General features: G+C 58.5%; 55 protein-coding genes and 1 tRNA gene (1 of these 56 cut by a window edge). 29 read left to right on the forward strand and 27 right to left on the reverse strand.

Features of this window, described 5'->3' with window-relative positions; translation table 11 throughout:
- From J7399_RS11005 to J7399_RS11030, 6 genes are all read right to left on the reverse strand, one after another.
- Positions 1 to 184, reverse strand: a 184-nt coding sequence (locus J7399_RS11005) for an acetyl-coenzyme A synthetase N-terminal domain-containing protein (RefSeq protein WP_209086118.1), incomplete at its 3' end; no start/stop codon positions are given.
- Between the two features lie 92 nt (positions 185 to 276).
- The gene (locus J7399_RS11010; RefSeq protein ID WP_209063129.1) at positions 277 to 1,032 is read right to left on the reverse strand and encodes an ABC transporter ATP-binding protein; all 756 of its coding nucleotides are present in this window, start codon (positions 1,030 to 1,032) and stop codon (positions 277 to 279) included.
- Between the two features lie 14 nt (positions 1,033 to 1,046).
- Positions 1,047 to 1,802: an ABC transporter ATP-binding protein gene (locus J7399_RS11015; protein ID WP_209063127.1), complete on the reverse strand. Its 756-nt coding sequence runs from the start codon at positions 1,800 to 1,802 to the stop codon at positions 1,047 to 1,049.
- A 12-nt stretch (positions 1,803 to 1,814) separates the two neighbouring features.
- Complete coding sequence (locus J7399_RS11020) at positions 1,815 to 3,014, reverse strand: branched-chain amino acid ABC transporter permease (RefSeq protein WP_209063126.1); 1,200 nt, start codon at positions 3,012 to 3,014, stop codon at positions 1,815 to 1,817.
- 3 nt (positions 3,015 to 3,017) lie between these two features.
- On the reverse strand, positions 3,018 to 4,049 hold the full coding sequence (locus J7399_RS11025; protein WP_209086120.1) for a branched-chain amino acid ABC transporter permease: 1,032 nt from the start codon (positions 4,047 to 4,049) through the stop codon (positions 3,018 to 3,020).
- Positions 4,050 to 4,127: 78 nt separating this feature from the next.
- Positions 4,128 to 5,480: a substrate-binding protein gene (locus J7399_RS11030; protein ID WP_209086122.1), complete on the reverse strand. Its 1,353-nt coding sequence runs from the start codon at positions 5,478 to 5,480 to the stop codon at positions 4,128 to 4,130.
- A gap of 229 nt (positions 5,481 to 5,709) precedes the next feature.
- On the opposite strand from J7399_RS11030, the gene J7399_RS11035 reads away from it, so the two are divergent.
- The 5 genes from J7399_RS11035 (at position 5,710) to J7399_RS11055 (ending at position 11,855) form a co-directional block, all read left to right on the forward strand.
- A complete protein-coding gene (locus tag J7399_RS11035) occupies positions 5,710 to 7,011 on the forward strand; it encodes a helix-turn-helix transcriptional regulator (protein ID WP_209086124.1) in 1,302 nt (433 codons plus the stop codon).
- Between the two features lie 81 nt (positions 7,012 to 7,092).
- Positions 7,093 to 7,476 carry a response regulator gene (locus J7399_RS11040; protein ID WP_209063118.1) on the forward strand — a complete coding sequence of 128 codons (384 nt, stop codon included), beginning with the start codon at positions 7,093 to 7,095 and terminating at the stop codon, positions 7,474 to 7,476.
- Positions 7,473 to 7,745: a hypothetical protein gene (locus J7399_RS11045; protein ID WP_209063116.1), complete on the forward strand. Its 273-nt coding sequence runs from the start codon at positions 7,473 to 7,475 to the stop codon at positions 7,743 to 7,745. The genes J7399_RS11040 and J7399_RS11045 overlap by 4 nt, the downstream gene beginning before the upstream one ends.
- On the forward strand, positions 7,745 to 10,435 hold the full coding sequence (locus J7399_RS11050) for an ATP-binding protein (RefSeq protein ID WP_209086126.1): 2,691 nt from the start codon (positions 7,745 to 7,747) through the stop codon (positions 10,433 to 10,435). The genes J7399_RS11045 and J7399_RS11050 overlap by 1 nt, the downstream gene beginning before the upstream one ends.
- An 85-nt stretch (positions 10,436 to 10,520) precedes the next feature.
- The gene (locus tag J7399_RS11055) at positions 10,521 to 11,855 is read left to right on the forward strand and encodes a flagellar motor switch protein FliM (protein WP_209086128.1); all 1,335 of its coding nucleotides are present in this window, start codon (positions 10,521 to 10,523) and stop codon (positions 11,853 to 11,855) included.
- A gap of 65 nt (positions 11,856 to 11,920) precedes the next feature.
- Here J7399_RS11055 and J7399_RS11060 read toward each other — a convergent pair whose 3' ends face one another.
- Genes J7399_RS11060 through J7399_RS11075 form a run of 4 tightly spaced genes read right to left on the reverse strand, consistent with a single transcriptional unit; the run spans position 11,921 to position 14,125 of the window.
- Positions 11,921 to 12,349, reverse strand: coding sequence for a TIGR01244 family sulfur transferase (locus tag J7399_RS11060; protein WP_209063109.1), 429 nt, complete (start codon positions 12,347 to 12,349; stop codon positions 11,921 to 11,923).
- A 9-nt stretch (positions 12,350 to 12,358) separates the two neighbouring features.
- On the reverse strand, positions 12,359 to 12,793 hold the full coding sequence (locus tag J7399_RS11065; RefSeq protein ID WP_209063107.1) for a DUF6691 family protein: 435 nt from the start codon (positions 12,791 to 12,793) through the stop codon (positions 12,359 to 12,361).
- Positions 12,793 to 13,218 carry a YeeE/YedE thiosulfate transporter family protein gene (locus J7399_RS11070; protein WP_209086815.1) on the reverse strand — a complete coding sequence of 142 codons (426 nt, stop codon included), beginning with the start codon at positions 13,216 to 13,218 and terminating at the stop codon, positions 12,793 to 12,795. The genes J7399_RS11065 and J7399_RS11070 overlap by 1 nt, the downstream gene beginning before the upstream one ends.
- A gap of 43 nt (positions 13,219 to 13,261) precedes the next feature.
- Positions 13,262 to 14,125: an MBL fold metallo-hydrolase gene (locus tag J7399_RS11075; protein ID WP_209086130.1), complete on the reverse strand. Its 864-nt coding sequence runs from the start codon at positions 14,123 to 14,125 to the stop codon at positions 13,262 to 13,264.
- A gap of 177 nt (positions 14,126 to 14,302) precedes the next feature.
- On the opposite strand from J7399_RS11075, the gene J7399_RS11080 reads away from it, so the two are divergent.
- Positions 14,303 to 16,369 (forward strand): enoyl-CoA hydratase-related protein, encoded by a 2,067-nt coding sequence (locus J7399_RS11080; protein ID WP_209086133.1) that lies wholly within the window; start codon positions 14,303 to 14,305, stop codon positions 16,367 to 16,369.
- 24 nt (positions 16,370 to 16,393) lie between these two features.
- Here J7399_RS11080 and J7399_RS11085 read toward each other — a convergent pair whose 3' ends face one another.
- Complete coding sequence (locus tag J7399_RS11085; protein WP_209063101.1) at positions 16,394 to 16,609, reverse strand: hypothetical protein; 216 nt, start codon at positions 16,607 to 16,609, stop codon at positions 16,394 to 16,396.
- 282 nt (positions 16,610 to 16,891) lie between these two features.
- On the opposite strand from J7399_RS11085, the gene J7399_RS11090 reads away from it, so the two are divergent.
- Entirely contained in the window at positions 16,892 to 17,155 is a 264-nt protein-coding gene (locus J7399_RS11090; protein WP_209063099.1) for a DUF2312 domain-containing protein, read from the forward strand.
- Positions 17,156 to 17,233: 78 nt separating this feature from the next.
- On the opposite strand, the gene J7399_RS11095 is transcribed toward J7399_RS11090, so the two are convergent.
- Entirely contained in the window at positions 17,234 to 18,109 is an 876-nt protein-coding gene (locus tag J7399_RS11095) for a hypothetical protein (RefSeq protein ID WP_209086135.1), read from the reverse strand.
- Between the two features lie 183 nt (positions 18,110 to 18,292).
- Between J7399_RS11095 and J7399_RS11100 the strand changes: the two genes are divergently transcribed.
- From J7399_RS11100 to J7399_RS11125, 6 genes are all read left to right on the forward strand, one after another.
- The gene (locus tag J7399_RS11100) at positions 18,293 to 19,903 is read left to right on the forward strand and encodes an iron ABC transporter permease (protein ID WP_209086817.1); all 1,611 of its coding nucleotides are present in this window, start codon (positions 18,293 to 18,295) and stop codon (positions 19,901 to 19,903) included.
- A 48-nt stretch (positions 19,904 to 19,951) separates the two neighbouring features.
- Positions 19,952 to 20,027: transfer RNA gene (locus J7399_RS11105), tRNA-Thr, on the forward strand.
- A 162-nt stretch (positions 20,028 to 20,189) separates the two neighbouring features.
- A complete protein-coding gene (locus J7399_RS11110; RefSeq protein WP_209086138.1) occupies positions 20,190 to 20,330 on the forward strand; it encodes a hypothetical protein in 141 nt (46 codons plus the stop codon).
- Between the two features lie 31 nt (positions 20,331 to 20,361).
- Positions 20,362 to 21,384: an AraC family transcriptional regulator gene (locus J7399_RS11115; RefSeq protein ID WP_209086140.1), complete on the forward strand. Its 1,023-nt coding sequence runs from the start codon at positions 20,362 to 20,364 to the stop codon at positions 21,382 to 21,384.
- 172 nt (positions 21,385 to 21,556) lie between these two features.
- Positions 21,557 to 22,762, forward strand: a complete 1,206-nt coding sequence (locus J7399_RS11120) for an acyl-CoA dehydrogenase family protein (protein ID WP_209086143.1) — start codon at positions 21,557 to 21,559, stop codon at positions 22,760 to 22,762.
- A gap of 27 nt (positions 22,763 to 22,789) precedes the next feature.
- Positions 22,790 to 23,764 carry an NADPH:quinone oxidoreductase family protein gene (locus J7399_RS11125; protein ID WP_209086145.1) on the forward strand — a complete coding sequence of 325 codons (975 nt, stop codon included), beginning with the start codon at positions 22,790 to 22,792 and terminating at the stop codon, positions 23,762 to 23,764.
- Between the two features lie 162 nt (positions 23,765 to 23,926).
- On the opposite strand, the gene J7399_RS11130 is transcribed toward J7399_RS11125, so the two are convergent.
- Positions 23,927 to 24,550, reverse strand: coding sequence for a glutathione binding-like protein (locus tag J7399_RS11130; RefSeq protein ID WP_209086147.1), 624 nt, complete (start codon positions 24,548 to 24,550; stop codon positions 23,927 to 23,929).
- A gap of 269 nt (positions 24,551 to 24,819) precedes the next feature.
- Here J7399_RS11130 and J7399_RS11135 point away from each other — a divergent pair, with 269 nt between their 5' ends.
- The 8 genes from J7399_RS11135 to J7399_RS11170 are packed head-to-tail and all read left to right on the forward strand — an operon-like array spanning position 24,820 to position 33,710.
- Positions 24,820 to 25,917, forward strand: a complete 1,098-nt coding sequence (locus J7399_RS11135; protein WP_247742864.1) for an ABC transporter ATP-binding protein — start codon at positions 24,820 to 24,822, stop codon at positions 25,915 to 25,917.
- Positions 25,914 to 27,020: a dipeptide ABC transporter ATP-binding protein gene (locus J7399_RS11140; protein WP_209086150.1), complete on the forward strand. Its 1,107-nt coding sequence runs from the start codon at positions 25,914 to 25,916 to the stop codon at positions 27,018 to 27,020. The genes J7399_RS11135 and J7399_RS11140 overlap by 4 nt, the downstream gene beginning before the upstream one ends.
- Positions 27,017 to 28,537, forward strand: a complete 1,521-nt coding sequence (locus tag J7399_RS11145) for an ABC transporter substrate-binding protein (RefSeq protein ID WP_209062124.1) — start codon at positions 27,017 to 27,019, stop codon at positions 28,535 to 28,537. The genes J7399_RS11140 and J7399_RS11145 overlap by 4 nt, the downstream gene beginning before the upstream one ends.
- A 59-nt stretch (positions 28,538 to 28,596) precedes the next feature.
- Positions 28,597 to 29,541: an ABC transporter permease gene (locus J7399_RS11150; RefSeq protein ID WP_209086153.1), complete on the forward strand. Its 945-nt coding sequence runs from the start codon at positions 28,597 to 28,599 to the stop codon at positions 29,539 to 29,541.
- On the forward strand, positions 29,542 to 30,426 hold the full coding sequence (locus J7399_RS11155; protein ID WP_209086158.1) for an ABC transporter permease: 885 nt from the start codon (positions 29,542 to 29,544) through the stop codon (positions 30,424 to 30,426).
- A gap of 15 nt (positions 30,427 to 30,441) precedes the next feature.
- Positions 30,442 to 32,223 (forward strand): gamma-glutamyltransferase family protein, encoded by a 1,782-nt coding sequence (locus J7399_RS11160; RefSeq protein WP_209086161.1) that lies wholly within the window; start codon positions 30,442 to 30,444, stop codon positions 32,221 to 32,223.
- Positions 32,220 to 32,966, forward strand: a complete 747-nt coding sequence (locus tag J7399_RS11165; protein WP_209086164.1) for a DUF1028 domain-containing protein — start codon at positions 32,220 to 32,222, stop codon at positions 32,964 to 32,966. The genes J7399_RS11160 and J7399_RS11165 overlap by 4 nt, the downstream gene beginning before the upstream one ends.
- Before the next feature lie 9 nt (positions 32,967 to 32,975).
- Positions 32,976 to 33,710, forward strand: a complete 735-nt coding sequence (locus tag J7399_RS11170; RefSeq protein ID WP_209086167.1) for a FadR/GntR family transcriptional regulator — start codon at positions 32,976 to 32,978, stop codon at positions 33,708 to 33,710.
- A 330-nt stretch (positions 33,711 to 34,040) separates the two neighbouring features.
- Here the strand turns inward: J7399_RS11170 and J7399_RS11175 are convergent, their stop codons facing one another.
- Entirely contained in the window at positions 34,041 to 34,907 is an 867-nt protein-coding gene (locus J7399_RS11175; RefSeq protein ID WP_209086170.1) for a GntR family transcriptional regulator, read from the reverse strand.
- A 167-nt stretch (positions 34,908 to 35,074) separates the two neighbouring features.
- Between J7399_RS11175 and mgrA the strand changes: the two genes are divergently transcribed.
- Entirely contained in the window at positions 35,075 to 36,112 is a 1,038-nt protein-coding gene (mgrA, locus tag J7399_RS11180; protein WP_209086173.1) for an L-glyceraldehyde 3-phosphate reductase, read from the forward strand.
- A gap of 25 nt (positions 36,113 to 36,137) precedes the next feature.
- A complete protein-coding gene (locus J7399_RS11185; RefSeq protein WP_209079052.1) occupies positions 36,138 to 37,034 on the forward strand; it encodes an NAD(P)-dependent oxidoreductase in 897 nt (298 codons plus the stop codon).
- A 129-nt stretch (positions 37,035 to 37,163) separates the two neighbouring features.
- On the opposite strand, the gene J7399_RS11190 is transcribed toward J7399_RS11185, so the two are convergent.
- Entirely contained in the window at positions 37,164 to 37,805 is a 642-nt protein-coding gene (locus tag J7399_RS11190) for a hypothetical protein (RefSeq protein WP_209086176.1), read from the reverse strand.
- Positions 37,806 to 38,012: 207 nt separating this feature from the next.
- Here J7399_RS11190 and J7399_RS11195 point away from each other — a divergent pair, with 207 nt between their 5' ends.
- From J7399_RS11195 to J7399_RS11205, 3 genes are all read left to right on the forward strand, one after another.
- Entirely contained in the window at positions 38,013 to 38,405 is a 393-nt protein-coding gene (locus tag J7399_RS11195; protein ID WP_247738717.1) for a BlaI/MecI/CopY family transcriptional regulator, read from the forward strand.
- A complete protein-coding gene (locus J7399_RS11200) occupies positions 38,395 to 39,507 on the forward strand; it encodes a M56 family metallopeptidase (RefSeq protein WP_209086178.1) in 1,113 nt (370 codons plus the stop codon). The genes J7399_RS11195 and J7399_RS11200 overlap by 11 nt, the downstream gene beginning before the upstream one ends.
- 354 nt (positions 39,508 to 39,861) lie before the next feature.
- Entirely contained in the window at positions 39,862 to 40,242 is a 381-nt protein-coding gene (locus J7399_RS11205; RefSeq protein WP_209062148.1) for a hypothetical protein, read from the forward strand.
- Between the two features lie 27 nt (positions 40,243 to 40,269).
- On the opposite strand, the gene J7399_RS11210 is transcribed toward J7399_RS11205, so the two are convergent.
- The 7 genes from J7399_RS11210 to J7399_RS11240 form a co-directional block, all read right to left on the reverse strand.
- Entirely contained in the window at positions 40,270 to 40,806 is a 537-nt protein-coding gene (locus tag J7399_RS11210; RefSeq protein ID WP_209086181.1) for a hypothetical protein, read from the reverse strand.
- 287 nt (positions 40,807 to 41,093) lie between these two features.
- A complete protein-coding gene (locus J7399_RS11215; protein ID WP_209062152.1) occupies positions 41,094 to 41,372 on the reverse strand; it encodes a DUF2160 domain-containing protein in 279 nt (92 codons plus the stop codon).
- Between the two features lies 1 nt (position 41,373).
- The gene (locus J7399_RS11220; RefSeq protein WP_209086183.1) at positions 41,374 to 42,171 is read right to left on the reverse strand and encodes a carbohydrate ABC transporter permease; all 798 of its coding nucleotides are present in this window, start codon (positions 42,169 to 42,171) and stop codon (positions 41,374 to 41,376) included.
- 11 nt (positions 42,172 to 42,182) lie between these two features.
- Positions 42,183 to 43,046, reverse strand: coding sequence for a sugar ABC transporter permease (locus tag J7399_RS11225; RefSeq protein ID WP_209062155.1), 864 nt, complete (start codon positions 43,044 to 43,046; stop codon positions 42,183 to 42,185).
- Entirely contained in the window at positions 43,043 to 44,134 is a 1,092-nt protein-coding gene (locus tag J7399_RS11230) for an ABC transporter ATP-binding protein (protein ID WP_209086185.1), read from the reverse strand. The genes J7399_RS11225 and J7399_RS11230 overlap by 4 nt, the downstream gene beginning before the upstream one ends.
- Positions 44,135 to 44,145: 11 nt before the next feature.
- Positions 44,146 to 45,207, reverse strand: coding sequence for an ABC transporter ATP-binding protein (locus J7399_RS11235; protein ID WP_209086187.1), 1,062 nt, complete (start codon positions 45,205 to 45,207; stop codon positions 44,146 to 44,148).
- A gap of 144 nt (positions 45,208 to 45,351) precedes the next feature.
- The gene (locus tag J7399_RS11240; RefSeq protein ID WP_209062161.1) at positions 45,352 to 47,088 is read right to left on the reverse strand and encodes an ABC transporter substrate-binding protein; all 1,737 of its coding nucleotides are present in this window, start codon (positions 47,086 to 47,088) and stop codon (positions 45,352 to 45,354) included.
- 305 nt (positions 47,089 to 47,393) lie between these two features.
- Here J7399_RS11240 and J7399_RS11245 point away from each other — a divergent pair, with 305 nt between their 5' ends.
- Together J7399_RS11245 and J7399_RS11250 are read left to right on the forward strand one after the other, a co-directional pair.
- Positions 47,394 to 48,095: a fumarylacetoacetate hydrolase family protein gene (locus tag J7399_RS11245; protein ID WP_209086189.1), complete on the forward strand. Its 702-nt coding sequence runs from the start codon at positions 47,394 to 47,396 to the stop codon at positions 48,093 to 48,095.
- 70 nt (positions 48,096 to 48,165) lie between these two features.
- The gene (locus J7399_RS11250) at positions 48,166 to 51,378 is read left to right on the forward strand and encodes a reductive dehalogenase domain-containing protein (RefSeq protein WP_209086191.1); all 3,213 of its coding nucleotides are present in this window, start codon (positions 48,166 to 48,168) and stop codon (positions 51,376 to 51,378) included.
- 75 nt (positions 51,379 to 51,453) lie between these two features.
- Here J7399_RS11250 and J7399_RS11255 read toward each other — a convergent pair whose 3' ends face one another.
- The 3 genes from J7399_RS11255 to J7399_RS11265 form a co-directional block, all read right to left on the reverse strand.
- Positions 51,454 to 52,611 carry an acetate/propionate family kinase gene (locus J7399_RS11255; RefSeq protein WP_209086193.1) on the reverse strand — a complete coding sequence of 386 codons (1,158 nt, stop codon included), beginning with the start codon at positions 52,609 to 52,611 and terminating at the stop codon, positions 51,454 to 51,456.
- A complete protein-coding gene (locus J7399_RS11260) occupies positions 52,608 to 53,552 on the reverse strand; it encodes a bifunctional enoyl-CoA hydratase/phosphate acetyltransferase (RefSeq protein WP_348539458.1) in 945 nt (314 codons plus the stop codon). Before J7399_RS11260 ends, J7399_RS11255 begins: the two co-directional genes overlap by 4 nt.
- A gap of 157 nt (positions 53,553 to 53,709) precedes the next feature.
- Positions 53,710 to 54,222: a flavin reductase family protein gene (locus tag J7399_RS11265; protein ID WP_209086196.1), complete on the reverse strand. Its 513-nt coding sequence runs from the start codon at positions 54,220 to 54,222 to the stop codon at positions 53,710 to 53,712.
- A gap of 303 nt (positions 54,223 to 54,525) precedes the next feature.
- Here J7399_RS11265 and J7399_RS11270 point away from each other — a divergent pair, with 303 nt between their 5' ends.
- Positions 54,526 to 55,239, forward strand: a complete 714-nt coding sequence (locus tag J7399_RS11270; RefSeq protein WP_247738718.1) for a S1 family peptidase — start codon at positions 54,526 to 54,528, stop codon at positions 55,237 to 55,239.
- Between the two features lie 241 nt (positions 55,240 to 55,480).
- Here J7399_RS11270 and J7399_RS20960 read toward each other — a convergent pair whose 3' ends face one another.
- Both J7399_RS20960 and J7399_RS11280 read right to left on the reverse strand, forming a co-directional pair.
- A complete protein-coding gene (locus J7399_RS20960; protein WP_247742865.1) occupies positions 55,481 to 55,726 on the reverse strand; it encodes a VOC family protein in 246 nt (81 codons plus the stop codon).
- Between the two features lie 6 nt (positions 55,727 to 55,732).
- On the reverse strand, positions 55,733 to 56,320 hold the 3' portion of the coding sequence (locus J7399_RS11280; RefSeq protein ID WP_209086198.1) for a LysE family transporter. Its footprint extends 18 nt past the window's final position; 588 of the gene's 606 nt are visible here — the last part of the coding sequence; its start codon lies off the right edge, out of view; it ends in the stop codon at positions 55,733 to 55,735.

Consider the following 56,320-nt stretch of genomic DNA (forward strand, 5'->3'; position numbering starts at 1 on the left):
CCGGCGTAAAGGAGGTGTTCTTCACCTTGGTGTAAGGCTTGATCCACTCCACACGCTGGCCGTGCTCGTTCCAGAACCCCTCAGGATCCGCCAGAGAGGCCGCGTACATCGCGTCGTATTTTGCTGCGGTGATAATGGCGTTCCCGGCCATTTCCGCAGACGGAGCATAGGTTTTGTCAGACATGGTTCCCCCCGAAAAGTCAAATTTGAGGCGAGGTTAGGGGGATGCGCCGTGAGGTCAAGTACGGCTTTCGGACACCCCCCTAAGAAGTTGGATCAGATCGCGAGGTATTCGGCGCGCAGCTCTTCATCTGCGAGGACTTCGGCGGCGGCGCCGTCAAACACCACGGAGCCGGTATCGAGGATCACGGCGCGGTCAGCGAGCTCGAGTGCGCGCACGGCGTTCTGTTCCACGATGATGGTCGTGATGCCCTGTTCCTTGATGATGCGGAGCGTTTTCTCGATTTCATCCACGATCACCGGCGCGAGGCCTTCATAAGGTTCATCGAGCAGAAGCACTTTGAGGTCGCGGGACAGGGCGCGGGCGATGGCAAGCATTTGCTGTTCGCCACCGGACAGGGTGACGCCTTCCTGCTTGCGGCGCTCACCAAGGCGGGGGAAGAGCTCATAAAGACGCTCAATTGACCAGCCGATGGGCGGGGCGATCTGCGCCAGTTGGATGTTCTCTTCCACGGTCAGGCCCGGGATGATGGAACGATCTTCGGGCACCAGACCAATGCCTGCGGCGGCGGCCTCATAAGACTTCATCAGGTGCAGCGGCTGGTGGTCCAGCCAGATTTCGCCATGGGTGACCTGAGGATCGTTCATGCGGGCGATGGAGCGCAGGGTCGAGGTTTTGCCCGCACCGTTGCGGCCCAGAAGGGCGAGGATTTCGCCTTCGTGCACATTGAAGCTGATGTTTTGGACGATGTAGCTCTCGCCGTAGTAGCTCTCCATGTTCCAGACGGAGAGGTAGGCGGGGGCGGTTTCGGCCAGATTGTGGCCTTTTGAGAAGTCGGGTTTGACGTTCATTTTTTCTGTCCCCCTTAAGCGGTTTCACCAAGATACGCTTCGCGCACCTTCGGATGGCCTTTGATGTTTTCCGGATCGTCCTCAACCAGCGGTGTGCCCTGGGCCAGAACGGTGATGCGCTGCGCCAGTGAGAACACCACATGCATGTCGTGTTCGATGATGGCGATGGTGATGTCGCGCTCGTCCGAGATCTGTTTCAGAAGGTCGATGGTGTTGTTGGTGTCGGCCCGTGCCATACCGGCGGTGGGTTCATCCAGCAGCAGGAGGCGCGGCTCTTGTGCCAGACACATGCCGATCTCAAGGCGGCGTTTGTCCCCGCGTGACATGGAGGCTGCGTGCATGTGACGCTTGTCGGCCATGTTCATGTCCTCAAGCATGCTTTCGGCGCGTTCAACCACGTCTTTCTCGCTGAACATATTGGCGATGGCCTGCAGCGAGAACGCCCCGTCGCGTTTGGCAAAACAGGGGATCATCATGTTTTCCATCACCGTGAGCTCCCCAAAGATCTCGGGGGTCTGGAACACACGGGAAATGCCCATCTGGTTGATCTCGTGCGGGGTGCGGCCCAGCACGGACTGGCCGTCAAACATGACAGAGCCTGTGTCCGGGATGAGTTTGCCCACAAGGCAGTTCAAGAGGGTGGATTTCCCGGCCCCGTTGGGGCCGATGATTGCATGGACGCTGTTTTCTTTGACCGAGAGGTTCACGTCTGACAGAGCCTGAAGGCCACCAAACCGCTTTCCTACGTCTTTGACTTCGAGAATTCCCATCTTTCCGTCTCCTTATTCTGCGGGTTCAGTGGAGGCCTTGGGGCCGTCCTCATCAGAGGCTTTCTTGCCGCGCAGGGCGCGCGCAAGGCGTTGGCCACCTTCGACCAGACCACCAGGCAGGTAGATCACCACCAGCATGAAGAGGATGCCGAGGGTCAGGTGCCAGCCCTTGCCGATGAAGGGGTAGATCAGGGTGATCACGAAATCCTCAAGCCCATCAGGCAGGAAGGCGAACCACTGGTGCAGAACGTCCTTGTTGATCTTGGACAGGATGTTTTCCATGTATTTGATCGCACCTGCGCCCAGAACCGGACCGATCAGCGTGCCAACACCACCCAGGATGGTCATCAGCACCACCTCGCCCGACGCTGTCCAGAACATGCGCTCGGGGCCAACCTGTGTGTCCATCGCCACCAGCAGGCCGCCAGCGAGGCCAGCATACATGCCGGAGATCACGAAGGCTGCCAATGTGTGGGGGCGCGGGTTCAGGCCGGTGTAGGACATGCGGGTCTGGTTGGATTTGATCGCGCGCAGCATCATGCCGAAAGGAGAGCGGAAGATGCGGATTGCGAGATAGAAGCTGGCCAGCATCGCAATGGCAGCGATGTAGTAGCCCGCGTTGAAGGTGAAGAGCCAATCGCCCACGTTCAGCTCAAAGCTGGCGCGCATGTCCATGCCAAAGAGGTTGGCACGACCGATTTCGCCTTCTTCCAGATTGGAAAGCAGCGGACGGTCGGTGGATTTGATCTGCAGGCCGGTTTCACCGCCAGTGATCGGCGTCAGCACCGAATAGGCGAGCGCGTAAGACATCTGCGCGAAGGCGAGCGTCAGGATCGAGAAGTAGATACCTGAGCGGCGCAGGGTGATGAACCCCACAGCCAGTGCAAAGATGCCAGCCACGACAATGCCCATGAAGATCGCAGGGATCACGTTGAGCGAGATGAGCTTCATCATCCAGATCGCGCCGTAAGAGCCCACACCCAGGAAGGCGGCGTGACCAAAGCTGAGGTAGCCGGTGAGGCCAAAGAGGATGTTAAAGCCGATGGCAAAGATGCCGAAGATCACAAAGCGCTGCATCAGGTCGGGGTAGCCCGCGTTGAATTGCGCCATGCCGGAGCTTTCCGGGAAGGGGTTGAGGATGAAGGGTGCCAGCAATGTCAGCCCGGCAACCACCAGCAGAAGCTGGAAATCTTTCTTTTCGAGACCGAGCATTGGTTATTCCTCCATGACGCCCTTGCGGCCCATCAGGCCCCGTGGACGGGTCAGCAAAATGATGATGGCAACGAGGTAGATAATGATCTGGTTCAGGCCCGGAAGGACTGCCAGAACCTCGCGCATGGATGCAAAGCTCTCAAGAATACCAAGCAGGAAGCCTGCGAGTACGGCGCCGGGCAGGCTGCCCATGCCGCCCACAACCACAACCACGAAGCTCAGGACCAGAAAGTCCATGCCCATGTGGTAGTTCGGCGAGTTGATCGGCGTGTACATGACCCCGGCGAGACCTGCGACCGCAGCGGCCAGACCAAACATGATGGTGAAGCGGCGGTCGATGTTGATGCCCAGAAGGCCCACGGTTTCGCGGTCCGCCATGCCGGCGCGCACAACCATGCCAAAGGTGGTGAACTGCAGGAAGGCAAACACGGCACCGATGATGATGGCGGCAAAGACAAAGTAGACGATGCGCCAGTAGGGGTAGATGATCAGATTGGGGTCAAAGCCAAGGGCGGCGCCAAAATCAAAAGACCCTTTGAAGGCTTCTGGAGCGGGGGTTGGGATCGGGTTTGCGCCGTAGAAATACTTGATCACTTCCTGCAGCACGATCGCCAGACCAAAGGTCACAAGGATCTGGTCGGCGTGCGGACGGGTGTAGAAGTGTTTGATCAGGCCACGTTCCATTATGAAGCCAACGGCCATCATTACCGGAATGGCAAAGAGGATCGACAGCGGGACGGCCCAGTCGATTATGGCACCGCCAGTGGCCTGGCCGAAGATATCATAGATGTAGGGCACATCCACCTTGGCCGGGTTGCCCAGAAAGTCGGTCTTGGTCTCATCAACCACGGTGTAAGAAAGTGTCAGAATGCGGCTGAGGGTGACGGCGCAGAAGGCGCCGATCATGAACAGGGCGCCGTGCGCGAAGTTCACGACCCCAAGGGTGCCAAAGATCAAGGTCAGGCCGAGAGCGATCAGCGCATAAGCTGAGCCCTTATCAAGGCCATTCAGAGTTTGAAGGATGATTACTTCCATCGGTCCGTCCCTATGTTGTCCGGAGAGGCCGGTCAGGCGTGAAAAGGGCGGGCAAAGAGCTGCCCGCCCGAAACGCGCTTATGCGCCGTTGTTACAGCTGCCCAAGGTGGCTTCTGCGCCACCCATCTGCGGGTGATCAGGCTGGTACATGACCTGCTCAACCGGGGTGACTTCAACGATTTCCAGAAGGTCGAACTCGGAGCTTGGGTTCTCTTTACCCTTCACAACCAGCACGTCTTTGAAGCACTGGTGGTCGGCGCCGCGATAGAGCGTCTTACCGTTGCCCAGACCGTCGAACTCATAGTCTTCCAGAGCTTCTGCCACGGCACATGGGGCAAAGGAGCCCGCGCGCTCAACCGCATCCGCATAAAGCAGGGTCTGCACATAGGTGGTGTGCGCGGCCTGGGATGGCGGGAAGCCATATTTGGTGCCGAAGGATTTCACGAAGGCTTTGGAGCCCTCATCGGTCAGCGACCAGTGCCAGTTGGTGGAGCCGAAGATGCCCTTCACGTTGGCACCCGCACCCTTCGCCATCAGGCGGGAGTAGAGCGGAACGATGATCTGGAAGTCTTTGCCGTTCACCTGCTTGTCACGCAGACCGAATTGAACCGCGTTGGTCAGCGAGTTCACCATGTTGCCGCCGTAGTGGTTCAGAACCAGCGTGTCGGCACCAGATTGCAGAACCGGCGCAATATAGGAGGAGAAGTCGGTTTGCGTGAGCGGGGTTTTCACCGCGGCAACGGTTTCCCAGCCCATGGCTTCGGTGGAGGCTTTCACGGCCTCTTCTGTGGTGTAACCCCAGTTGTAGTCCGCTGTCAGGTGATAGGCTTTACGGTCTTTGCCGTATGCGCCTGCGAGCACAGGTGCCAGCGCTGCGCCGGACATGTAGGAGTTGAAGAAGTGACGGAAGCCGTTGGCTTTGCGGTCTTTACCGGTGGTGTCGTTGGAGTGGGTCAGACCCGCCATGAAGATCACGCCGGCCTCTTGGCAGAGCGCCTGCACAGCCACGGCCACACCGGAGGACGAGCCACCTGTGATCATGATTGCGCCGTCTTTTTCGATCATCGACTTGGCAGATGCGCGCGCCGCGTCAGATTTGGTCTGGGTGTCGCCGGTGACGAACTCGACTTTCTTGCCAAGGATACCGTTGCCTTGCAGCGCCTTGGAGCTGAAGGTGTTCATCATGCCGCCATCGCCGCCGCCGTTGAGGTGCTCAACTGCCAGCTGGTAGGCGCGCAGCTCGTCCGCCCCTTCGTCAGCGTATGGACCGGTCTGTGGCACGTTGAAGCCCAGAGTCACGGTGCCGCCGGTGGGTTCGTTGGTGAACGCGTGAGCAGACTGCGCCGTAAAGATGGTTGGCAGAGCCAGACCGGCGCCGGTAACAGCGCTCGTTTTAAGCAAGCCACGACGTGTAAAGTTGCTTTTGGACATATAATCCTCCCGTTATGTAAAGTGCGACAGGGGCTCCTCTTCCCCGGACGTCGCGCGCACAGATGTGCAGTTTCATTATCGAAGGCGGCTCGAAAATTTCGCAACAACTGCTTTTCTTGTAACAATTTTTTTGTAAAGTAATTCGCACTGCTGTGCAGCAATTTGTAAACAAATTATTCTGCGGCGCAGAAGGTCATTGTTTTTGAAGCGAAACGTCGGGGAGGACGTGATGCCACAAAGCGGATTGGCGGGGAGCCGTATACGTGAGCGGCGCTTGGTTGCAAAGGTGCGGCAAGCGGAACTTGCTGAACGTGTGGGAATTTCTGCGAGCTACCTCAACCTAATCGAGCATAACCGGCGTCGCATCGGCGGGAAGTTGCTGAACGACATCGCCAAGGCGCTGGATGTGGAGCCCTCTTTGCTGAGTGAGGGGGCAGAGGCGGCATTGCTGGCCACATTGCGGGAGGCGGCAGCGGATGCGCAGGGGGCCTCACCCGAGGTGGCGCGCAGCGATGAATTTGCCGGGCGCTTTCCCGGATTTGCGGCGCTGATTGCGGAGCAGCACCAGAGGCTGCGCAGTCTGGAACATACGGCGGCGACGCTGACCGATCGGCTGACGCATGACCCGCATCTGGCGACCTCGGTGCATGAAATGCTGACCATGGTGACGGCAATCCGCTCAACGGCGGGTATTCTGGCGGAGACCAAGGAGATTGAGCCGGAATGGCGCAACCGGTTTCACCGCAACCTGAACGAAGACAGTCAACGGCTTGCCGAAGGGGCGGAGCAGTTGGTGTCTTATCTGGATGACGCAGGGGATGCGCGGGCGGGCATGACGCTGCCACTGGAGGAGGTGGAGGCCATGTTGCAGGCCCATGACTTTCAGTTTGATGCGCTGGGCGAAGCCTCGTTTGAAACCTTGCAGGCTTTTGTTGCCAATCAGCCGTTGCTGACCACAGAGGCGGCGCGGGACATGGCGCTGGGCGTGGTGCGGCAGCTGCGGGCGGATGCTCGGGATTTGCCGATGGAGATGCTCGCGCGTCATCTGAAAGACGGTATGGTGGAGCCGACCTGGCTTGTCAGCGAAACCGGTGCGTCGCTGAGCGCCGTGTTGCGGCGGCTGGCGGCGGTCTCTGATGCGCTGCTTGAGCGCCCGCTTGGGCTTGTGATGGCGGATGCCTCCGGCACACTTATGTTGCGCAAACCGGTGGAAGGCTTTGCGATCCCGAGATTTTCCGGCGCTTGCCCGAAGTGGCCGCTGTTTCAGGCGCTGTCACGTCCGATGCAGGCGCTGCGGCAACGGCTGACCATGGCAGGTCGGGAGGCGCGGGATTTTGACTGTTATGCGGTCTCTGAGCCTGTGGGCCAGATACAGGTGAATGTGGCACCGCTGTATCACGCATATATGTTGATTGTTCCGCTGGACGTGAAAGATGACACCGGGGCCCCGGTTGGCTCCTCCTGTCGGGTCTGTCCGCTGGAGCTCTGTGACGGCCGCCGGGAGCCCTCACTTTTGGCCGCGCGATCATGACGCAAGAAATCCTCTTGGCTTTTGCCAAGCGCACGCTAAAAATGGACCACCGTTTGTGGACTTTCGGGGAGGGGAGGCTGCATGGGCAAGAATGTTCTCGTCATTGAAGATGAGCCCAATATCATTGAAGCAATCAGCTTTATTCTGTCGCGGGACGGCTGGACTGTGGCGACCCATTCCAACGGGCATGATGCCGTTGGCGTGGTGACTGCGGCGTTGCCGGATGTTGTGATCCTGGATGTGATGCTGCCTGGCAAGAATGGCTATGACATTCTGCGGGAGCTGCGTGAGGCTGAGCTCACCAAAGGCATTCCGGTGCTGATGCTGACAGCCAAAGGGCAGGTCAAAGATCGTGAGATGGCCGCGCGCGCAGGCGCAAGCCGGTTCATGACCAAACCATTTTCCAATGCCGAAGTGCTGGATGCCGTGCGGGAGCTGGTGGTGGGTGAGCAGCAGGCTCAATGAGCGATCGGCCCAATATCCCGTTTCTGGAGCGGCAGAGCTATCGCCGTCGCAGGTTGATTGACACCGTTCGCATGGTGCCTGTTGTGGGCGCTGTGCTGTGGGCGGTGCCGTTGCTGTGGCCCACCCCTGAAGATGGTGCAGGCAGCGTCGCCAGCTCGGACGCCATCATCTATATCTTTCTGGTCTGGTTTGCGCTTGTGCTGCTTGGGGCTTGGTTTGCCTTTCTGATGAAACGCAGTGATGCGCAGGAGGAAGGTGGGGGGCGCTGATGGGGGCGTTAAACATCCTCGTCGGCGTTTGCCTGATCTATGTCGCCTTTCTGTTTGCGGTGGCTTTTGGTGCGGAGCGTGCGGCGCTCAACGGCAAAGGCGGCTGGCTGCGCAGTCCGCTGATCTACACGCTGTCGCTGTCCATCTATTGCACCGCCTGGACGTTTTATGGCGCGGTTGGCTATGCGGCGCGCTCCGGGTTGGAGTATCTGACGATCTATATCGGCCCGTCACTGGTGGTGATCGGCTGGTGGTGGTTGCTGCGCAAACTGGTGCGCATCGGGCGCAGTCAGCGCATCACCTCGATTGCGGATCTGATCTCCTCGCGTTACGGAAAATCCAATATGCTCGCGGTTGGGGTAACCATTCTCGCGGTGATTGGCACCACGCCCTACATCGCGCTGCAGCTGCAATCTGTCACCGTGAGTTTTGGCGTTTTCTCAGATGCTTACGGAGCAGAGTTGACGGAGATTAATCACGGTAACAACGCTCTGCTGGTGGCCTGCGGATTGGCGCTCTTCACAATTGTCTTTGGCACGCGCAATCTTGATGCCAATGAGCGCCACCACGGTGTGGTCATGGCAATTGCGGTGGAGGCGATTGTCAAACTCTTCGCGCTTCTGGCGGTTGGGGCCTTTGTGGTCTGGGGCGTCGCGGGCGGTGTGAGCGATATTTTCGAGCGGATTGACGCCAGCAAGATCGGTCAGTGGGACATGCGCGGTGACCGCTGGGCGACGCTAATCTTTCTCTCGGCGGCCGCATTTTTGTGTCTGCCGCGGATGTTTCAGGTCATGGTGGTGGAGAATGAGGACGAAGATCACCTGCGCACGGCAAGCTGGGCCTTTCCGCTTTACCTGATGGTGATGAGCCTCTTTGTGGTGCCGATTGCGGTGGTTGGCCTTGATATGATGCCGCCCGGAGCCAACCCTGATTTCTTTGTGCTGACCGTGCCGCTGGCGACGGGGAATGACGGGCTGGCGATGCTGTCGTTTCTGGGCGGGTTTTCCAGCGCGACCTCTATGGTGATTGTCGCCGCGCTGGCGCTTTCGACCATGGTGTCCAACCATATTGTCATGCCGATCTGGCTGAGCGCGCAAAGCGGGGGCGCGACCGTGTCTGGCGATGTGCGCCATGTGGTGCTGTTGTCGCGCCGGATCTCGATCGCGGCTGTTGTCTTTCTGGGCTACCTCTATTTCCGCCTGTCCGGCGGAGGGGCGGCGCTGGCCTCCATCGGGTTGATCTCTTTTGCCGGTGTGGCGCAGTTCCTGCCGGTGCTGATTGGCGGGATTTTCTGGCGCGGGGCCACGCGCACCGGCGCCTTTGTGGGCCTGAGCGTGGGCTTTCTGATCTGGGCCTACACGCTGTTGCTGCCCAGCTTTGGGACCGGAACGCTGATCGGCACTGCGGTGCTGACAGAGGGGCCGTTTGGGCTTGGCTGGCTGCGGCCACAGGCGTTTTTTGGCATCACGGGGATGGACCCGCTGGTGCATGCGATCTTCTGGTCGATGCTGCTGAACACGCTGAGCTTCTTCATTGCTTCGCTGGTGGGCTTTCCCTCACCACTTGAACGGCTGCAGGGAGCGCAGTTTGTGAATGTGTTTGAGCACAGCCGCACGCCGCAGAGCTGGAGCGGGAGTCTTGCGCAGAGTGAAGACCTGATGGTGATGGCGCAGCGCATCATTGGCGCGCGGGAGGCGCAGCGGTTGTTTGAGCGCGAGGCGCGTCGGCAGGGCTTGAGCGGACTGGTGCCCGAGCCGTCACCGGATTTCCTTGCGGTGCTGGAGCGTGAGCTGGCGGGTTCTGTGGGCGCGGCGACGGCCCATGCGATGATCGGGCAGATTGTGGGCGGTGCCTCGGTGTCGGTGGAAGACCTGATGGCGGTGGCGGATGAAACCGCGCAGATGATGGAATATTCCTCGCGGCTTGAGGCGAAATCTGAAGAACAGGCGCGCACCGCACGGCAGTTGAGGCAGGCCAACGAGAAGCTCACGCAGATCTCGGAGCAGAAGGATGCCTTCCTCAGTCAGGTCAGCCATGAGTTGCGCACGCCGATGACCTCTATCCGTGCCTTTTCGGAGATTTTGCGCGACAGTGACCGGCTGAGTGCGAAGGAAAAGGTGCGCTACAGCTCGATCATCCACGATGAGGCGATCCGCCTGACACGGCTGCTGGATGATCTGTTGGACCTGAGTGTTTTGGAGAACGGACAGGTGAGCCTGAATGAGCAGACCGGTGTGCTTGGTGATGTGCTTGATCATGCCCTGTCAAGCGCGCTGACGGGCAATCAGACCGTCGAACTTCGGGTGATGCGGGATCTTCTGTCGGAGAAAGTGACCCTGACCACCGATCTTGATCGCCTCAGTCAGGTCTTTATCAATCTTATTGGAAACGCTCAGAAATATTGTGATGCGCCAACGCCGAAGCTGCATATCTCGGTGCAATACGGGCAGGGGCAGCTGGTGATTGATTTTATCGACAATGGCAGCGGCATTTCCAAGGCGGATCAGGCGGTGATTTTTGAAAAATTCGCCCGGACCGGCGAGCAGAAAGTCAGCGGCGCGGGGCTTGGTCTGGCGATTTGCCGAGAGATTATGACCCGTCTGGGCGGCTCAGTGGACTACCTGCCGGGGCAGGGTGGCGCAGCCTTTCGGGTGATCCTGCCACAATCCGCAGCGCTCGCGGCACAATGACCGGTTTTTGAAGGCGTTTTAGCGGCTTCGTAGAGGGGCTGTTAACCTTATTGGGGCAAATCTGCCATGGAACGGATCCACAAATATGGCAGTGATGAACATGGGCGAGACCAAAGGCAGCTCCATTCTCAGACGTAAGGCAACGGACGGCAGCACCGAGCATCAGGCGCGGGCGATGTCGCCGACTAAAGCCATGCGGCTTGGGCTGGCCAAGGCTGCTGAGAAGGGGCTCGATCTGGCGCTTGATGTGACCAAAGTGACTCACACAACGCTGCCGCACCGTGCGCTGCAGGAGATTCTCGATGAAGAATCGCTGCTGGCCATTCTAGAAGGGCAGAACGGTGAGCCCGGTGCAATGGCTGTGGATATGCAGGTGCTCGCCGGGCTGGTGGAATTCCAGACGCTGGGACAGGTGATCCCCAAGCCGGTCGTGGATCGTGTGCCGACTCGCGTGGATGCCGCTTTGATCACCCCGCTGATGGAAGATGCGCTGATGCGGTTTGTCCGCAATCTCGGCGAGGAGGGCGAGCCGCCGAAATGGCTGCAGCACTACAAGTTCGGCGCGATGGTGGCGGACCGGCGGACCTTGTCGCTGGGCATGATGGCGCAGGACTACCATATGTTCGTGATGGACATCACGCTGGAGCATGGCAAGAAAACCGGCACCATGGCGTGGATTTTCCCGGACATCGAAGTGCTTGTTGAAGGCAGTGACGAGGAAGAGAAATCCGGTGCTGAGAAATTCCAGAGCACGGTCAAGCAGGCAACCACCACGCTGAATGCGGTGATCGGCAAGGTTTCCATGCCGATTGCGCAAATTCAGGGCTTGCAGGTTGGCGATGTGCTGAAACTGCCGGAAGACCCGATCAAATCCGCCAAGTTGGAAGCGCTGGGTGGTGAGGTGATCGCGGATGCCCGCATTGGTCAGCTCGACGGGATGCGCGCGGTCTGTGTGCCGGGGCTTGCTGGCGCGGCTTTGGCGAGCGGTTTGACGAATGGTCTTGCAGGTGCATCTAATATGGGCGGTCTGCCCGGGATGGATGAGCCTGCCATGCCTGCAATGGGCGGCATGCCGGATATGGGCGGCGATTTGCCTGCCATGGGTGGCATGCCTGATATGGACACACCGGCCCTGCCTGACCTAAGCGGCGGTGGCCTTCCTGATCTGGACGGCGGTATGCCGGACATGGGTGGGGATCTGCCTGATCTGGGCGGTGGATTGCCCGATCTTGATGGTGGTGGTCTGCCTGATCTTGGCGGCGATCTGCCGGATCTGGATTCCATGGGTGGCATCGGATTGGATGCAGACAGCGGTGAAGACTTTGGCGGGTTGGACGATCTGGATGATCTTATCAATCTGGGCTCAGATGATATCGGTGATCCGATGGCGCTGGCGGATCTGGATCTGCCCGGCACATAAGTCCGGCCGTATACCCAAAGAAAAAGCCCCGATCAATCGGGGCTTTTCTATTCTTAATCAAATTCTTATTTGTTGTTTTTGATCTGATCGAGATGCGGTTTTAGACCGGAGAGATCGTAGCCGCCCTGCGCGGCAGCGTTGACGATGTCTTCAGAGGCCATCTCGCCCGCATGTGCCAGCGCCCAGCAGATCGTGGAGCGCGTGCCGGAGCGGCAGTAGGCCAGAACTTTGCCTTCGCAATCCGCAAGACTGTCGCGCTGAAGCGCCTGACGGTCTTCGGTCATGGTTTCCATGGTCAGCGGGTTGACCACATATTTCAGACCAGCTGCCTCGGCGGCGGCGCGCATGGTTTCGCTGTGCTGGTCCGGGCCGACTTCGCCGTCGGGCCGGTTGTTGATGACAAGTCCAAAGCCAGCATCGGCAAGGGCGGCGAAGTCTGCTGCGTCAATCTGAGGCGCGGCAAAGAAGCGGTCGGTGATCTGACGAATATCCATGCGGATTGATTACTCGGCGGGAACCGCTCTGTCTAGCTGCGCGCGTGCAAATGGGGTGAGGATCATGCCAGCGAGCATCGCGGCAAAGAACACCCAATGCGGCCAGCCGCCATAGCTGAGTGAGGCGACCGCAGGGCCGGGGCAGAGGCCCGCCAATCCCCAGCCAACCCCAAAAAGCACAGATCCCACAACAAGATTGCGGCCAAGTTTCGGCTCTGGCGGTTTGGGGAAGGTGCCGCCAACCAGTGGCTTGCGCCCCTCAGCGATGCGCCAGGCGATCGCCATGGGGATGATGGCACCGCCCATCACAAATGCGAGTGTCGGGTCCCAAGCGCCAAAAACATCGAGCCAGCCCTGAACTTTGGCGGCGTCGGTCATGCCGGAGAGAAAGAGGCCCGTGCCAAAGAGGCCACCGGCAAGAAACGCGAGCAGGAAACGGGGCATCAGATCACTCCCAGAAGATGGCGGAAGAGCACGACGGTCAGGCCGCCTGCGAGGATGTAGAAGACAGTGGCCACAATCCCGCGCAGCGACAGGCGGGAGATGCCGCAGACGCCGTGGCCGGAGGTGCAGCCATTGGCCATACGTGTGCCGATGCCCACGCAGAGACCGGCGGCAACCAGAACCAGCAGATTCTGGGTCACATGGGTGTCGACCGGCCCCGCCACAGGCAGCAACAAAAGCGGCAGGGCAAAGACCCCCAGCAGAAAGATCGCCCGTTCTGCCCAATTGCTGCGTCCAGAGCCGTCGACCAGCCCGCCAAGGATGCCGCTTGCGCCCATGATACGGCCGTTACCCAGCAGAAAGACCGCACCACCGGTGCCGATCAACAGGCCGCCAGCCAGCCCCCAGAGCCAATCGGCGGGGATCGCATTCAACATGTGTTTTCCTTTTCTTACAGTGCCTTGAGGATCAAAGCTTATTTATGGGAACCTTGAGGTAGACATCGCCATCCTCATCCGGTTCCGGCATCAGGCCTGCGCGCATGTTCACTTGCAGCGAGGGGATGATGAGTTTGGGCATCGAGAGTGTGGCGTCGCGCGCATCGCGCATGGCGACAAAGCTTGCCTGATCTGCCTCGGCCCCCACATGCACGTTGTTGGCTTTCTGCGCGGCGACTGTGGTTTCCCAGGCAAATTCATCACGTCCGGGGGCTTTGTAGTCGTGGCCGACGAAGATGCGGGTGTCATCCGGCAGGGAGAGGATTTTCTGGATCGATTGAAAAAGATCCTCAGAGGAGCCGCCGGGGAAGTCACAGCGGGCAGTGCCGAAATCGGGCATGAACAGTGTGTCGCCTACAAAGGCCGCATCGCCAATCACATAGGTCATGCAGGCCGGTGTGTGGCCAGGCGTGTGCAGAACATCACAGCGCATCTGGCCGATCATGAAGCTGTCGCCTTCAGAGAAGAGCTGGTCAAACTGTGAGCCGTCGCGCTGAAACTCGGTGCCTTCGTTGAAGATTTTCCCGAAGGTGTCCTGAATGAGCGTGATGTTTTTGCCGATGCCGATTTTGCCGCCAAGCTGTTCCTGCAGGTAGGGGGCGGCGGAGAGATGATCGGCGTGGACGTGGCTTTCCAAGATCCAGTCGACCTTCAGCGCGTTGGCTTTGATGTGCGCAATGATCGCATCTGCGGATTTTGTATCGGTCCGCCCGGCGGCGTGGTCAAAATCCAGCACGCTGTCGATGATGGCACAGGCGCTGCCTTCCGGGTCTTTGACCACAAAGGAGACAGTGTTGGTCGCATCATCAAAGAAGGCGGTGACGTCTGGCTTCATTAGAATTCCTCCATAGGATGCACATATAATAAAAGTCGCATATGTTTCAAGGGTGGTGTGCATGTCTATTTGCTGTCAAAAAATGTGCGGCGGCGATCTCAGGCTTGCGTGAGAGGGACAGGCCGCTAAACTCTGAAAACACAAAGACTTGCACCATAAGATTGTCAGGGTTGAGGCATGACGCAGTTGCTAGACTATCGGATTGAGGGCGGGGTGGCGATCCTTTCCCTGTCAGAGCCGCCATCGGACGCGCGGGGCGCGCCTGTGCGCCAGGCGGTGCAGGAGGCTGTGGCGCGCGCGCTTGAGGATCAGATGGTTGGGGCCATCGCGCTGATCGGCGCGGCTGGCGATTTTGCCGGTGGCAGCGATTATGCGGAGATTGGTGCACCCAAAAATCCTCTGCGGCTTAGCGATCTGTGCAACATGGTTGAGGCGGCGGGTAAACCGGTGGTGATCGGATTGAGCGGTGCCGTTGTTGGCAGCGGATTGGAGTTTGCGCTGGCATGTCACTATCGCGTAGCGCATCACACCGCGCAATTTGCCATGCCGGACGCGGCGCTTGGGGTGATCCCCGGCGCGGGGGCGACCCAACGGTTGCCGCGATTGATTGGCGCGGATGCCGCGCTGAAGCTGTTGCTGGCGGGGGCGGTGCTGCCTGCGAACGCACCGGAGCTGGAAGGCGCGGTGGATGAGGTGGCTGAGGGCGATATCGAGGAAGCCACGGTTCTTTTTGCGCTGACCTGCATTGCTCAGTTCAAGCCTGCGCGACCGACGCGGGAGGCCTTTGAGCAGATCAGCGATTTTGCCGGACATCAGAAATCCATTGAGAGCTGGCGCAAACGTCTTGCCGCGCAGGGGCAGGATGCGGGGCACGCGATTGTGGAATGCGTGCGGGTTGCGCCGTTGTTGCCGTTTGATGTTGGCTTGGATTTTGAGCGGGACCGTTTTGAAGAGCTGCTGAACGGCAAGCAGCGCGCAGCGTTGCAGCATGTGGCGCTTGCGGAGCGCCGAGAGATGCGCTTGTCGGAACTGCTGGACGAAGCGCCTCGGGAGATCAAGACGCTTGGTGTGATTGTCGGGCGTGACCGGTTGGGCGCGGAGCTGGCGCTGGCGGGGCTGCGCTCCGGCTTTGAGGTGGTGATGGTGGCGCAGGTGCCTGCCGCACTCGATCTGGCGCAAAAACGCCTTGAGGCGGTGCTGCACCGGCAGACGGAACGCGGGCAGGTCTCAGGCGCGCAGGCAGATGCGATGCGGGCAGCGCTGTCGACGCCCCAAGATCTGGTGGCGCTGAGCGCGGCGGATATGGTGATCGAAGCGGTGGGGCTGGGGCAGGAAGTGTCCCGTCAGTTGGTGGCACAGCTCGACGGCATTGTGGATGAGGGGGCGCTCATTGTGGTGCATGATCCCGCGGCACCGCTTGAGACATTGGCGAGCGCGACGGAGAATCCGGAAGATCTTTTAAGCCTTTACGTGCCGAACCTCTACCTGCGCACTGCCGGTGTGGAGATCGGGGCTGGGGCACAGACCGGTGGCGCTGCGATGGCCACCTGTGTTGAGGCGCTGAGCAAGATGGGCTTTTTCCCGGTGACGGCCAAGGCGCAGGCCGGGCTTGTCGGACAGACCCTGATGGGGGCCTGTATCCGCGCGGCAGAGGAGCTTTTGCGCCTTGGGGCCGATCCTTACGAAGTCGACTGGGTGATGTTGGGCTGGGGCATGGCGCGTGGGCCGTTTCAGGTGGCGGATGCCTTGGGGCTGAATGCGCCGGGGTTGCGCATAGCCGGGGCTAGCCTGTCAGCGTCGCTTTATGGCAATGGGCGCGAAGGGCGCGACATGCGCAAAGGGTGGTATCTCTATTCGATGGAGCACCCGCTGGGAGAGGCCGATGAGGCCGCCCGCGATCTGTTGGCGGTGGCGCTGGCCGAGGACACGCGGCCCTTGCCCAAGACAAGCACCAAAGAGGCGGAGATCACACGCAGTTGCCTTGCGGCCATGGCCAATGCCGGCGCCAAGCTTTTGCGGCAGGGTGTGGTGAAAACGCCTGCGGAGATTGACGTCGCCATGATCCATGGCTTCGGTTTTCCGCGCTGGCGCGGTGGGCCGATGATGGCGAGCGATCAATTGGGGCTGATCCCGCTGCGCACGCAGCTGCGGGTTCTGGCGGAAGGGGATGCCGAATATTGGCAGCCTGAGCCACTATTTGATGAGTTGATCAAAGAGGCGCAGGGATTTGGCTCGCTAAATTGAGCGCGGTGGCGCCGGGGGCGGCGGTCAGGAGAAAGAAATTCCGACCATCACCACCATGAGCCCGATCACGGAGAGAAACAGCGCGCCCATGTTGAGGGGGACAACCTTCTGAACTGCGGCGCGCAGCTCTTCGTCAGAGAGGCCTGCGCGTTTGGCCTTGGCGACTTTCACGATGGAGAGCATGAGGCCCAGCAGACCAATCAGCGACAAGAGGGCGCCGCCCCAGATCATCCATTGCATGTGGTGTTCCTTCAATTGCGAGGCCGGGCCGTTGGGGCCGCGTCAGCCGTGAAAAGCGCCTAGCGGATTGTGGGGCAGGGATCAAGCATGGGCGCGCCTTGTGCGACAAACCGGGTCAGAGGCCGCATGTTGCGAGAGAATTGGTCGATGCGCGCGGAGTGCCCCTTGCATAGCGGCGCTCTTTGCGGTCTATACGAGCCTTATTAATTGGCGTCTGAGCAGGCGTCGTGGGTGTTGCGGGAGGTCCCGAACACGCGCATCAGGCAAGACAAGAGGTCACTTATGAGCGAAGGCACATCGTCAGACTCCCAATACAGCGTCACCGGTCAGGAGCTGAAGCAATTCATCGAGCGCGTGGAGCGTTTGGAAGAAGAAAAGAAAGAAGTGTCTGAGCAGATCAAAGAGGTCTTTGCTGAGATGAAGGGCCGTGGATTCGATGTGAAGGCGATCCGCACTATACTGCGCGAGCGCAAGCAGGATCCAAACGACATTGCCGAGCAAGAGGCGGTGATCGACATGTACAAAGCGGCGCTTGGCATGGGATAACCTGCGCTGTCGCAGAGTTTACACGGATTGGAACGGCTCCTTTTGGGGGCCGTTTTATTTTTGCGCGCGTGGATTGGCTTATGGGTGGATCAGGGTCACGCCGGGGATGCGTTCGATGCGGAAGACATCTTCGTCATAGGCGTCTGACATAGCGTCCACCATCGCCTCGGTCCAACCGGGCAGGTCGAGCTCTTCCTCGATCTCATCTTCGAGCGCAAACTTATCCAGAAACGCCGCATAGACCCTGCGTTTCTGAATCTCGGTGAGGCCGGGGTGCTCCTCCAGAAAGGTGTTCAGACGCGCCATGCCCTCTTCGCTCATGATATTTTGCAAAAGCGACGTGCCGCCCGCAATCGGCGTGTTGGGATCAAGCCCGGCCATTTCGCGCAAAATCTCTTCCCAGATCAGGGGGGTGTCTTCATTACACCAGATGGTGACCGGCATATGCGGCACGGCCTCGCGCACATTTAGGATCAGATCGGACCAGCGCAGCTGAAGCGGGTCACAATTGTCGGTGACTTCCTCGATGCTGTGCTTGGGCGAGGCTTTGACCAGCGCGGGTACAAAGGTGGCCGGATTGCGAATGGAGATGAAGATCTCGATATCCTCGCCGTAAAACAGCGAAGACATCGTGCGCAGCCGTTCCGGTGCGGCGGGAAACAGCATGTTGTTGCGGATGGCGCGGCGTGGCACGCCGAAGAAATTGTCGTTGGACAGGATCAGCCGGTCAGGCTGTGTGTCACCAATCATGCCGGACATGACCGCGCCTTTGAAATCCGTTGCCATCACGGATTTGCTCATCTCGCCGAGCGTGTCGCGGATCTGACGACGATAGGTGCTGGGTGGCGGCAAAGCGATGCCGTGATCGGCCAGCAGAGCCTTGTTCTGGTTCAGGCTGCCCAGGAGTTTGCCTTCGTCTGTGTAGTGCGCGCCCGCATGTAGGACAATCTGCATGTTCTTTTTCGTTTTTGGATTGTGCTTGGCACAAGTATAGCTTCGTTTCTGGACAGTGAAACCAGATTCAGGCAACAGAAGGGCGCGAAAAAGGAATACACCGTGAAAACTCCCGCTCCCTCGACCTCTTCCGGCGCTGATCCGGCCCTCGCAGCCACCGGTGGCAAGCCCAAGCGCCTGCCTATGGTGGATCCGTGGTCGGCAGGGGCATTTGTGATTGCCGCTGTTGTGCTGTCACCGATCCTGGCGGTGGTTTGGATTGCTTTTCATCCGGTGGAAAACATCTGGCCGCATCTGCTGTCCACCACCTTGCCACGCTACATGCGCAACACTTTGGTGTTGATGGTGTCGGTTGGGGCTCTGGCCGCCACCATGGGGGCAACGACCGCCTGGCTGGTGACGCGTTACCGCTTTGCCGGGGTGCGCTGGATCCAATGGGCGCTGCTGTTGCCATTGTCGATCCCGGCCTATGTGGGTGCCTATGCGCTGGTGGATTTTCTTGAATATGCAGGCCCGGTGCAGACCGGCCTGCGTTCCTTGTTTGGGTGGCAGACCAGCCGGGACTACTGGTTCCCGGAAATCCGCTCCATGGGGGCGGCGATCCTGGTGCTGTCTGCCGCGCTTTTCCCTTACGTCTATATTCTGGCGCGGGCTGCGTTTCGCGAGCAATCCGGAGCCGGCGAAGAGGTGGCGAGATCGCTTGGGGCAGGGGCTTTTGCCCGGTTCTGGCGCATTGGTCTGCCGTTGGCGCGCCCGGCCATCGCTGCCGGGACCGCCATCGTGATGATGGAAACGGTCAATGATTTTGGCACGGTGGATTATTTCGCGGTGCAGACCCTCACCACAGGGATTTTCAGCGTCTGGCTGGAAAGCAACAACGCAGGTGGCGCGGCGCAGCTTTCCAGCGTGGTGCTGATGCTGGTGATAGTGCTGGTCACTATGGAGAAAATCAGCCGCCGCAAGGTGCAGTTCTTCAGCCTCAGCACCCGGCACCGCGCACCTGAGCGTGCCCAACTGACCGGAGCGGCCAGCGCCTTGGCCTGCGTGTTCTGTCTGTTGCCTTTTGCCATTGGTTTTGTGCTGCCTTTTGCGGTGATCACCCATCAGGCGATTGGCAATCTGGAGCGCTGGCAGGATCCCGCGCTTTTGACCGCGTTCTATAACACGCTGCGGGTGGGCGGCATCGCGGCCTTCGTGACGGTGACCGCAGGGGTGTTCATGGTTTATGGCGTACGCCTCTCCGGACGCAGCCTGCCACGCCTGCTGCTGCCGATCACCACAATTGGTTATGCCGCCCCGGGCGCCGTGCTTGGCGTGGGGATCCTGATCCCGCTGGCCACCATCGACCACTCTCTGGCCGATCTGGTGGAAGCGGTCACAGGCGGCCCTTCAGGGCTGCTTTTGACCGGCACATCATTTGCCCTGATTCTGGCCTATTGCGTGCGCTTCTTCGCGATTGCGCAGGGGGCTGCAGATGGCGCGATGGGGCGAGTCGCCCCAAGCCTGCCCATGGCGGCACGCTCCTTGGGCCGCAGTCGCGTTCAGGTGCTCTGGGAGGTGTATCTGCCGCTGGTGCGGGCTTCCATCGGCTCCGCGCTTCTGCTGGTGTTTGTGGACTGCGTGAAAGAGCTTCCCGCGACGATGCTGCTGCGGCCTTTCAACTTTGATACATTGGCCACGAGAGTGCATGAGCAGGCCAGTCTGGAGAACCTGGGCGACGCCAGCCCGGGGGCGATTTTGATCGTTTTGGTGGGACTTGTGGCGGTTGGTTTGCTGGCCCGTGCAAATCGCTGAAAAAACCTCTTGCAGCTCCCGCGCCAAACCCTTAGAGGAAACGTCAGTGCCCCTATAGCTCAGCTGGTAGAGCAACTGATTTGTAATCAGTAGGTCCGCGGTTCGAGTCCGTGTGGGGGCACCACTCAATCTTCCATTTGCGTCCCATTTAGTCTGATAGTAGCCTGTATTTGCGGGTCTTTTCTATTGGTCTTGTTTCATGTTGTCCTGGCACGTCGAGCCAAGTCTACCTCAATCGGGGGTATCTCTGGGGGACGCGCCGCGCAGCACTTGGGAAGATACCCCCATGTCTGTTTTGAGCGATGCGAAGATTCGGGCACTCAAGTCCAAAGCCAGCCCCATCAAGCGCAAGGTTGATCTACCTTTCTGCTATCAGGGTCTCTGGCGGTTCATGGTGGTGGTGGAGCGTCTAGGATATTGGTTCTAGCCCTCGGTATTCGCTGCTACTGTCATCCATGATGACACGCGAACCAGAATCTTCATTTTCAACCGTCTCGAGCAGCTTCGTTCTGGATTGGCTTGGGGCGCTTCAGGGGCTTTGTGAACCGGATCAATTTGCGTCGCTGCTTGCCCGGTCCGGCATTCCATGTGGCAACAAAGTCCCGCTGGGGCGGGTGACATTGGAGCAGATGGTGCGCCTTTACCAACTGGCGGCCGTGGAGACCGGAGACGAGATGATGGGGTTGTGGTCGCGTCCGATAAGGGCACGCGCTTTGCAGCATCTTTTGACATCGGTGCGTGAGTCGACCTCGCTGTCTTCCGCTCTCTATCGCTTTTCGACATTCTGGAACCTGTTGCTTGATGACTACCGGTTTGAGCTGAGCGATGCAGAGGACAGCATAACGCTCTGTCTTCTGCCTCGGTCAAACACTCATGCCCAGCGTTTTGGTCATATGCTGATCCTCAAGCTGGCCCATGGGATCCTGTCCTGGCTTGCCAGGCGTGAAGTGGCTTTGGAGCGTGTGGAATTTGCGTTTGAGCGTCCTTCTTTTGAGGAGGATTATGCCGTTATCTTTCCTGCGCCGGTCACCTTCAGTGCGCCCGCCACGTCCATTCGCTTTTCCAAGGCCTCCCTCGGACCGGTCAATACGCGCAGTACCGATGATCTGGATCGCTTCTTGGAAAATGCCCCGCGTGATTGGCTCTTTACGCGCTCACAGGAGCACAGGCAGTCTCTGCGTGTCCGTGCTTATCTGAACCAATCGGGTTGGCAAGACGCAAATCTGGCCGGGGCCGCCAAGGCGCTCAATATGACGCCACGCACGCTGATCCGCAAACTGGATGCAGATGGCACATCTTTTCAAGCCATCAAAGACGGCTTGCGGAGAGACATCGCCATTCGCCGCTTGCAAATCGGGGATGCAAGTATCGAAGCCATCGCTCAAGACGTTGGTTTTTCTTCGGCGGCGAGTTTCCACAAGGCGTTTCATAGATGGACGGGCGCGACGCCCAGTTCGTATCGGCAGCGGCATCTTTCCTAGGCAATCTTTTTGTCACTTTTGGACAATCAGTTGTCATCGCGCGAGATGGCATGAGGCTGGTGTGGCCTGTTATCTGGCTGCCATAGCACATCTTACTGCGTGAAACGGAATTGCTTCACCGACTGAGTTTGGCGAAGTTGGATATTTGCGCGCTACAGAAAGGACCAAGCCCATGTCGTCTCACCTCGAAACCATTTTGGCCGCTGCGCGCGATCATGCCAACGATGTCATCCTGCCCAATGTAGATGTTTGGAACACAAAAAAGACATGGCCCCGCGAAGCCTCTGACAAGGCTGGCGCGGCTGGCCTGACCGGTCTTTACGCTCCCAAAGAGTGGGGCGGTCAGGGTTTGCCGCTTTCAGAAGGCATTCAAGTGTATGAACAACTGGGGCTGGGCGATGGCGCCTATGCCTTTGCGCTGTCCATGCACAACATTTGCACTTTCGCGGGCTGTGGATACGGGACCGATGCCTTTAAGGAAGGATGGGCGCGCGATCTGACCTCGGGCCGTAAGCTTGCGAATTTTGCGTTGACTGAGCCGCAGTCCGGGTCAGATCCGATGAAGATGTACACCCGTGCCACCATCAATGATGACGGCACCTGGACAATCAACGGTGCCAAAGCCTGGGTGAGCCTGGCGACCGAGGCCGATATCTACTTTACGGTTGTCAAAACCTCCGATGATCCGGGCCATAAGGACATGGCGATGGTCGCGATCCCGGCAGACGCGCCCGGCATCAGCTTTGGCCCGAAGTATGACACGCCGTCCTACAACTTCTTGCCGCTGGCCGAGATGAATTTCGACAATGTTGTGGTCAGCGAAGACAACATCATTCTGCCAATTGGCCAGGGCTTTCAGGGGTCATTGATGGCCATCGATATCGCACGGGTATCGATCGCTTCTGGATGCTGTGGTTTGATGCAGGCCGCGCTGGATACTGCGCTGTCCTATTCAAAGAACCGCAAGATGTTTGGCGGCAAAAACCTCGATCTTGACGGTATCCAATGGATGTTGGGCGAGGTGGCGACGGATCTCGAAGCCTCCAAGCTGCTTTACCGCAAAGCTGCTGAAGCGCTCGGGACCCCTGAGGGGCCACTCATGGCGGCACATGCCAAACGGTTTGTGCCAGATGCCGCAGTAAAGGCTGCCAACACGTGCACTCAGGTTTTGGGGGGCATGGGACTCTTGCAGCCGTATGGGCTGGATCGCCTATCACGTCTGGCCCAGATGCTGCGGATCGTTGATGGGACTACCGAGATCAGTCGCGTTGTGATTGGCCGTGCGCTTCAAAAACGTGCAGCCGGTTTGCCAGACCTTCCCGTGCCAAAGGGGTATGGCGAAACCGATGAGAACGATGCAAATATCGCAGCGGAATAGAACGCAATACTCACGGGAGCTTAAGCCATGCGCGCCATCCTTTGTTCGAAATTTGAGGGTGCGGATGCGCTTGAGCTTGGCGAAGCGCCAGAGCCGCCCCCCGCGGCCGATGAGGTGCTCATCGAAGTGCATGCCGCCGCTGTGAGTTTTATGGACAAGCTGATGGCCGAAGGCGGCTATCAGCTGAAGCCAGAGCTGCCCTATGTCCCGGGAACGGACGCGGCGGGCATCGTTCTTGAGGTCGGCAGTGAGGTCACGAACTTTAAACCGGGAGATCGTGTCGTAGGCCAAATGTGGCATGGGAGCTATGCGGAACGTGCGGTGACCAAACACTGGAAGTGCGCCAAGGTGCCCGAAAGCGTCGAGTTTACCGTCGCCTGCACGGTCTTGCACAACTATATGACCGCCTATCACGCGCTGGTTCAACGATGTGCGCTGAAGCCAGGTGAGACCCTAATGGTCACCGGGGCGAAGGGCGGGGTTGGGCTTGCGGCCGTTGACATGGGGCGGATGCTTGGTGCGCGCGTTCTTGCGGGGACGGGGGATGTCGCCAAGATGAGTGTCCTGCAAGATCTGGGCGCGGATGCTGTCGTCAACATGCGTAAGGGGGATCTGCGTGAACAGATCAAGGAACTGACAGGCGGCCACGGATTGGATGTGTGCTTTGAGATGGTTGGGGGCGACACTTTTGTAAAGCTTGCCCGATCCATGCGGTGGGGCGGGCGCATCACGCCAATTGGGTTTGTGAGTGGGGACATTCCAAAACTGCCGATGAACCTGCCTCTGCTCAAAGGCTTCTCAGTTGTCGGCGTGTTTGAGGGCGCATGGGCTGAGAAATTCCCGGACGAAGCCACGGAGGCAGCCGACAAGATCATGAGTTGGATTGCGGAAGGGGAGCTGCAGCCACTTATTGATCGCGTTTTGCCTTTGGAACAGGCGGCTGAGGCTTTCCAGGCTCTTCAGGAGCGTGAAGTGATCGGGCGCATTGTTCTGCAAGTCTAAGGGGGGCGAGCTGCGGTCTTGGTCTGGTTAGAAGGGCTGGTACGCGGTTTTTTATCCACGGGGTGGGTACGCACCACCCCATTGTCATTTTTCGGTGTTGTTGGGCTGCGTAAAGAATTGCGCTGCCCATTGCGCAGAGCGTCTGTGCGGGGCGCTGTAAACTCACGTTTTAGCGCGGGCGGCCTCATCTTCGGTAATCAGCGCCGCGATCTTCGGGCGGGTTACTTGCTTTGCGAAATAGGCCTCCAGGTGCGGATAGCCTGCTATTGGCACTTGCGCGCGTGCTGAAAGCACAAGGAACCAGACAAGATAGGCGTCTGCAGCTGTAAAGCGATTGCCGACGAGGAAGTCGCGTGTGCTCAGGTGTGTGTTCAGAAGTGCCAGACGATCCGGTGCAAGCGCGCGAAAGTTGTCTTTCACCGGGTCTGTAGCCTCCGGGTAAAACACCACACGCAAGATCTGTTTGTGCAGTTCTGTGGCGGTAAAGCTTACCCATCTGACCAATTGAAAATAATCCGGATTGTCCGCAGGAATGCGCATGTTTGCCTGTGCTTGTGATTGCACCCAAAGCAGGCAGGCAGTGGTCTCTGTGAGCAGTTCTCCTGTCTCAAGGCGCAAGGTTGATACCTGTCCTAAGGGGTTCACATCCAGGAAGGACCCTCCTGAGGCCAGCGCCTTGGTTGCAAAGTCAACAAGATCGATATCCAGCGGTACTCCGCCTTCCGCGGCCGCGAAACGCACTGCGAGCGAGCAATTGAACGGACAGTGATACAAAAGCGCGGGCATTGGCGGTCTCCTGATTTTGGGTTTACCGGTTTGTTTATCTCCAGTTTCTAGATCCGTCACTGGTGCAAGTAGCGCAATAGATGGCTAAGCCCGATGTTTGGCGAGATCTGCTGTTCTTTGAGCGCGCACCTGCGCAGCGAACTGCAGGAATGCGGTGCAAGGGCGCGGCAGCGCGATGCGAAACCCTTCAGCGCTTTGGGAGTGTCTTGCCGAAGAAAGCGGCGTTGTGGCTGCAGTTGCTGACCTTAAACCGGTCATTCTTTGTCTGATTGGGAATATCTATCGCTATTCATGCAAACCAATCTAGTATTGGTTCAGATTTGATGATTCGGAATGCATTGATGGGCACGCATCTGCAGCAAGAGACAAAAAACACCTCTTTGGGCACCGCTCTTCTCGAGCTGACCGATTTGACTCTGCGGTTCGCAGGTCAGGAAAATGATGTGGTCCAAGGCGTAAATTTGCGCGTGAGCCGTGGTGAAGTTTTGTGTCTGGTTGGCGAGTCCGGTTGCGGAAAGAGTGTCACATCTATGGCTTTGATGGGCTTGCTCCCCAAGAAAAATACTCAAATTTCTTCGGGTTTCCTCTCAATTTCTGAGGGTGGCTGGGAATTGCCAAACGAAGAACTTCCCGCGGAGATGCGTGGCAACACTGTCTCGATGATCTTTCAAGAACCGATGACCTCTCTCAACCCGGCGTTTCGTATCGGGGACCAAATTGCCGAAGTCGTTCAGCGTCATCGGGGTGGTTCCCGAGAGGGGGCTTTGGGGCGTGCAAAGGAGATGTTGGGTCGCGTTGGTATCGCCAACTCTGAGCAGCGATTGCATGAATATCCGCACCAATTGTCAGGTGGTATGCGTCAAAGGGTCATGATCGCCATGGCGCTCGCCAATGATCCAAAGGTGTTGATCGCGGATGAGCCAACCACAGCTTTAGATGTTACTATTCAGGCGCAAATCCTCGAGTTGATCCGGGATCTGCGCGATGAGACCGGCATGGGTGCCGTCATGATCACTCATGATCTGGGCGTGGTTGGCGAAATCGCGGACACGGTTGCGGTCATGTATGCGGGGCAGGTTGTTGAGCAGGGGCCGGTGCGCGACGTTTTTGACGATCCGCAGCATCCCTATACCATTGGTTTGATGAGTGCGATGCCGCGGGTGGATCGTCCAGGCGAACAGCTTGCCATCGTTCCGGGAACCGTACCAACTATTTCACAAATGCCTGAAGGATGCCGTTTTCGCACCCGCTGTGCGTTTGTCGCTGAAACCTGTGTTGAGCGCCCTGTTTTGACGGAGCTCGGTGGGGGCCATTCTGTGGCGTGCCATTTCGCGCCTTTAGAAGATCATGTGGCGGTGTCGTCATGACGGATGATGTCATTCTCGAAGCCCTTGATGTGGTCAAACACTTTGGAACCGAGCGTCGATGGTTGTCCAATAAGCGCCCGGTGCAGGCCGTCGATGGTGTGTCCCTGCAAATCAAACGGGGTGAAACCTTTGCCATCGTTGGTGAGTCCGGCTGCGGCAAGTCGACTTTGGCACGGGTGTTGATGCGATTATTGCAGCCGACAGGGGGCGCGGTGCGTTTTGACGGTACTGACATCAGCCATGCGCGGGGTGCGGATCTGACGGCCTTGCGCGGGGATATGCAATTCATCTTCCAAGACCCGTTCTCATCGCTCAATCCCCGCATGAGCGTGGGCAAATTGGTGGGCGAGCCTCTGGAAGTTCATGCCCCGGAGTTAGGCAGGGAAGCACTGCGGGCAAAGGTCGCACATTTGTTGCGGCAAGTTGGCCTGCGCCCCGAGCACGCGGATCGATATCCCCACGAATTTAGTGGCGGGCAGCGTCAACGCATCGGTATTGCACGTGCGCTGGCCGCCGAGCCCAAGTTGATTATTGGCGATGAACCGGTTTCTGCATTGGACGTGTCGGTACAGGCGCAGGTTATCAATTTGTTGGCTGATCTGCGCGATGCCCTGGGTCTGACGCTGGTCGTAATTGCGCATGATCTGGGTGTTATACGGCATATGAGTGATCGCGTAGCCGTCATGTATCTGGGGCGGATTGTGGAAATGGGCACGGCTGAAGAGGTCTTTGGCCAGCCGCGCCATCCTTATACCCAGGCCCTTTTGGCAGCGATCCCGATGATGGATGGTTCATCTCGCGACACGCGGCCGGAACTCTTGGGAGAGTTGCCCAGTCCGTCAAACCCGCCGTCTGGATGCCGATTTCACACACGATGCCCGTATGTCGAAGACCGGTGCCGGGCTGAAAGTCCTGCACTGGCAGGAGGTGGCCACCAGACCGCATGTCACTTTTGGGAACAAATCGCCGGTCGTCATACGCCGTCGGCGCCCCCTCAGAGATCTGCCACCGCTGAGGCGCGTTTCGCGCTCTATCGCGCAGCGACCACTGGTGGAACCGTTATTCACAAACCAGGAATACAACAGCAGAGGATTGAAGGATGAAGACTATAAAAACGGCTCTATTCACGGCCCTGATGGGCGCCACTGCGCTTGCAGCGGGCCCGACTTTTGCCAAAGACCTGCGGATCGCTCTGCAATCAGACGCAGATGTGCTCGATCCGGATCAGTCTCGGACCTTTGTTGGGCGGATTGTTTATGCCTCGATGTGTGACAAGCTGGTCGATATCACGCCTGACCTTGAGATCATCCCGCAACTGGCGACGGGATGGGAAACCTCGGCAGATGGTAAAAGTATTCGCATGTCGTTACGCGAGGGCGTCGTGTTTCACGATGGAACTCCTTTCAATGCCGAGGCTGTGGCAGCGAATATTGAAAGATCGCAAACCCTGGACGAGTCCCGCCGTAAGTCTGAGTTGAAGTCGATCACGTCAACCGAGGTAACCGGCGAGCACGAGATTGTGCTGAACCTGGCTGGCCCGGATGCGACGTTGATCGCGCAATTGGCTGATCGCGCAGGTATGATGGTGTCGCCAACGGCTGCGGCGGCTGCGGGGGCTGACTTTGGTCTGAACCCTGTCTGCTCCGGTGCGTTCAAGTTTGAAGAACGTGTGGCCCAAGACAAGATCGTGCTGACCAAGTTCGATGACTATTGGAACGCGGATGCGATCCATTTTGACAGTGTCACATTCCTGCCGATCCCCGATACCACGGTGCGTCTGGCCAACCTGCAATCCGGTGATATCGATATGCTGGAGCGTTTGGCGGCCACGGACATTCCGCAGGCACAAAGCGACAGCAACCTTGTTGTCGATAGTGCGGTGTCCTTTGGCTATCAAGGCATCACCTTCAACATCAACAACGGCGACAAAGGCGACAATCCTTGGGGCAATGACAAGCGGCTGCGTCAGGCGCTGAGCTATGCGATTGACCGAAATGCGCTGAATCAGGTGGTGTTTGAAGGGGCTTATGCGCCTGGCAATCAGTCTTTCCCGCCGAACTCACCTTGGTACAACAGCAGCCTGCCAGTAGAGAGCATTGATCTGGAAAAAGCCAAGGCATTGCTGGCCGAAGCCGGATACCCTGACGGTCTGGATCTTGAGGTACAGGTGCCCAATTCGACCGAACCTCTGGCTGTGATGCAGGTGGTTCAGGCGATGGCGGCGCAAGCCGGGATCAATATCAAGCTGACATCAAAAGAGTTTGCGACCTTGCTGGCTGATCAATCCGCCGGTGACTATACCGCCAGCCAGATTGGCTGGTCTGGTCGGGTCGATCCCGATGGCAACAACCATCCCTTTGTGACCACGGATGGTGGCATCAACGACAGCAAGTTTTCGGACGCGAAAATGGATGAGCTGCTGAATGGTGCGCGTGTGGCTCCGACGACGGAAGAGCGCAAGGGTCTTTACGACGAGGCGATGACACTGATGCTGGACGAGCTGCCGCGTCTGTTCCTGTATCACGTCACATGGATCTGGGCCTACAACGACAACATGAAGGGCTTTACGCCTTACCCCGATGGCATGATCCGTCTGGAAAATGTGACCTGGGAAGAATGACCCCACAGCCTCGCGCCGCCGCATGCGCGGCGCGAGGTGTTCGTGCAAGAGGCTGACCCATGTACGCATATTTTGCCCGTCGTGTGTTGATCGCCATTCCGACGATCATCCTGATCTCGATCTTTGTTTTTGCCCTGCAAAAGCTGTTGCCTGGTGATCCGCTGCTTGTGCTGGCGGGTGAAGAACGTGATCCGGAGGTGTTGGAGTTTTTACGGGAGAAATACCGTCTGAATGATCCGATCCCGGTGCAATATCTGGCGTGGATCGGAAATGCGCTGCAAGGCGATCTGGGAATATCTTTGCGCTCGAACCAGCCTGTCACTGAGTTGATGGCGGAAAAGTTGCCTGTGACCATCCAACTGGCGGTGATGTCGATGGTCTTTGCAATGGTGATTGGCATCCCGGCGGGCATTCTGTCCGCTGTGAAGAAGGGAACAGCGACAGATTACGTGGCCAATGTGGTCGCTTTGTCGGGGCTGTCGATCCCGAATTTCTGGCTGGGGATCATGCTGATCTTACTGGTGTCGGTAAAATGGCAGTTGTTGCCTGCGTCCGGTTATGTGCCGTTGTCTGAGGATTTTGACCAATCCATTCGCACGATGCTGATGCCGTCTTTTGTGCTTGGCACCGCGTTGGCGGCCACGTTGATGCGCCACACGCGGTCCTCGATGCTGAGCGTGCTGAGTGCGGACTATGTGCGCACCGCGCGGGCCAAAGGTCTTTCAGAGCGCGTGGTGATCCTTAAGCACAGCTTCCGAAATGCGCTCACACCGATCGTGACGCTCTCCGCATTGCTGTTTGGCGAGCTGATCGCGGGGGCTGTGCTGACGGAGCAAATCTTCACCATCCCTGGTTTTGGCAAGCTTGTTGTTGATGCGGTGTTCAACCGAGATTACGCCGTTGTGCAGGGCATCGTGCTCGTCACGGCGGTGGGCTTTATCTTTATGAACCTGTTCGCGGACATGATGTACTTTGTTCTGAACCCGCGCCTGAGAGGGCAGTAGATGACGGACGCCAAGCTCCAAAACGCGCAGCCCGATCCCGTGTTGGCAGCCAAGCCGGAAAACCGGGTTTGGAAGAAACTGCGCATCCATCGCAGCGCCATGCTGGGCGGTATGCTGGTGGCTTTCTTTCTGCTGATTGCTTTGGCTGCTCCGATTTTGCCTATTCCGGACCCGGCGAGCACCGATTGGGGAGCTGTTCGCAAAGCGCCGAGTGCGGCGCATTGGTTGGGCACGGATGAAATTGGCCGTGATGTGCTGTCTCGGATGATTTGGGGCGCGCAGGCCTCATTGCTTGCTGGAGTGGTTTCGGTTGGCATTGCGGTGCTGCTCGGTGTGCCGCTTGGGCTTGTCGCAGGGTACTTTGGCGGCTGGACTGATGCCGCAATTTCCCGCTGTACCGAAGCGTTGTTGGCAGCGCCTTTTCTGATCCTCGCGATTGCTTTGGCTGCGTTCCTTGGACCCTCGCTTACCAATGCGATGATCGCCATCGGAATTTCGGCCACGCCGATATTTATCCGCCTTACACGCGGGCAGGTGATCAATATCAAATCCGAGGATTATGTGGAAAGCGCCAAGGCTATCGGGCTGCCCACACGCCTGATCCTCAGCCGCTATATCCTGCCAAATGTGCTGCCACCTATTCTGGTGCAGGCGACGTTGACCATCGCCACGGCGATCATTGCCGAGGCGTCGCTGTCTTTCCTCGGTCTCGGGCAGCAACCTCCGGCGCCCAGTTGGGGATCGATGCTGAACACGGCCAAAAACTTCTTGAACCAAGCCCCTTGGATGGCCATGTGGCCGGGGATTTCGATCTTCCTTGTGGTGCTTGGTTTTAACCTTTTGGGGGACGGGCTGCGCGATGCGCTCGATCCACGCGAACACTAAGAAACTGGAGTAACCATGTCTGACTTTACAACCCGTCCAGAAATCCGAGGCACCTTTGGCGTCGTCACCTCGACCCACTGGATCGCTTCGGCGGTGGGCATGTCTATCTTGGAAAAAGGGGGCAACGCCTTTGATGCGGCGGTTGCATGTGCCCTGACCTTACAGATCGTCGAGCCGCACTTGAACGGTCCGGCCGGGGACATGCCGGCGATCTTCCATTCTGCGGAGACAGGCAAGACCGAAGTGCTTTGTGCACAGGCGGTGGCCCCAGCGGGCGCCACGGTGGAGCACTACAAAGAGCAGGGCCTGACGCTCATTCCCGGATCTGGCCTTTTGTCGACTGTGGTGCCGGGGGCCTTTGATGGCTGGATGCTGATGCTGCGCGATCACGGAACGCTGTCCTTGCGCGAGGTGATGCAGCCCGCGATTGACTACGCGCGCGACGGGCATCCGGTGCTGCCGCGCGTGGCGAATACCATTTCCGGGTTGGCGGATTTCTTTGCCAAGGAATGGCCCAGCTCTGCCGAAGTCTGGACCCCAGGTGGCAAAGCGCCGGAGGCGCATGCACTGTTCAAGAACCCCGATCTGGCCGCGACTTACGACCGTCTGGCGAACAGCGCTGGCGATACCCGCGAAGCCCAGATCGACGAGGCGCGTCGCCAGTGGCGCGAAGGGTTCGTGGCTGATGCGATATTTGACTATCTCGAAGATGCCCAAGTGATGGACGTGTCTGAGGCATCGCATTCAGCTGTGTTGGCGCCTGAGGATATGGCAAACTGGCGGGCAACTTATGAGGCGCCGCTGAGCTTTGACTATCATGGCTGGACGGTAAACAAGACCCATGCATGGAGCCAGGGGCCGGTGATGTTGCAGGCTCTCGCGATCCTCAAAGGGTTTGATATCGGGGCAATGGACCCAAACGGCGCCGATTTTGTGCATACGGTGATAGAGGCGATGAAGCTCGCCTATGCTGATCGCGAGGCCTATTACGGTGACCCGGACCACAGCGGCATCCCGATGGATGTACTTTTGAGCGAAGACTACAACGCGGAGCGGCGCAAGCTCATTGGGGCGAAAGCCTCATTGGAGCAGCGGCCCGGCCGCGTGCCGGGGTATGAACATCTGGCAGACGCTTATGTCGAACGCAGCTCGCGCGACTTCAATGTGGGGCAGGTTGCGGCACAGGAACCGACCATGTCGCACCTGACGGAAAAACGTGGGGATACCGTGCACCTGGATGTGATTGATCGGTGGGGCAATATGGTGGCGGCGACGCCATCAGGTGGCTGGCTGCAAAGCAACCCGGTTATTCCCGGTCTTGGCTTTCCTCTTAACTCCCGCGCCCAGATGTTTTGGCTGGAGCATGGTCTGTCTACCTCGCTAGCGCCGGGACGAAGGCCACGCACCACCCTGACGCCAAGCCTTGCCGAAAAGGACGGGGTACGTTTGGTGTTTGGCACGCCGGGGGGCGATCAACAGGACCAGTGGCAATTGATCTGGTTCCTGCGCTTTGTCCATTTTGGGCTGGGCCTGCAAGAATGTATGGACGCGCCTCTGTTTCACTCGATGCATTTCCAAGGATCGTTCTTCCCACGTGAGGTGCGCCCCGGTGAGATGATGATTGAACCAAATGTGGGTGAGGCCACGATTTCTGATCTGCAGGCGCGGGGGCACAAGGTGACGGTGGCTGATCCATGGACGGTCGGGCGCCTGACCGCTGCATTACGGGAGGTCGATGGCACCATGCGCGCCGCAGCGACGCCTCGCCTGATGCAAGCTTATGCGGTGGGCCGATGACCTGGTCTTTGATAGCGCGCGACGCCGATGGCAGTGTCGGGCTGATCGTCGCCAGCAAGTTTTTCGCTTGCGGCGGTGTTGTACCCTATTGCGGGGCGCAGGTGGCCGTGGCGAGCCAAGCCTTTTGCAATCCGGTCTGGGGCTCCGAAGGGCGAAACCGCCTCGCTGCGGGAGAGCGTGCGCAAGAGGTGTTGGATGATCTCGTATCGCGGGATGAGGGACGGGCCATTCGGCAGGCCCATCTCATGGATGCGCACGGTGGCTTCTCGGCCCACACGGGTGCAGAGTGTGTTGATTGGGCGGGTCATATTCTCGGCGACGGGCATTCAATTGCAGGCAATATGCTGGCAGGGCCAGAAGTATTGGAGGCAACATCGGAAACCTATATGGCCAAATCAGACTGTCCGTTTGCGGAGCGTTTGATCCTGGCGATGCAAGCGGGGGAGGCCGCAGGAGGGGACAAGCGCGGGCGACAAGCGGCAGGGCTTGTGATCCATCACGGCGAAGAGCACCCTTGGCTGAGTCTTCGGGCCGATGATCACGCTGATCCGCTCGGGGAATTGGCGCGTCTCTGGGATGTGGCGCAGGAACGTTATGTACATTTCACCAAAGGTATGCCAACAGCGGATGCCTTCTCAGGCAGCCCGACGCGGGATGGCATTGACGCGGCGATTGCTGCTGCTGAGGAGGAGCGCAAGGCGGCTGGGCGTCCGAGCAGATCCACTGCTATTGAATACGAATAGGGAGTAGTGATGATGGGTTTGAGTGCGCCGTCCAATCGGGTGCGGGAGCAAGTTCTGGCCCTGATCAAATCAGGTGAATGGGCCGCACAAGGCAAGCTTCCCACCGAACGCGCTTTGGCGGATCGTTTTGACGTTGGTCGCCGCCATGTGCGGCAAGCGCTGGACGCGCTTGAAAATGAAGGGCTTGTTTGGCGTAAGCAAGGCAAGGGCACCTTTCTGGGCCAGCCTGCTGACCCGATGGGGGATTTGGCGGCGAAAATTACCGGCGAGACCAATGCGCTTGAAGTGATGGAGGCACGCCTCTGTATCGAGCCAGAGTTGGCTGCCCTGTGCGCGCACCGGATCACCGACGATGAATTGGCGCGGCTGCGCCATTTAATGCAGCGTCAGTTTGAGGCGAGTGACGCGCAAGCCACCGAACTTTGGGATGGTGCGTTTCACCGGTTGATCGCGCAATGCGCCCGCAACCGACCACTGCTGACGGCTTTTGCCCTGCTCGACAAAATTCGTTCCAACGCAACCTGGGTCAGCATTCGCGCGAAAGCCCGTGACGGCGCGTCTCTGGCGGTTACGCATTCCGAACATTTGGCCATTGTGGACGCCATTGCACTGGGCCATGCAGACGCCGCTCGACAAGCCATGCGGGATCATCTCGATACTCGCTTTAAAGCACTTCAGGGTGAGATCGCGGCACTGGCCAGTGCTGAAGATAGAAAGTTCTTCGCGGCAGATGTAGATACCTGAGCGTTAGCAAAGATGGTTTTGTGGCTGAAGAGGCCGTTGCCTGGGCGAGGCAGACTGCTATCGTACTGGTGGTTAATGCGCGACAATTTCTTTGATTTGTTTATGGCGCGTCGCCACACAGAGAGTTATTCGTGATCGCATCACGGCATTGAGCCTTAAGCTGCTTTGCTTTGCCGTAGCGGTTGTGGATCATGCTCCTGCAGATGCCGCGCAAAGCAAAGTTTGGTCCGCGGCAGTGCCAATTTCCTTTATTGTGCAAGCGCTATTAGAGTCGTCGGTTTTGTAGGCGAGGCATCTTCCAGAACGCCGGTTTGTTCACAAACACACCGGTCAAAAGTTGCTCATGAACCGGGTGCGTGTTGCGTCTAGATGGCTTTGCATCGCCTGCTTGGCTGTGTCTTTGTCGCGGCGCAACAGCGCATCCATTACTGCCAGATGATCGCGCGCGGCGGCCCGATCGTGTTCGCCCTGGTCTTGGACTGGCCAAAGATAGTGATAGTTGAAGATCATGGCGATCGCGTCCTGAAACCCGATAAACAGGCGGTTGTCTGCAGCGGCGTTTATGAAACGGTGAAACTCAGTGTCCAACGCCGGAAAATGCAGGCTGGCTTGGGCGGTAGGTGACACAAACGCATAATGCTCTTGCCTGAGCCGACGTAGGCCGCCCCAAAATGGATCGCCATCAGGGATGTCGCAGGTTTTCTCGACTGCGCGCGTTTCAAACAATGCGCGAATTTCATGAAGCTCCAGAACATATTTCTGAGTAACACCCTCTAAGACCCAGCGGCGCTGGTGGTCCTTTCTGACAAAACCAAACCGGCTTAGGCCGATCATGAACTCGCGCAGTGTCTGAACGGAGACGCCGAACTGACGGGCCAACTGGCCTTCGATCAGCCGGGCGCCGGGGGTCAATTCCTGCTCGCGTATCTTACGCATGAACGCAGCCTCCAAGGTTTCGCGGACGTCCATGGTCTCGGATGACGGAAAGTAGTCTGCTGGCTCAGGCGTGCGTATCACGTGACCCGCGCCGTCAAGAATTCCAATCTGTTCAAGATGGGTCAGAACGGCGCGGATTGTGGTGCGGCTGACGCCGAGATCTCTGGAGAGTGCGGATTTATTGGTCATAGTGGGGCCGGACAAAGCACGATCCAGCGCCGCGTTGATGGCCGTTTTGAATACTCTGTCTGGTCGTGCCATACGGGAGCTCCGAGATGTTCTAAACTGCACAATAACCCAATTAAAGACATTTGAGCAGCCACCATACGTGGCATATGTTTTTATCAGCGATCTGCCTGTGGCGCAGGCCTTTGGGGGCAAGTGCCGCATGCTCCTTTGATACTTTCATTGCTTAGGGAAACCCGGTTATGGCCAATGTTCCTTATGTGCCCAATCCAGGGCGCTACGACGAAATGATTTACAACTATTGTGGCAACAGCGGTCTGAAACTGCCTGCGATTTCGTTTGGGCTGTGGCACAACTTCGGTCATGATCGTCCGCATGGTTTGAAGCAACAACTTTGCCGGACGGCCTTCGATCTTGGGATTACACATTTCGATCTGGCGAATAACTATGGCCCGCCACCCGGCAGTGCTGAAGTGGCTTTTGGCGAGATCCTCAAAACAGATTTTAGAGGCTACCGGGACGAGCTGATCATATCATCCAAGGCTGGTTATGATATGTGGCCGGGCCCTTATGGCGAATGGGGCAGCCGCAAACAGCTTATCGCGTCCTGTGATCAGAGCCTGAAGCGCATGGGGCTGGATTATGTTGATATATTCTATTCCCACCGGTTCGATCCCAACACGCACTTGGAGGAAACCATGGGTGCGCTGCACCAGATTGTGCAATCCGGTAAGGCGCTTTACGTAGGGATATCCTCCTACAATTCGCAACGCACACGCGAGGCTGTGGCCATTCTGAAAGACCTTGGAACGCCCTGTGTCATTCACCAGCCCAGCTACAATATGATCAATCGCTGGATTGAGGCGGATGGACTGAAAGAGACTTTGCAAGAGCTGGGTGTCGGTTCCATCGCCTTCACACCGTTGGCACAAGGCATGCTGACCAGAAAATATCTCAATGGCGTCCCGCAGGACAGCCGCGCGGCAGATGAAAAATCGCTCGATGCAGATTTGTTGACAGAGGCAACCATTGAAAACCTGCGCGGGTTGGATGCGGTCGCCAAACGTCGCGGGCAAACACTGGCGCAGATGGCGCTGTCATGGGTTTTGCGCGAGGGCGGGATCACCACAGCCCTGATCGGCGCATCCAAACCGGAACAGATCGTTGATTGTGTGGGGGCGTTGAAAAACTTGGAGTTCACGCCGGGCGAATTGGCCGAGATTGATCGGCTTTCTGCGAACGGGGATGTGAATCTGTGGTCGCAATCATCTGACGCATGATCTGCTGCTAACAAGGGACAAGAACATGACCAAACCTGTTGTAGGATTTATTGGTGTCGGCCTTATGGGGCATGGCATGGCCAAGAATATCATTGAGAAAGGGTATCAGCTGGTTGTGATGGGTCATCGCAACCGCACGCCTGTCGATGATCTGCTGGCGCGTGGCGCGACCGAAGTGGCATCCGCGAAAGAGATGGCCACCCAATGTGATATCATTCATCTCTGCGTCTCAGGCAGCCCCCAGGTCGAACAGCTGGTGCGCGGAGATGACGGGATTCTGGCCTCGGGTCGAGAAGGTGTGATTGTTGTCGATTGCTCAACCTCAGACCCGGTATCCACCATGCAATTGGCCGAAGAGCTGCGCGCCGCCGGGATGGATCTCGCGGATGCGCCGCTGGCCAAAACTCCAAAGGAGGCCGAAGCGGGCACTTTGGACACAATGGTCGGTGCCACGCCTGAGACCTTTGCGCAGATCAAGCCGGTTATTGACTGTTGGGCTTCACTGGCCGTGCATCTGGGGGATGTCGGCTTGGGCCATAAGATGAAGCTGATCAACAACTTCATCTCTCTGGGCTATGCGGCGTTGTACTCTGAGGCTTTGGCCATCGCGGAAAAATCCGGGCTGACTGTGGAACAGGTAGATTCCATCATCAGGCCTGGCCGTCTGTCCAATGGGTTCTACGATACCTTCATGAAGTGGACGCTTGATCGGGATGAAAACGCGCATCGCTTTTCGATCACAAACGCCCATAAAGATATGCGGTATCTGGCGAATTTGGCTGCCAGTGTTGGGGCCGTCACCCCGGTACAGGCTGATGTACGAAATGGGTTTGCCGCGATGGAGGCTTCGGGGCAGGGAGATCGGTACTTGCCTATGCTGGCAGATTTCATTGCGCAGATGAATGGACTGAGCCGGGGATAGAAAGCTAAGATTGCGGTACTGGGCAATTCGCCGAGATCGGGTTGGCGGTGACAAATCGCAGGTCGTTGCGGCATTGGCCTGCGTTGCGTGCAGCGTAGCCACCTCGCTGTCTGGCGACGTTGTTAGTCCTCAGAACTGAAACCCGATGCCGACCTTTAGAAACGGGGCGATTGGGAGGTCGTCCAGTGTGTTGTTGATGTCTGAGAGCTCGGCATCGATGTCGGATTGCACAATCGTGTTTGTCGGATCGCTGCCCGACGCGGTGGCGCCGCCAGTGTAGACCACGCCGAGATCGCCGGTGAAGACAAAGCGGCTGTTTCTGATCGGCGTTTGAACCCCCAGAGCAATCATAGGCGCGAGGGACTGATCAAAGCTGGCGCTGAGGTTGAGGGGGGTGGAATAGCTGGTGCCATTGACCACGATGTTGCCGCTGGTGGCGCCTTCAAAACGGTGATCCAGCGTCACGGCGCCAGCGCTGAGGCGGAAGGCGTTCCCGCTGGTGTAATAGTCAAAAATCAGGCCAAACCCGCCCAGGCTGACATCACCGTCATATTGATTGCCCTCAAGGCTGGTGTCGATCGAGACACTGCCGTCCCCGTAGAGGCCGCGCATGCCAAATCGGCTGTTGAAGCGGTAGCCGGCTTCAAACGTGTGCCCCAGAACCGACTCTCCCACGCTGAGCGTGAAAGGGGCAGGGGTGACCTCTGCAGAGGTCTGTGTGCTGAGGCCAAATGTGGCAACTGCGATGGCGGTGGCGAGGCAGCGTTTCATGTCAGGCTCCTGTGGGCGCACCCCTGATTGGAGCACAGAAACAGTGAATTCTCGAAACTTTAAGTGCCTAAAATAGCCTCTGTTTCCTTTGCAAATGGTTAACCAGCCTGAGATCGCGGGCTCTTTGGGAGGGGCTCAAGTTTTTGCTTTGAGATGAGGGGGATCTGCAGTACTAATTTCCTAGTAATGAAGGTACGGAGTGGCCAATTGGCACGTCGACGCAGTGAAATGCTCACCGATGTTGAGCTGGAGTTTATGATTGCCCTTTGGGACATCGGGTCTGGCTCGGTGCGCGATATTATGGCGGCCTTGGAGGGCCAGAGCCAACGCGCCTATACGTCGGTGGCCACCGTAATGAAAATTCTCGACGAGAAGGGGTTTGTCACCTCCGCCCGCAAAGATCGGGCGCTGGTCTATACCCCGGCCGTTGCGAAACGCGACTATGAAGGTCGCAGCCTGAAAAACCTGTCAAAGACCTTGTTTGGAGGAACCCCGACGGCGCTTGTGGCGCGACTGGTGGATAATGAGGACCTGACAGATGAGATGATCCAGGAAATCAAAGAGATCATTGAAACGAGGATCAGAAAGGATGACGGTTGATCAAATCGTAGGGGGGGCGATCTGGATACAGCTTGTGATCCTGTTGGCCGCGTTGGTTTTCGGTGCATTCGAAGGCGTGTTGGTCCTGTCTGGGCGACGACGGAGCTATTATACTCGGCGTCGGATGGGAATGGCGGTGATTGCTTGTCTGGCGGTGTTGCCTTTGGTGGCGCCCTATCTTGTATCATCTCCCTATGCCGCCAGGGTTAATGCAACGGACGCTCTGGTTTCGCAGGTTCTGAACGGCAATCTCGACATCAGCGCGCATAAGATGCAGCAGCTTTTGGCAATCAAAACCGACTGGATGGCACAGGTGGCCACCGCGAGCTCGACCGTGGCGCAGGTGCTGATTGCGGCCTTCATCGCGGCGTTTATTGCGCGCAGCGGCTACCTGCTTCTGAACGTCGGGCGCATCCGTCATGCGATCACCGAGGGCCGAGTGGTGCAGCACACCAAACGCTGCCGGATTGTGGCCAGCCCAACCGTGAGTGTGCCCTTTTCGACCCGTGGGTTCTGGCACTATTACGTGGTGCTTCCCGAGGCGATGTTGCGCGACCGAACTTCCGTGCAAATGGCGCTCGGCCATGAGCTGCAGCACATCCGCCAAGGCGATGTGGATGCGGAAGTTCTGCTTTCCCTGATCTCTCCTGTGGCGGTGCTCAATCCCGGTTTCTGGTTTCTTTCCAGTCGCTTGCGCAAGCTTGGTGAACTGGCGTGCGACCGGGCGTATCTGTCGCGCAAGGGCTTTGATGCCCACACCTATGCGCTGCGGCTTCTGGAGATCGCGCGGCGGAGTGCCAAGGCCTCGCAGCAACCTGCGGCCTTTGGCGTGCCATTGGTGGGGCGGCGGGTGCCGTTCCTGTCGCGCCGCTCTATGTTGAAAGACCGCATTCTGGAGATTGCGCAGGATCAGGACGCGCCTGCCAAGGAAGCGGTGCTGTTTGGCGCGGTTCTGTCTATCGTGATGGCAGGCTGTGTGCTGGTGGGGGCGGTCTCTCTGGCGGAGCCTGAGGACTGGAGCCATGAGCGGATAATGCTGAGCACAGTGGCCAATCTGGATCGGCTCAATCAGCTCAACACGCTGGCGCAGCGCAGCTGGTAAAACGCCCAGCACGGCCAAAGGCAAAACAAACGCCAAAACCGGTCAAAGGTTAACGCAAAACGCCCCGTTGTGAGAGGATCACAGCGGGGCGTTAACCATGTGCAGGGACGTCGGTATCGCGTCTGTATCGCGGCTGTTTTGCGTAGGTGCCATTTCGGCGGGCCGGAGCGCGTTAATCTTTGAGTCGTTTTGCCTGAAAACCGGCAAAAGTGTTGCGTGTTGCGTTAGCGGTAAAAGAGATTTCAATTTGAATGAAAGACCATCGTTTATTCGCAGCGCTTTTCAAGTTAGCCTTCCAGCAGCCTTGCGTGGGTCTGTGCGCGAGGAGGTATTTTTACAGAGGTATTCTTCGGTATGAGATTATTGTTTTCGACGCTCGTTGCCGCGACGCTCGCTGCGGGCGCGGTTGCTGCGCAAGACGCGCGGATTGGCACATATATGGCCTTCATCGGGCCGGAAGATTTGACAAACTCCAGCGGGGTGCGTCTCAACGATGCTGCCGCTATTGTCGCGCAGGATCGGGCCAACGTGCATCGCTTTGGCATTGTCCACCAATTTGATGAAAGAGATCCTTGGTTCGCAAGCCGAGGTCATCGTATGGCCATTCCTGAGCTGGTGGTGATGTCGCCAGCGACCGCCAATCAGATCGTAAGAAATGGTGCCCTTATAGCTGTGAGTGTCTATGCCGATCCCACCGGTCAAATGACGCGCATGGTTGTTGAGATTCCCGGTTAGGCATCGAAGTGGTTTGGTTTTGGAGAGTTAGTTAATCGGTTGCTGCACCAGCAACTGCAACTCTCCGTCAATGACATGGGCAACGGAAATGAGGTTTGCATTCGGAAATAGCCCGTCAATTGCAAACAGGTAAATCTCTTCAACTGTTTCGCCGTCATAATCCTGCGGAGCATGGCCCCCGGAGATTGTTGCAGAGCCGGTTGAAGATGCAATGTTCAGCAGCTGACTTGCGATTTCAGATGTATTGAGATCGTAAAATTCGCCAATGACTGAGCAATCTCTGATTTGGCGGTTTCCGATCACGTGGAACTGAATTTCGTCATAAACGTTGTGTTCCCGCCGATAGATGGAAATCGCCTTGGAGTCTGGGCTGACGGAGAGAACTCTGTCGCCAGAAGCCGCCGGAATTGTCAGGCTGGCCATAAAGGCATTGGGATCAAGAAACACTTGCCTGCAGGTCGACTGGAATCTGTTCCAGACCTCCAGTGTTGACAGCTGTTGTGCTTGCAGGGGCGAAACAAAGAACGAGCAAAAAAGCCCGGAGAATGTGATGTTTTTTAGCATGTTAAATTTACTTTCAGATGAAATGAAAAACTCTGAAGTCCATATCTTTAAAGCACATTTGTTGGGGCGCGAGATAATTTGTTTTGCGCTTGTTCAATGATCACACACGTGTTCGGACGCCGTGTAAGGGGAACATGGTTAGTCTCTGGAGGGCTGTTGAAGGATGCGTGCGAGATCCTGCGGGTTTGCGAAGGTCTCTGACCGGATGGTGAGAACGGCAGTGCCAAAAGAAAAGGGCAGACGCTCCGCACGTCTGCCCTTGGTGTTTTGCGATCTTGTTCAGCTGATCAGACTTTCCAGAAGCAGAAGGTGCCCCAGCCGATTGCAAGACCCAGTGGCCACCAGAGCGGCTCGCCCATCAGGCCGAGCCACGCCAGGAAGATGAAGCTGCCGCCCAGACAGGTAAGAAACAGACGGTCGCCTCGGGTGGTGACAAGGCCAAGCGCGCCTTTGCGCTCGGCACCGCCGGGGTATTTGATCTCCAGCACAATCAGCAGGCCGATTGTGGAGAAAAGCACGATGAAGATTGCGGCCGTGGGCCAGGTCCATGCCATCCAGCTCAGCATATCAAACTCTCCCCATCGCGAAGCCCTTCGCGATGTAGTTACGGACAAAATAGATCACGATGGCACCGGGGATAATGGTGAGCGTTCCGGCAGCTGCCAGCAGGCCCAGCTCATATCCCGCGGAGGAGGCGGTCTTGGTCATCGTGGCGGCGATGGGCTTGGCGGCCACTGCTGTGAGGGTTTTGGCCAAGAGCAGCTCCACCCATGAGAACATGAAGCAGAAGAAGGCAGCCACACCCACACCGGCTTTGATCGTCGGGATGAAGATCGTCAGGAAGAAGCGCGGGAAGGAATAGCCGTCCACATAGGCGGTTTCATCCAGTTCTTTTGGCACGCCGCCCATGAAGCCTTCCAAGATCCACACAGCCAGCGGGATGTTGAAGAGACAGTGCGCCAGCGCCACGGCGAGGTGCGTGTCAAACAGGCCCACAGCGGAGTAGAGCTGAAAGAAGGGCAGGGCGAACACGGCCGCCGGTGCCATGCGGTTTGTCAGCAGCCAGAAGAACAGCTGTTTGTCGCCCAGAAAGCGGTAGCGGCTGAAGGCATAGGCGGCGGGCAGAGCCACGGCGATGGAGATCAGTGTGTTCAGCGACACATAGATGATCGAGTTTATGTAGCCCCAATACCAGGAGGGATCGGTGAAGATCGTGACATAGGCCTCCAGCGTGAAGGTCTGTGGGAAGAGCGAAAAGCCAGAGAGGATCTCATTGGTGGTTTTGAAGCTCATCGCCACCAGCCAGTAGATCGGCAGCATCAGGAAGAAGATGTAGAGGATTGGAATGAGTGATCTTTTACGCATGATCGCTCTCCTTAGTTCAGGTCGTCTTTGGTCATGAGTGTGTAGAACAGCCAGGACACAAAGAGGGTGATTGCAAAGTAGATGAGGCTCATCGCGGCGGCGGGGCCGAGGTCAAACTGACCCAATGCGATTTTCACCAAGTCGATGGACAGGAGCGTGGTCGAGTTGCCGGGGCCACCGCCTGTGAGCACGAAAGGCTCGGTGTAGATGTTGAAGCTGTCCATGAAGCGCAGAAGGATTGCGATGGTCAGAACGCTTTTCATCTTGGGCAACTGGATGAAGCGGAACACCGACCAGTTGGAGGCGCCGTCGATCTTGGCCGCCTGATAGTAGGCGTCGGGGATGGAGACGAGGCCCGCATAAGACAGGAGCACCACCAGCGAGGTCCAGTGCCAGACATCCATGGTGATGATGGTCACCCATGCGGCCACGGGATCCTGGGTCATGTCATAGTTGATGCCCAGCACGTGGTTGAGGAAATAGCCCAGCAGGCCGATGTCTGGCAGCGCGAAGATGTTCCACATTGCGCCAACCACGTTCCATGGGATCAGCATGGGCAGGGCCATGAGCACGAGGCAGACCGGCACCCAGAAGCCTTTGCGAGGCATAGAGAGCGCGATGGCGATGCCAAGGGGGATCTCGATCAGCAGGATCATGGCGGTGAAGAAGAACTGACGCCCCAGAGCGGCGTGGAAGCGCTCGGACCGCAGGATCTGTTCAAACCATGTGAGGCCTTCCCAGAAGAAGAGGTTGTCGCCGAAGGTTTCCTGTACGGAGTAGTTCACCACGGTCATCATTGGGATGATGGCGTTGAACGCCACGAGGATCAGCACCGGGGCGACGAAGAACCAGGCTTTTTGGTTTTCGGTTTTCATGCTGCGCTCTCCTTTTGCGCGGGCGTGGTTGCGATCCAGCCGTCGGCGTAGAGCCGGGTGTGTTCCGGGGTGAAATGCAGGTGCACCTCGTCGCCTTTCTGCGGCGCGGGGCCGTTTTGGATGGCGGCGACCTTGTGGGTGCCGACGGTGGCTTCGACCACGGTGTGGCGGCCTACATCTGCGACGCGGGTGACGGTGGCGGGGATGCCAGTGTCAGCGAGGCGGACAAACTCGGGACGGATGCCGATTTCGAGCTGACCGGAGGTACCTGCATTGATCGGCCCCTCCAGTGCGACCGCACGGCCCGCAAAGAGGGCCTGGCCGTCTTTCACTTCGGCGGGCAGCACGTTCATGCCCGGGGAGCCGATGAAGTGGCCCACAAAGGTATGTGCGGGGCGTTCAAACAGCTCTTCAGGCGTGCCGATCTGCACCACTTCGCCGAGCTGCATCACCACCACCTGATCGGCAAAGGTGAGGGCTTCGGTCTGGTCATGGGTCACATAGATCATGGTGTGGGAGACGCGCTGGTGCAGCTCTTTGAGCTTGGTGCGCAGTTTCCACTTCAGATGTGGGTCGATCACGGTGAGCGGTTCGTCAAACATGACGACATTCACGTCATCGCGCACAAGGCCACGGCCCATGGAGATCTTTTGCTTGTTGTCCGGTGACAGGCCTGCCGCTTTGCGATCCAGCATGTCGGTGACTTCGAGCATCTCGGCAATCTCTGCCACGCGCTTTTCGATGACCGCCGGATCCACGCCACGGTTTTTGAGCGGGAAGGCAAGGTTTTCGCGCACGGTCATGGTGTCGTAGATCACCGGGAACTGAAACACCTGCGCGATGTTGCGCTGATCCGGGGGCAGGGTGGTGACGTCCTGGCCGTCAAAGAGGATCTGGCCCTCAGAGGGCACCAAGAGGCCGGAGATGATGTTCAGAAGCGTGGACTTGCCACAGCCGGAGGGGCCAAGCAGGGCATAGGCGCCGCCGTCCTGCCAATCCAGATCAACTTCTTTCAGGGCAAAGTCCTGAGGCCCCTTGGGATCGGGGTAGTAGCTGTGCCGGAGGTTTTTAAGTGTGATTTTCGCCATTCTCTTTGCCCTCAGCCGACGCGGGCGCCATCGGGCGCGAAGTAAAAACAGGTGGTCGGATCAAGGAAGAAGTCATGCTCTTCGCCAATCCGGTAGGGGTGAGTGCCATGGGCGAGGCTGACCCAGCTGTTGCCGTCAAAGTCAAAGTGGGCCGAGCTTTCGGAACCGGAGAGTTCGGTCACGCCCACATGGCCTTTCAGAGCCACATCGGAGCCGTCATGGGCATGGGGCAGCACGTGGTGCGGGCGCACAGCCATGATGTAGTCGCCATCTTTGAGACCTGCGGCCTCACCGGTGGCGGTCCAGCTCAGCGCGCCAAGATGCATGGCGTCGCCGCGCTTGGTGACCGGCGCGTGGTTGATCGGCGGATCAGAGAAGATGCGGGCCGCCGTGAGGGAGGCCGGAGCGCGGTAGATGTCGGCGGTGGTGCCGAACTGGGAGACATTGCCATCCACCATCAGCGCGGTTTCCCCGCCCAGCAGGAGCGCCTCTTCGGGCTCGGATGTGGCATAGACCACCACAGCGCCGCGACCGGCAAAAAGCTCTGGCAGCTGCTCGCGCAGCTCTTCGCGCAGTTTGTAGTCAAGGTTGGCCAGCGGCTCATCCAGAAACACTGCGCGGCTTTCCTTGGCAATGGCACGCGCCAGCGCACAGCGTTGTTGCTGGCCACCGGACAGCTCATGCGGGCGACGGTGCAGCATGGGGCCAAGCTGAAGAATATCGGCGGCCTCGGCCACGCGGTCTTCGATCTCGGATTTGGCCATGCCCGCCACTTTCAGCGGGGAGGCGATGTTTTCAAACACCGTCATATGCGGGTAGTTCACGAAGAACTGGTGCACGAGGCTGATCTTGCGTTTCTGGGTGGTCAGCGCGGTGACGTCTTCGCCCTCCATGATGATCTGGCCGGAGGCGATCGGGTCAAGCCCGGCCATCATCTTGATCAGGGAAGTTTTGCCAGCGCCGGTTTCACCCAGCAGAACGTTGAAATGGCCTTTTCTCAACGTCAGGGTCGTTGGCTTGATGTGTGTCACACCCTGCACGACCTTGGAAATGTTCTTTAGTTCAAGTGCCATGGATGCACCTTTGATCCTTGTGGAGCGTACCCAAACAGATGGGGCAATGGAGGAGGGGAGTGTTGGTAAGGTGGCCGGGGCTTGAAGGGTAAGCCCCGGCCGGTTTGACCATGAACACGGGGAGTGTCAGGTCAGGAGGAACAGTTAGTTCTTGTTCCAGCGGGCAACCAGATCGTCATAGTTGACGGTCTCGCCCTGTGGTTTTTCGTTGTCCAGCTTTGGTTTTGCACCGCCGTTGGCGAACCACCACTCTGCGTCTTTCTCCTCATTGAGGCGAGGACCACAGCCGCCATAGACATTCTGGGCCTCATCAGCACGCTGCATGCGGGCCATGGTGATGTCCATTTCTTCGGCCAGACGGTCCATCGCTTCCTGTGGAGTGAAGGCGCCGGAGTTCACGTCACCGATCTGCTGCCACCAGATTTGGGCCAGCTTCGGATAGTCAGGCACGTTCACGCCGGTTGGGGACCATGCCACACGATCAGGGGAGCGGTAGAATTCTACCAGACCACCCAGTTTCGGGGCACGCTCGGTGAAACTTTCGTGGTTCACAGAGCTGTCGCGGGTGAAGGTCAGACCCACGTGGGATTTCTTAACGTCAACCGTTTTGGAGGTCACAAACTGAGCATAGAGCCATGCCGCCTGTGCGCGGTCTGCTGGGGTGGACTTCAGGAAGGTCCAGGAGCCAACGTCCTGATAGCCAACCTTCTGGCCTTTTTCCCAGTAAGGGCCGTGTGGGCTTGGTGCCATGCGCCACAGTGGGTTGCCTTCGGCGTCCACGGTGTTGTTGCCTTCAGACTGCGGCTTCACCATGTCTGCGGTAAAGGCGGTGTACCAGAAGATCTGCTGGGCCACGTTGCCTTGTGCCAGAGCTGGCAGAGACTGGTAGAAGTCGTAAGACGCCGCACCGGGAGGGGCATAGTTGCGCAGCCATTCGTCCCATTTGCGGATCGCGTAGACTGCTGCTGGACCGTTTGCTGCACCACCGCGGGTGACGGATGCACCGGCTGGGTTACAGGAACCGGCTTCCATGCGGATGCCCCATTCGTCGATTGGCACACCGTTTGGTTCACCCTTGGAGCCTGCGCCCGCCATGGATAGCCATGCGTCGGTCATACGCCAGCCAAGGTCTGGTGCGCGTTTGCCGTAGTCCATGTGACCGTAGATGTCGACGCCGTCGATGTTCTTCACGTCTTTGGAGAAGAACTCTGCGATGTCTTCATAAGCGGACCAGTTTACAGGCACGCCGAGGTCATAGCCGTATTTGGCTTTGAACTGCTCTTGCAGGTCTGCGCGGTCAAACCAGTCTTTGCGGAACCAGTAGAGGTTGGCAAACTGCTGGTCTGGCAGCTGGTAAAGGTCGCCATCCGGGCCGGTGGTGAACTGGGTGCCCATGAAGTCATCCAGATCGAGGGTGGGCGAGGTGGTCGCCGCCCAGTCACCCGCCATCATGTCGGTCAGGTTGTAGGCCAGTTGCAGACGGGAGTGCGTACCGATCAGGTCGGAGTCATTGACGTAGCCGTCATAGAGGTTCCGCTTGGTCTGCATCTGGGTTTGCACCGCCTGAACCACTTCGCCCTCGCCGAGGATCTGGTGGTTGACTTTGATGCCGGTGATTTCTTCAAAAGCCTTGGTCAGAACTTCGGCTTCATAGCCGTGGGTCGGAATGCCTTCCGACAGCACGTTGATTTCCATGCCCGCGTAGGGCTGTGAAGCAGAGATGAACCACTGCATTTCGCTCATCTGCTCGTCTTTGCTCAGCGAAGACGGCTGGAATTCGGCATCGATCCAGCGCTTGGCTGCCGCTTCGTCGGCGTAAAGCGATTGTGTACCCGCAATCACGGCAGAAGCCGCAACGGCGGAGATAAGATACTTCCGCATCTTTTCCTCCCGATTGGTTGTATCCCCGGCTGCAGAAAGCCGGATGCCTTACGTTGTCAAAAGAGGAATTTTTAGTCAACTAATTTATTAGTAGTAAGAAATTTCCTTCGGGTCATTCTCACTAAGTGACTGTGTTTGCTTTGGTTTGTTGATATTTGACCCTTTTGGTTGAGGGCGTCAACGGTAAATAAACCTTGACTCTGAACAAGTGTTCAGACTGCTTTGCACGCCGATGCGATGACATTATGACTGTGGGATGCAGCTTTTCACGCATTCTGGCGCACGCACCGTGGGAGGGATTTTTCATGTCAGATTATCTGTTTGAGGCACCGGAGGTGTTTGCGCTCCCTGTTGCGGGCGAGGCGCTGGGCTATCCGGTGCGCCGTATCTTCTGTGTGGGGCGAAACTATGCGGCCCATGCGGCGGAGATGGGCGGGGAGGTGGACCGTGAGGCGCCGTGGTACTTCACCAAATCCGTGGCCCATGCGGTGTTGAGCGGGGCGGAGGTGGATTTTCCTCCGGGCACCGAGAATTATCATCACGAGATGGAGTTGGCCTTTGTGCTGGGGGCCTCAGTGTTTGAAGCCACCGAGGCGGAGGCTGCGGCGGCGATCTATGCCTATGGCTGTGCGCTGGACATGACGCGGCGGGACCGGCAGCAGGATGGCAAGGACAACCGCAGGCCGTGGTCGCTTGGCAAAGATGTGGAAGGCTCCGCAGTTTTTGCGCCGCTGACAAAAGCCGCGGAGTTTGGCGCGCTAGCAGCGCAGGCGATCCATCTGGAGGTGGACGGGGAGACCCGTCAGGCCGCCGATCTGAGCGAGATGGTCTGGTCACCCACAGAGATCGTCATGCATCTGTCGCGTTATTATCACCTGACCGCCGGGGATGTGATCCTGACAGGCACGCCCGCCGGTGTGGGGCCGGTGACAGCCGGGCAGGTGATTACAGGTGGGATCGACGGGCTCGCGCCGATCCGACTGGCGTTGAAAGTTACAAAAAGCTGAGGCTTATCCGGAGCGCAAGCATTTAAGCCAGCCAAGAAGGGCAGGCCGAATGGCCTGATATGGGGAGCAGATGGGGATCAAGTTTTTTTCGGATAAGGCGCGGCCGGTGCATCGTGGCCCCTATCCGCTGGAGCGATTGGTGCGCGGCGCGATGCCTGAGGTGGCGGGGATGCCACGGGATCGCGATCTGAGCTTTCACCGGCCGGAGCGGCCAGAGAGCATCGTCAACGCGATGGGCGAGTTTCAGGCGATGCTGGATGCCCTGCGGGACGGGCTGGTCAATCCGGTGCAGTCCGGCATTCCGGATGATCCAATTGAGCGCTCCAATCATCTGAAATCTTTTGGCTATTTCAATGATGCCTCGATGGTGGGCGTGGGCCCGCTGCCCGCTGCGGCGCGGCTGTCTACCCCACGGCGCAATCCGGATATTGACCGGCTCTCTGAGGCGTTGCGCACGCGGCAGATCAAGTCTTTGGCGGCGGGGATCGACGTCATTATGGCGGATCTCAAGGACAGTATGGAAGCGCCGCCCAGCAGCATTGAGACCCATGAGAACGCGATTGTGTTTCTGATCGAGCACCATCGTGATCCTGAGCGCGGTGAACCGGGAAGTGACTGGATTTTGGATGCGCAGGACCATCGCGCCTGTCTGCGGGCCACCGAAGTGGCGGTGGTGATTGCCAATTACATCCGGCTTTTGGGCTTTGACGCAAAGGCCCACACCGCGACCTCCACCGATGTGGATCTGGGGCGCGTCGCTGTGGCGGCGGGCTTGCTGGCGCTGGAGAATGGTGAGTTGATCGCACCCTGGCTGGGCACCCGCTATGGGCTGGCGGTGATCACCACGGATATGGCGCTGGCCCATGACGGGGCGCTGGCCCCGATGCGCGCGCAGCCTTGGGCGCAGACACAGGGGCCAGCGTGGTGGCTGGGCACCGGATCAGCGAAATCTGCGCTCAACCAAGACCCGTACCGCAACCGCGATTACGTCAAAGGGGCGCATCCGTTTGAACGGCTGAAGCGGGTGGAGACCCCGACCACCTATGTTGATGAGGCCAATGTGGCGCGTGTGCCCAAGCGGGCGGATATGTTTGCGCGGGCCCAGTTCGGGGACATGGGCAAGACCCTGCAGGATTCGGCGAAGGGCGGCTACTACGTGCGCAAATCCGCGCCGAGCTTTGCCCAGAGACGCGCGCTTGGGGCCTTTGTACTGCTGCAGGATGGCGCGAGTGCTGAGGTCAAAAAGCCAACAGATTCAGAGCGTAACGCGGCGAACCTGAAAGCGGCGACCTATTTCCTTGGGGTTGATGCGGTGGGGCTGAGCCGATGCCCGGAATGGGCGTGGTACTCGCATGACGCAACCGGAGCACCCATTGTGCCGAGCCATGACAACGCCATCAGCATGATCATTGATCAGGGCTACGAGACCATGGAAGGGGCGTCCGGCGATGACTGGATCAGCGTGGCGCAATCCATGCGGGCCTATCTGCGGTTTTCCCTGCTGGGCGGCGTGATCGCGCAGCAAATCCGCAATCTGGGGTATAAGGCCAAGGCCCATACGGTGATGGATGGTGAGGTGCTGCAACCGCCGCTGTTGCTGCTCTCGGGGCTTGGCGAAGTGAGCCGGATCGGTGAGGTGATCCTGAACCCCTATCTGGGGCCGCGTCTGAAATCCGGTGCGGTCACCACCGACATGCCGATGAGCCATGATCTGCCTATTGATTTTGGCCTGCAGAACTTCTGTGAGAACTGCAACAAATGCGCGCGGGAGTGTCCCTCTGGTGCGATTACGGCTGGTCCGAAGCTGATGTTCAACGGCTATGAGATCTGGAAGTCGGACAGTCAGAAATGCGCCACCTACCGGATCACCACACCGGGTGGTTCGATGTGCGGGCGCTGTATGAAGACCTGCCCGTGGAACCTTGAAGGGCTGTTTTCCGAAGCGCCGTTCCGCTGGGCAGCAAGCAATTTCCCAACCCTTGCCAAGCCTTTGGCCAAGCTAGATGATGCGGTGGGCAATGGCGGGCTGAATGACGTCAAGAAATGGTGGTGGGATATTGAGCTGGAAGAGGATGGCGCGTACCGGCCATCCAAACATCCGCTCAACCGCCGCGATCTGCAGAAAGATCTGGACCTGAAATATGAGGATCAGACGCTGGCGGTCTATCCGGCGGCCTTGGCGCCCCATCCGTGGCCGTATCCTTTCCCGATGGATCGGGAAGCCGGGATCAAAGCCTATGAGGCGATGGTCTCTGCAGATGAATACAAGCTGCGTCTGGCGGCGGGGGATACCTCGGTGATTGACCGCTATGTGGTGCCGGATGCGGCGGATGCGCCGGTGGTGCAGGTGCAGATTTCTCAGGTCGAGCCGATGACGGCGGATGTGACCAAATATGAGTTTCAGTCGCTGGATGGCGCGCCATTGCCGGAATGGACGGCGGGCGGGCATCTGGATGTGCTGGTCGCGCCGGAGTTTCTGCGCCAGTACAGCATGTCGGGTGACCCGAAGGATCGCTCCAAATACCAGATTGGCGTGTTGCGCGAAGACGAAGGGCGCGGGGGCAGTGCGCTTCTGCACCGGATTTTCCGCGAAGGGCGCAAGGTGTTTGTCTCCAAACCGATCAACCACTTTGAGCTGGTTGAGGAGGCGACAAAGAGCTTCCTGATGGGCGGCGGCATCGGGATCACGCCGATGATTGCTTTTGCGCACCGTTTGCATGATCTGGGACGCGACTTTGCGCTGCATTACTCAGCCAGCCGAGAGGAGGGCGCGGGCTATATCGACGATCTGAAGGCGATGCCCTGGGCCGACAAAGTGGTTTTCCATTTCTCTGACAAAGGCACGCGCGCGGATCTGGACGCGATCCTTGGTGGGTATCAGGAAGGCTGGCATGTCTATACCTGCGGGCCGGACCGCTACATGGAAGGGGTCATGGCGGCGGCAGAGCGGCAGGGCTTCCCCGAAGAGGCGCGGCATCTGGAATACTTTAACGTGCCTGAGCAGCCGGAGTATGAGAATTTCGACTTTAAGTTAAAGTTGAAGGATGGGCGGGAACTGTTTGTTCCGGCGGATAAAATCGCCACTGATGTGCTGCTTGAAAACGGTGTGCATGTGGATGTGAAATGCGCCGATGGCATTTGCGGGGTGTGCAAATGCGGGCTGATTTCTGGGGATGTGGAGCACCGGGATTTTGTGCTCTCCAACAAACAGCGGGAGACTTCGGTGATCCTGTGTCAGAGCCGTGCCAAAGAGGCGGGCGGTGTTGTGGAGATTGATCTCTGAAGAGGCCAGTCCCCCCGCTGATGGGGGGGATGCTGCCCCGGCGGTGCTTGACGCACCGTTGGTCCGGGGCGGGATTTAAGCGGCGACCAGGCGCTGGGTTTCGCCTGCGATGATGCCTTCTTCATCTGTCGCGATGACATGGGCGGCGAGGCGGCTGGATTTGGTCGTGATGCGGCTCGCGCCGGAGGTGTTGGCCTCAGCATCCAGATCCGCCCCAAGCCATGCGCAGCCCTGCAGAATACGGGCACGTATGGGGGCTGCGTTCTCGCCAATGCCGCCGGTGAAGACAATGGCGTCAAGCCCGCCAAGGGTGGCGGCCAGCGCGCCGATCTTCTTGCAGGCCTGATAGACAAAGAGCTCCACCGCCTCAGCCGCGGCAGGGCTGTCTGAGGCCAAGAGATCGCGCATGTCAGAGCTGAGACCGGAGACCCCGAAGAGACCGGATTTGGTGCCCAGCGTGGCTTCGATTTCGGCCACGCTCATGCCGCGGTCACGCATCATGTGAAAGATCACGCCGGGGTCGAGCTCACCGCAGCGGCGGCCCATCACCAGCCCATCAAGGGCGGTGTATCCCATTGTGGTGGCGACACTTTTCATATCCTGCATAGCGCACATGGAGGCGCCGTTGCCCAGATGGGCGACAATCACCTTGCCGTTGGGCGTGTCCAGATGGTGTGGCAACTGGGTGGAGATGTAGTGGTAGCTGAGCCCGTGAAAGCCGTAGCGCAGCACACCGTCATCAGACAGCGCGCGCGGGATCGCAAAGAGCTGTGCGATGCGGGGCTGAGTGCGGTGAAAGGCGGTGTCAAAGCAGGCCACCTGCGGGATGTTGGGCCAGCGGCGGGCGACGGCCTCAATGCCTGCGAGGTTGTGGGGCTGATGCCCCGGAGCGAGCGGAGCCAGCGTGCGCAGCTTCTCTATCACCTCGTCGGTCACACGGGCGGGGGCGGCAAATTCTCGACCGCCGTGCACAACCCTGTGACCCGCACCTATGATCTTGAAGCCCTTTTCCAGCCCCATGATGTGGGCCAGCAGCCAGTCGAGAATTTCGGCGTGGGTCGCGTCTTCGGCGACGGGCAGATCAATTTCGCTTGCGCCGCCGTGATATTGCGGCCCCATGCCAATGCGATCAACCTGACCGGACAGTTGTACCGCAAGCTCGGTGTCATAGACCGCGTATTTGATCGAGGAGGAGCCTGCGTTCAGAACGAGATAGGAGTCTTGGGCGCTCACATCAGATCCTTTCCGAGGCTGTGGTGCACCATGAGCTGCGCCAGGGCGGCGGACACGAGGCGGGAGAGCGTGCCGTCCGCGCGGGAGGTGAGCATGATTGGCACACGCGCGCCCAGAACGATGCCCGCGCTGTCGGCCCCTGCGAGATACATCAGCTGTTTGGCGATCATATTGCCGGCCTCAAGGTCGGGCGCGACGAGAATGTCGGCGTCTCCGGGGACCTCCGATTTGATGCCTTTGGCGTCTGCAGCGCGGCGGGAGATGGCGTTGTCAAAGGCCAGCGGGCCATCCAGCACACCGCCGGTGATCTGACCACGATCCGCCATTTTGCATAGCGCGGCGGCCTCAACCGTCGACGGGATCTTGGGGTAGATGGTTTCCAGCGCGGAAAGGATGGCCACTTTGGGGGTGTCGACCCCGATGGCTTGTGCCAGTCCGATGGCGTTTTGCACGATGTCGGCTTTGGCCATGAGATCGGGGAAGATGTTGATCGCGGCGTCGGTGATCATCAGCGGCTTGGGGTAGGCGGGCACATCAAGCACGAACACATGGCTCATGCGGCGCTCGGTGCGCAGACCGTGGGTTTTATGGACAACGGCGCTCATGACCTCATCGGTGTGCAGCGCGCCTTTCATGATGGCCTGCGCGCGACCTTCGCGGACAAGGCGCACCGCTGTTTCGGCGCTGTCATGGCTGTGGGGGGCGTCAATGATCTCGCAAGCGGAGATATCAAGCGCATGCTCTTGGGCAGCGGCTTTGATGCGGTCCTCTGGGCCCACCAGAAGTGGGGTGATCAGGCCTTTTTCCAGAGCGGCCAATGCGCCCTCCAGAGAGGCTGCATCAACGGGGTGAACAACAGCGGTTACAATGGGGGCCAGAGGCGCGGTGGCCTCCAGCATATCGTCAAAGCTGTTCTTGTGATGGGGGGCTGAAAGATCCACGGCATACTCCGAGCCTAGATGTTGCGATGCACGTCCTTGTGGCTGTCATATGGGGGGTGGGGTTGTTTTGGCAATAAAAAGCGGACCCGCAAAACGAGAAACCCGCTTTGCGGTTCTTGCAACGCTCCGTTGCAAATTAACTAAGCATTTATGAGGGTTAGGCTTCTGGTGCGAAGCTGCCGAAATCCCGCTGCGCAAAGACCAGAGGTGTGCCTTCGCCAATCGCAGCGCGCAGGACGCGGCCCACCATAATGTCGTGATCGCCTGCGGGATGAACCGCATCGGTGGCGCATTCAAACCGGGCCAGACAGTCGTGCAGACAAATGACGCCGTCGGCATTCACCTCATGATCAATGAGATCAAAGGCATCGCCCCGTTTGGAAAAGGCAATCGCCAGATCTTTCTGGTCTGCGCGCAGCACGTGGATGGTAAAATGGGCGGCCGGGGCAAATTGTGCATAACGCAGGGAGTCTTTGGCCAGCGACCAGAGCACCAGCGCCGGGTCCAGCGACACGGAGGCAAAGGAGTTGGCGGTCATACCAATCGCGCCGTTGGCTGTCTTGGTGGTGATCACGGTCACGCCGGTTGCAAAGTTGCTGAGCGCATTGCGATAGGCGCGTTGCGTGTCAACGGAAGGAACGAATCCGGTCAGAGTGGTGTCAGCGGACATGAAAGGCCTGTTCGATTGGTCTGCGCGTGGGCGCAGAGATGGGCTGAATTTTACCTAGTTGCAAGGCTTGAGTAAGATTCAGGGCCAGAATGTGGCGGCGACGTAGCGCCCCTGAGCCTGTGGCCCGTGGAGGGTTTTTCCATAAGAAAAAGGGCTCACCGCGCCCTTTGGGAGGCCAGATACAGATAACTTTTGAGCAAAAATGATGAAAGTTGTATTAATCGGAACTGCAAATGGCTTCGGTTCTGCCCGATTGCTGCCCTGATCCGTTGTTCAGATGGGACATCGGTCAATGGAGGTTCCATGCGGAGCATCAAAGTTTTCGCCATTCTGGCAGCGCTGCTGCCATCGGTGGCGCTGGGGGAAATGGGGAACAATCGGCTTGGTCAGAGCCTGCCAGGGGAAAGTGCCGTGGGGCGCTTGGTGGTGGCAGGCAAGGCCATGTGTACAGGCGCATTGATTGCTCCGGATACGGTGCTGACGGCTGCCCATTGTTTGTATGATCCACGCAGCGGCAAGCGTGTGTCAGATTCTTCGGTGGAGTTTCAGGCGGGGCTGAAGGGCGGTCAGGCCAAGGCAATTGGCAAGGTTGCACGCGCCACGGTGCATCCAAATTACGTACACCGCCGCAAGGGCAGTGCGCAGCTCGGCTTTGATCTGGCGGTGCTGAAACTGACGCGGCCGATCTCAAAAAATTCAGTGATGCCAATTAAATACGGCATGAACCTCGCGGACGGAGACCTGCTGGGTGTGGTGAGTTACACGATCACCAACCGCAATGATCCGATCATGGAATTCCCTTGCCGCGTGCTTGCGCGTCAGGACAAGACTCTGGTGATGAACTGTGAGGTGAACTCCGGTGCCTCAGGTGCGCCGATCCTCGCGCTGAGCCGAAACGGCCGATCGCCCGCTTTGGTGTCTGTGGTCTCTGCCAAGGCCGCAATGGGTGGGCAGAATGTCTCTGTGGGCACGGTGCTGAGCCCGGATGCGCTGCGCCAGATGATTGCGGGGGGCTGAGGTCCAACGACACAATTGATCGAGTGAAGGCGGCCTTTGTGCCGCCTTTTTTGTTTTAGCTGGGTTAGGTCAGTGCGCGATGGCCCAGATCTTTGAAGAAATGTAGCAAGTAACCATCCGGATCAGCGACGACGAATTGAAGGTTGCCAGCTTCTGTTTCCCCAATGCGGTACCATTTCTCTTCCAGCGGCAGGTGCAGCGGATGGTTGGCAGAGTTCAGATTGGCCAGGAGTGGGGCGACCTACGGCACTTCTATCTGTACGTTCAGGCCGCGCCCGAAGGGATATTCTGTGGGGAGATGACCTTCATCAAAACTGCGCCCGAGGTCTATCTGATCCAGCATCAGTTCAGCCTCGCCAAGTTTGAGGTAGGCAAACCCCTCTTCTGGACGGTCATAGACGCAATCAAAGCCCAAGAGTTCGCAATAAAAGGCTTTGGACTTGGCACAGTTGGTCACTGCGAATTCAGGGACAAGTGCGTTGGCCATCGGGCGTTACCGGCCAAACAGCAGCCGCAGACCCAGCGCGCTGAGGACCAATGCGGCCGCGCGGTCGAGGTGGGTTTTGGCGCGCAGGTAGGCGTTGCGGGCGGTGGTGGTGCTCATGCCAAAGGCCAGAAGGCTGTAGAAGATCAGCTCGATGATCAGGTGGTTGGCAAAGATCGCGCCCTTTTGTGCCAGCGTCATGTTGGGTGGGAAGATCACCACGAGGACCGCAGCGGCAAAGAGCACGGATTTCGGGTTCATCAGATTGATCATCAGCCCTTGCAGAAAGGCATGGCGGGCGGGTTTGACCTCTGAAGGCGCGAGCGGCTCCTGTGCGCCTTTCCACATGCTATAGGCGATGTAGAGCAGATACAGCGCGCCAAGTGTTTTCACGGCGACATAGGCCCATGGGAAGGCGGTGAAGACGATTTCCAGCCCCATCAGCGCGGCGAGTGTCCAGAGAGCGGCGACGAGGCCGAGCCCTGCGCCTACGGCAAGGCCCGCGCGGCGGCCTGCGGTGAGGGTGGTTTTCACAGAGACCAGAAAGGCCGGGCCGGGGCTGGCGATGGCCGCGGCCAGCGCGATGTTGAAGGCGAG

The sequence above is a fragment of the Shimia sp. R9_1 genome, assembly GCF_017743775.1.
Classification (GTDB): Bacteria; Pseudomonadota; Alphaproteobacteria; order Rhodobacterales; family Rhodobacteraceae; genus Shimia.

Bases quoted from the DNA above. Each gene is read 5' to 3' on its own strand.
- J7399_RS11010 (WP_209063129.1), bottom strand. From the start codon at position 1,032: ATGAACGTCAAACCCGACTTCTCAAAAGGCCACAATCTGGCCGAAACC.
- J7399_RS11015 (WP_209063127.1), bottom strand. From the start codon at position 1,802: ATGGGAATTCTCGAAGTCAAAGACGTAGGAAAGCGGTTTGGTGGCCTT.
- J7399_RS11020 (WP_209063126.1), bottom strand. From the start codon at position 3,014: ATGCTCGGTCTCGAAAAGAAAGATTTCCAGCTTCTGCTGGTGGTTGCC.
- J7399_RS11025 (WP_209086120.1), bottom strand. From the start codon at position 4,049: ATGGAAGTAATCATCCTTCAAACTCTGAATGGCCTTGATAAGGGCTCA.
- J7399_RS11030 (WP_209086122.1), bottom strand. From the start codon at position 5,480: ATGTCCAAAAGCAACTTTACACGTCGTGGCTTGCTTAAAACGAGCGCT.
- J7399_RS11035 (WP_209086124.1), top strand. From the start codon at position 5,710: ATGCCACAAAGCGGATTGGCGGGGAGCCGTATACGTGAGCGGCGCTTG.
- J7399_RS11040 (WP_209063118.1), top strand. From the start codon at position 7,093: ATGGGCAAGAATGTTCTCGTCATTGAAGATGAGCCCAATATCATTGAA.
- J7399_RS11045 (WP_209063116.1), top strand. From the start codon at position 7,473: ATGAGCGATCGGCCCAATATCCCGTTTCTGGAGCGGCAGAGCTATCGC.
- J7399_RS11050 (WP_209086126.1), top strand. From the start codon at position 7,745: ATGGGGGCGTTAAACATCCTCGTCGGCGTTTGCCTGATCTATGTCGCC.
- J7399_RS11055 (WP_209086128.1), top strand. From the start codon at position 10,521: ATGGCAGTGATGAACATGGGCGAGACCAAAGGCAGCTCCATTCTCAGA.
- J7399_RS11060 (WP_209063109.1), bottom strand. From the start codon at position 12,349: ATGGATATTCGTCAGATCACCGACCGCTTCTTTGCCGCGCCTCAGATT.
- J7399_RS11065 (WP_209063107.1), bottom strand. From the start codon at position 12,793: ATGCCCCGTTTCCTGCTCGCGTTTCTTGCCGGTGGCCTCTTTGGCACG.
- J7399_RS11075 (WP_209086130.1), bottom strand. From the start codon at position 14,125: ATGAAGCCAGACGTCACCGCCTTCTTTGATGATGCGACCAACACTGTC.
- J7399_RS11080 (WP_209086133.1), top strand. From the start codon at position 14,303: ATGACGCAGTTGCTAGACTATCGGATTGAGGGCGGGGTGGCGATCCTT.
- J7399_RS11085 (WP_209063101.1), bottom strand. From the start codon at position 16,609: ATGCAATGGATGATCTGGGGCGGCGCCCTCTTGTCGCTGATTGGTCTG.
- J7399_RS11090 (WP_209063099.1), top strand. From the start codon at position 16,892: ATGAGCGAAGGCACATCGTCAGACTCCCAATACAGCGTCACCGGTCAG.
- J7399_RS11095 (WP_209086135.1), bottom strand. From the start codon at position 18,109: ATGCAGATTGTCCTACATGCGGGCGCGCACTACACAGACGAAGGCAAA.
- J7399_RS11100 (WP_209086817.1), top strand. From the start codon at position 18,293: ATGGTGGATCCGTGGTCGGCAGGGGCATTTGTGATTGCCGCTGTTGTG.
- J7399_RS11110 (WP_209086138.1), top strand. From the start codon at position 20,190: ATGTCTGTTTTGAGCGATGCGAAGATTCGGGCACTCAAGTCCAAAGCC.
- J7399_RS11115 (WP_209086140.1), top strand. From the start codon at position 20,362: ATGACACGCGAACCAGAATCTTCATTTTCAACCGTCTCGAGCAGCTTC.
- J7399_RS11120 (WP_209086143.1), top strand. From the start codon at position 21,557: ATGTCGTCTCACCTCGAAACCATTTTGGCCGCTGCGCGCGATCATGCC.
- J7399_RS11125 (WP_209086145.1), top strand. From the start codon at position 22,790: ATGCGCGCCATCCTTTGTTCGAAATTTGAGGGTGCGGATGCGCTTGAG.
- J7399_RS11130 (WP_209086147.1), bottom strand. From the start codon at position 24,550: ATGCCCGCGCTTTTGTATCACTGTCCGTTCAATTGCTCGCTCGCAGTG.
- J7399_RS11140 (WP_209086150.1), top strand. From the start codon at position 25,914: ATGACGGATGATGTCATTCTCGAAGCCCTTGATGTGGTCAAACACTTT.
- J7399_RS11145 (WP_209062124.1), top strand. From the start codon at position 27,017: ATGAAGACTATAAAAACGGCTCTATTCACGGCCCTGATGGGCGCCACT.
- J7399_RS11150 (WP_209086153.1), top strand. From the start codon at position 28,597: ATGTACGCATATTTTGCCCGTCGTGTGTTGATCGCCATTCCGACGATC.
- J7399_RS11155 (WP_209086158.1), top strand. From the start codon at position 29,542: ATGACGGACGCCAAGCTCCAAAACGCGCAGCCCGATCCCGTGTTGGCA.
- J7399_RS11160 (WP_209086161.1), top strand. From the start codon at position 30,442: ATGTCTGACTTTACAACCCGTCCAGAAATCCGAGGCACCTTTGGCGTC.
- J7399_RS11165 (WP_209086164.1), top strand. From the start codon at position 32,220: ATGACCTGGTCTTTGATAGCGCGCGACGCCGATGGCAGTGTCGGGCTG.
- J7399_RS11170 (WP_209086167.1), top strand. From the start codon at position 32,976: ATGATGGGTTTGAGTGCGCCGTCCAATCGGGTGCGGGAGCAAGTTCTG.
- J7399_RS11175 (WP_209086170.1), bottom strand. From the start codon at position 34,907: ATGGCACGACCAGACAGAGTATTCAAAACGGCCATCAACGCGGCGCTG.
- mgrA (WP_209086173.1), top strand. From the start codon at position 35,075: ATGGCCAATGTTCCTTATGTGCCCAATCCAGGGCGCTACGACGAAATG.
- J7399_RS11185 (WP_209079052.1), top strand. From the start codon at position 36,138: ATGACCAAACCTGTTGTAGGATTTATTGGTGTCGGCCTTATGGGGCAT.
- J7399_RS11190 (WP_209086176.1), bottom strand. From the start codon at position 37,805: ATGAAACGCTGCCTCGCCACCGCCATCGCAGTTGCCACATTTGGCCTC.
- J7399_RS11200 (WP_209086178.1), top strand. From the start codon at position 38,395: ATGACGGTTGATCAAATCGTAGGGGGGGCGATCTGGATACAGCTTGTG.
- J7399_RS11205 (WP_209062148.1), top strand. From the start codon at position 39,862: ATGAGATTATTGTTTTCGACGCTCGTTGCCGCGACGCTCGCTGCGGGC.
- J7399_RS11210 (WP_209086181.1), bottom strand. From the start codon at position 40,806: ATGCTAAAAAACATCACATTCTCCGGGCTTTTTTGCTCGTTCTTTGTT.
- J7399_RS11215 (WP_209062152.1), bottom strand. From the start codon at position 41,372: ATGCTGAGCTGGATGGCATGGACCTGGCCCACGGCCGCAATCTTCATC.
- J7399_RS11220 (WP_209086183.1), bottom strand. From the start codon at position 42,171: ATGCGTAAAAGATCACTCATTCCAATCCTCTACATCTTCTTCCTGATG.
- J7399_RS11225 (WP_209062155.1), bottom strand. From the start codon at position 43,046: ATGAAAACCGAAAACCAAAAAGCCTGGTTCTTCGTCGCCCCGGTGCTG.
- J7399_RS11230 (WP_209086185.1), bottom strand. From the start codon at position 44,134: ATGGCGAAAATCACACTTAAAAACCTCCGGCACAGCTACTACCCCGAT.
- J7399_RS11235 (WP_209086187.1), bottom strand. From the start codon at position 45,207: ATGGCACTTGAACTAAAGAACATTTCCAAGGTCGTGCAGGGTGTGACA.
- J7399_RS11240 (WP_209062161.1), bottom strand. From the start codon at position 47,088: ATGCGGAAGTATCTTATCTCCGCCGTTGCGGCTTCTGCCGTGATTGCG.
- J7399_RS11245 (WP_209086189.1), top strand. From the start codon at position 47,394: ATGTCAGATTATCTGTTTGAGGCACCGGAGGTGTTTGCGCTCCCTGTT.
- J7399_RS11250 (WP_209086191.1), top strand. From the start codon at position 48,166: ATGGGGATCAAGTTTTTTTCGGATAAGGCGCGGCCGGTGCATCGTGGC.
- J7399_RS11265 (WP_209086196.1), bottom strand. From the start codon at position 54,222: ATGTCCGCTGACACCACTCTGACCGGATTCGTTCCTTCCGTTGACACG.
- J7399_RS11270 (WP_247738718.1), top strand. From the start codon at position 54,526: ATGCGGAGCATCAAAGTTTTCGCCATTCTGGCAGCGCTGCTGCCATCG.
- J7399_RS20960 (WP_247742865.1), bottom strand. From the start codon at position 55,726: ATGGCCAACGCACTTGTCCCTGAATTCGCAGTGACCAACTGTGCCAAG.